This is a genomic window from Paraburkholderia sp. J67 (genome assembly GCF_905220265.1).
In the GTDB taxonomy this organism is placed as follows: domain Bacteria; phylum Pseudomonadota; class Gammaproteobacteria; order Burkholderiales; family Burkholderiaceae; genus Paraburkholderia.
In genome coordinates, this window is sequence record NZ_CAJMZK010000019.1 from 1 (window position 1) to 56,061 (window position 56,061).

At 64.5% G+C, this 56,061-nt stretch carries 52 protein-coding genes, 1 tRNA gene and 1 pseudogene (1 of these 54 only partly in view); 29 read left to right on the forward strand and 25 right to left on the reverse strand.

All coding sequences use genetic code 11. The annotated features are described in order from the left end of the window. Positions 1 to 78: 78 nt before the first annotated feature. Positions 79 to 855, reverse strand: a complete 777-nt coding sequence (locus U5782_RS27595; protein ID WP_322047064.1) for an enoyl-CoA hydratase — start codon at positions 853 to 855, stop codon at positions 79 to 81. 137 nt (positions 856 to 992) lie between these two features. On the opposite strand from U5782_RS27595, the gene paaN reads away from it, so the two are divergent. The 5 genes from paaN (at position 993) to paaK (ending at position 6,739) form a co-directional block, all read left to right on the forward strand. Then, positions 993 to 2,693, forward strand: a complete 1,701-nt coding sequence (paaN, locus tag U5782_RS27600) for a phenylacetic acid degradation protein PaaN (protein ID WP_322047065.1) — start codon at positions 993 to 995, stop codon at positions 2,691 to 2,693. A 97-nt stretch (positions 2,694 to 2,790) separates the two neighbouring features. Further along, positions 2,791 to 3,993 carry a 3-oxoadipyl-CoA thiolase gene (pcaF, locus tag U5782_RS27605; RefSeq protein WP_322047066.1) on the forward strand — a complete coding sequence of 401 codons (1,203 nt, stop codon included), beginning with the start codon at positions 2,791 to 2,793 and terminating at the stop codon, positions 3,991 to 3,993. 134 nt (positions 3,994 to 4,127) lie between these two features. Continuing rightward, positions 4,128 to 4,919 (forward strand): 2-(1,2-epoxy-1,2-dihydrophenyl)acetyl-CoA isomerase PaaG, encoded by a 792-nt coding sequence (gene paaG, locus U5782_RS27610; protein WP_322047067.1) that lies wholly within the window; start codon positions 4,128 to 4,130, stop codon positions 4,917 to 4,919. A gap of 1 nt (position 4,920) precedes the next feature. Continuing rightward, complete coding sequence (paaI, locus tag U5782_RS27615) at positions 4,921 to 5,388, forward strand: hydroxyphenylacetyl-CoA thioesterase PaaI (protein ID WP_322047068.1); 468 nt, start codon at positions 4,921 to 4,923, stop codon at positions 5,386 to 5,388. 52 nt (positions 5,389 to 5,440) lie between these two features. Further along, the gene (gene paaK / locus U5782_RS27620; protein ID WP_322047069.1) at positions 5,441 to 6,739 is read left to right on the forward strand and encodes a phenylacetate--CoA ligase PaaK; all 1,299 of its coding nucleotides are present in this window, start codon (positions 5,441 to 5,443) and stop codon (positions 6,737 to 6,739) included. An 83-nt stretch (positions 6,740 to 6,822) separates the two neighbouring features. Here paaK and U5782_RS27625 read toward each other — a convergent pair whose 3' ends face one another. Beyond that, positions 6,823 to 8,166 (reverse strand): murein transglycosylase A, encoded by a 1,344-nt coding sequence (locus U5782_RS27625; RefSeq protein WP_415914418.1) that lies wholly within the window; start codon positions 8,164 to 8,166, stop codon positions 6,823 to 6,825. Between the two features lie 109 nt (positions 8,167 to 8,275). Further along, the gene (gene apaG, locus U5782_RS27635) at positions 8,276 to 8,650 is read right to left on the reverse strand and encodes a Co2+/Mg2+ efflux protein ApaG (protein ID WP_322047071.1); all 375 of its coding nucleotides are present in this window, start codon (positions 8,648 to 8,650) and stop codon (positions 8,276 to 8,278) included. Between the two features lie 310 nt (positions 8,651 to 8,960). Here apaG and rpe point away from each other — a divergent pair, with 310 nt between their 5' ends. The 8 genes from rpe (at position 8,961) to U5782_RS27675 (ending at position 16,663) form a co-directional block, all read left to right on the forward strand. Further along, on the forward strand, positions 8,961 to 9,656 hold the full coding sequence (gene rpe / locus U5782_RS27640; RefSeq protein WP_322047072.1) for a ribulose-phosphate 3-epimerase: 696 nt from the start codon (positions 8,961 to 8,963) through the stop codon (positions 9,654 to 9,656). Then, positions 9,653 to 10,360 carry a phosphoglycolate phosphatase gene (locus U5782_RS27645; RefSeq protein ID WP_322047073.1) on the forward strand — a complete coding sequence of 236 codons (708 nt, stop codon included), beginning with the start codon at positions 9,653 to 9,655 and terminating at the stop codon, positions 10,358 to 10,360. Before rpe ends, U5782_RS27645 begins: the two co-directional genes overlap by 4 nt. Before the next feature lie 481 nt (positions 10,361 to 10,841). Beyond that, positions 10,842 to 12,335, forward strand: coding sequence for an anthranilate synthase component I (trpE, locus tag U5782_RS27650; RefSeq protein WP_322047074.1), 1,494 nt, complete (start codon positions 10,842 to 10,844; stop codon positions 12,333 to 12,335). A gap of 14 nt (positions 12,336 to 12,349) precedes the next feature. Beyond that, a complete protein-coding gene (locus tag U5782_RS27655) occupies positions 12,350 to 12,925 on the forward strand; it encodes an aminodeoxychorismate/anthranilate synthase component II (protein ID WP_322047075.1) in 576 nt (191 codons plus the stop codon). Between the two features lie 15 nt (positions 12,926 to 12,940). Next, entirely contained in the window at positions 12,941 to 13,969 is a 1,029-nt protein-coding gene (gene trpD / locus U5782_RS27660) for an anthranilate phosphoribosyltransferase (protein WP_322047076.1), read from the forward strand. Between the two features lie 59 nt (positions 13,970 to 14,028). Then, positions 14,029 to 14,814: an indole-3-glycerol phosphate synthase TrpC gene (gene trpC, locus U5782_RS27665; protein ID WP_322047077.1), complete on the forward strand. Its 786-nt coding sequence runs from the start codon at positions 14,029 to 14,031 to the stop codon at positions 14,812 to 14,814. Positions 14,815 to 14,826: 12 nt separating this feature from the next. Next, the gene (locus tag U5782_RS27670) at positions 14,827 to 15,453 is read left to right on the forward strand and encodes a CYTH domain-containing protein (RefSeq protein ID WP_322047078.1); all 627 of its coding nucleotides are present in this window, start codon (positions 14,827 to 14,829) and stop codon (positions 15,451 to 15,453) included. 199 nt (positions 15,454 to 15,652) lie between these two features. Next, the gene (locus U5782_RS27675; protein WP_322047079.1) at positions 15,653 to 16,663 is read left to right on the forward strand and encodes a uracil-DNA glycosylase; all 1,011 of its coding nucleotides are present in this window, start codon (positions 15,653 to 15,655) and stop codon (positions 16,661 to 16,663) included. 120 nt (positions 16,664 to 16,783) lie between these two features. Here U5782_RS27675 and U5782_RS27680 read toward each other — a convergent pair whose 3' ends face one another. The 4 genes from U5782_RS27680 to U5782_RS27695 all read right to left on the reverse strand — a co-directional run bounded on the left by U5782_RS27680 (position 16,784) and on the right by U5782_RS27695 (position 21,666). Next, positions 16,784 to 17,380 (reverse strand): FMN-dependent NADH-azoreductase, encoded by a 597-nt coding sequence (locus U5782_RS27680; protein WP_322047080.1) that lies wholly within the window; start codon positions 17,378 to 17,380, stop codon positions 16,784 to 16,786. A gap of 215 nt (positions 17,381 to 17,595) precedes the next feature. Continuing rightward, positions 17,596 to 19,386: a PDZ domain-containing protein gene (locus U5782_RS27685; protein WP_322047081.1), complete on the reverse strand. Its 1,791-nt coding sequence runs from the start codon at positions 19,384 to 19,386 to the stop codon at positions 17,596 to 17,598. A gap of 151 nt (positions 19,387 to 19,537) precedes the next feature. Beyond that, the gene (locus tag U5782_RS27690) at positions 19,538 to 20,269 is read right to left on the reverse strand and encodes a DsbC family protein (RefSeq protein ID WP_322047082.1); all 732 of its coding nucleotides are present in this window, start codon (positions 20,267 to 20,269) and stop codon (positions 19,538 to 19,540) included. Between the two features lie 224 nt (positions 20,270 to 20,493). Continuing rightward, a complete protein-coding gene (locus U5782_RS27695; RefSeq protein ID WP_322047083.1) occupies positions 20,494 to 21,666 on the reverse strand; it encodes a UbiH/UbiF family hydroxylase in 1,173 nt (390 codons plus the stop codon). A 335-nt stretch (positions 21,667 to 22,001) separates the two neighbouring features. Between U5782_RS27695 and ychF the strand changes: the two genes are divergently transcribed. From ychF to U5782_RS27710, 3 genes are all read left to right on the forward strand, one after another. Beyond that, positions 22,002 to 23,096 carry a redox-regulated ATPase YchF gene (gene ychF / locus U5782_RS27700; RefSeq protein WP_322047084.1) on the forward strand — a complete coding sequence of 365 codons (1,095 nt, stop codon included), beginning with the start codon at positions 22,002 to 22,004 and terminating at the stop codon, positions 23,094 to 23,096. A gap of 219 nt (positions 23,097 to 23,315) precedes the next feature. Next, positions 23,316 to 24,980 (forward strand): energy-dependent translational throttle protein EttA, encoded by a 1,665-nt coding sequence (gene ettA / locus U5782_RS27705; protein WP_322047085.1) that lies wholly within the window; start codon positions 23,316 to 23,318, stop codon positions 24,978 to 24,980. 184 nt (positions 24,981 to 25,164) lie between these two features. Next, positions 25,165 to 26,367, forward strand: a complete 1,203-nt coding sequence (locus tag U5782_RS27710; protein WP_322047086.1) for a DUF748 domain-containing protein — start codon at positions 25,165 to 25,167, stop codon at positions 26,365 to 26,367. Positions 26,368 to 26,376: 9 nt separating this feature from the next. Here U5782_RS27710 and U5782_RS27715 read toward each other — a convergent pair whose 3' ends face one another. The 3 genes from U5782_RS27715 to U5782_RS27725 form a co-directional block, all read right to left on the reverse strand. After that, positions 26,377 to 27,000 (reverse strand): HAD family phosphatase, encoded by a 624-nt coding sequence (locus tag U5782_RS27715; protein ID WP_322047087.1) that lies wholly within the window; start codon positions 26,998 to 27,000, stop codon positions 26,377 to 26,379. Between the two features lie 39 nt (positions 27,001 to 27,039). Next, positions 27,040 to 28,854: an aminopeptidase P family protein gene (locus tag U5782_RS27720; protein WP_322047088.1), complete on the reverse strand. Its 1,815-nt coding sequence runs from the start codon at positions 28,852 to 28,854 to the stop codon at positions 27,040 to 27,042. Between the two features lie 70 nt (positions 28,855 to 28,924). Continuing rightward, a complete protein-coding gene (locus tag U5782_RS27725; protein ID WP_322047089.1) occupies positions 28,925 to 29,188 on the reverse strand; it encodes a hypothetical protein in 264 nt (87 codons plus the stop codon). Positions 29,189 to 29,385: 197 nt separating this feature from the next. On the opposite strand from U5782_RS27725, the gene U5782_RS27730 reads away from it, so the two are divergent. From U5782_RS27730 to U5782_RS27760, 7 genes and pseudogenes are all read left to right on the forward strand, one after another. Then, positions 29,386 to 30,132, forward strand: coding sequence for a response regulator transcription factor (locus tag U5782_RS27730; protein WP_322047090.1), 747 nt, complete (start codon positions 29,386 to 29,388; stop codon positions 30,130 to 30,132). 27 nt (positions 30,133 to 30,159) lie between these two features. After that, positions 30,160 to 31,428, forward strand: a pseudogene (hemA, locus tag U5782_RS27735) (glutamyl-tRNA reductase); the annotation flags it as partial. 218 nt (positions 31,429 to 31,646) lie between these two features. Next, the gene (gene prfA, locus U5782_RS27740) at positions 31,647 to 32,729 is read left to right on the forward strand and encodes a peptide chain release factor 1 (protein WP_322047091.1); all 1,083 of its coding nucleotides are present in this window, start codon (positions 31,647 to 31,649) and stop codon (positions 32,727 to 32,729) included. Further along, complete coding sequence (gene prmC, locus U5782_RS27745; RefSeq protein WP_322047092.1) at positions 32,726 to 33,592, forward strand: peptide chain release factor N(5)-glutamine methyltransferase; 867 nt, start codon at positions 32,726 to 32,728, stop codon at positions 33,590 to 33,592. The genes prfA and prmC overlap by 4 nt, the downstream gene beginning before the upstream one ends. Positions 33,593 to 33,698: 106 nt before the next feature. Further along, the gene (gene grxD, locus U5782_RS27750) at positions 33,699 to 34,010 is read left to right on the forward strand and encodes a Grx4 family monothiol glutaredoxin (protein ID WP_322047093.1); all 312 of its coding nucleotides are present in this window, start codon (positions 33,699 to 33,701) and stop codon (positions 34,008 to 34,010) included. Positions 34,011 to 34,053: 43 nt separating this feature from the next. After that, positions 34,054 to 34,677, forward strand: a complete 624-nt coding sequence (locus tag U5782_RS27755; protein ID WP_322047094.1) for a UbiX family flavin prenyltransferase — start codon at positions 34,054 to 34,056, stop codon at positions 34,675 to 34,677. A 139-nt stretch (positions 34,678 to 34,816) separates the two neighbouring features. Then, on the forward strand, positions 34,817 to 35,614 hold the full coding sequence (locus tag U5782_RS27760) for a class III extradiol ring-cleavage dioxygenase (protein WP_322047095.1): 798 nt from the start codon (positions 34,817 to 34,819) through the stop codon (positions 35,612 to 35,614). Positions 35,615 to 35,718: 104 nt separating this feature from the next. Here the strand turns inward: U5782_RS27760 and U5782_RS27765 are convergent, their stop codons facing one another. Further along, positions 35,719 to 37,314 carry an APC family permease gene (locus U5782_RS27765; RefSeq protein WP_322047096.1) on the reverse strand — a complete coding sequence of 532 codons (1,596 nt, stop codon included), beginning with the start codon at positions 37,312 to 37,314 and terminating at the stop codon, positions 35,719 to 35,721. Positions 37,315 to 37,750: 436 nt separating this feature from the next. Between U5782_RS27765 and U5782_RS27770 the strand changes: the two genes are divergently transcribed. Next, positions 37,751 to 37,954: a cold-shock protein gene (locus tag U5782_RS27770; protein WP_027819263.1), complete on the forward strand. Its 204-nt coding sequence runs from the start codon at positions 37,751 to 37,753 to the stop codon at positions 37,952 to 37,954. A gap of 124 nt (positions 37,955 to 38,078) precedes the next feature. Here U5782_RS27770 and U5782_RS27775 read toward each other — a convergent pair whose 3' ends face one another. The 3 genes from U5782_RS27775 to U5782_RS27785 form a co-directional block, all read right to left on the reverse strand. Continuing rightward, entirely contained in the window at positions 38,079 to 39,341 is a 1,263-nt protein-coding gene (locus U5782_RS27775) for an Hsp70 family protein (protein ID WP_322047097.1), read from the reverse strand. A gap of 209 nt (positions 39,342 to 39,550) precedes the next feature. Beyond that, positions 39,551 to 40,153: a nitroreductase family protein gene (locus U5782_RS27780; protein ID WP_322047098.1), complete on the reverse strand. Its 603-nt coding sequence runs from the start codon at positions 40,151 to 40,153 to the stop codon at positions 39,551 to 39,553. 106 nt (positions 40,154 to 40,259) lie between these two features. Then, entirely contained in the window at positions 40,260 to 41,543 is a 1,284-nt protein-coding gene (locus U5782_RS27785) for an MFS transporter (RefSeq protein WP_322047099.1), read from the reverse strand. Between the two features lie 174 nt (positions 41,544 to 41,717). Between U5782_RS27785 and U5782_RS27790 the strand changes: the two genes are divergently transcribed. Together U5782_RS27790 and U5782_RS27795 are read left to right on the forward strand one after the other, a co-directional pair. Next, positions 41,718 to 42,395, forward strand: coding sequence for a helix-turn-helix domain-containing protein (locus U5782_RS27790; protein ID WP_322047100.1), 678 nt, complete (start codon positions 41,718 to 41,720; stop codon positions 42,393 to 42,395). Between the two features lie 47 nt (positions 42,396 to 42,442). Then, positions 42,443 to 43,033: a DUF1415 domain-containing protein gene (locus U5782_RS27795; RefSeq protein ID WP_322047101.1), complete on the forward strand. Its 591-nt coding sequence runs from the start codon at positions 42,443 to 42,445 to the stop codon at positions 43,031 to 43,033. A gap of 45 nt (positions 43,034 to 43,078) precedes the next feature. On the opposite strand, the gene U5782_RS27800 is transcribed toward U5782_RS27795, so the two are convergent. Next, positions 43,079 to 43,939: an SAM-dependent methyltransferase gene (locus U5782_RS27800; RefSeq protein WP_322047102.1), complete on the reverse strand. Its 861-nt coding sequence runs from the start codon at positions 43,937 to 43,939 to the stop codon at positions 43,079 to 43,081. Positions 43,940 to 44,316: 377 nt separating this feature from the next. Here U5782_RS27800 and U5782_RS27805 point away from each other — a divergent pair, with 377 nt between their 5' ends. Continuing rightward, positions 44,317 to 44,637, forward strand: a complete 321-nt coding sequence (locus U5782_RS27805) for a DNA-binding protein (RefSeq protein ID WP_322047103.1) — start codon at positions 44,317 to 44,319, stop codon at positions 44,635 to 44,637. A 135-nt stretch (positions 44,638 to 44,772) separates the two neighbouring features. On the opposite strand, the gene U5782_RS27810 is transcribed toward U5782_RS27805, so the two are convergent. Next, positions 44,773 to 45,927 carry a class I SAM-dependent methyltransferase gene (locus U5782_RS27810; protein ID WP_322047104.1) on the reverse strand — a complete coding sequence of 385 codons (1,155 nt, stop codon included), beginning with the start codon at positions 45,925 to 45,927 and terminating at the stop codon, positions 44,773 to 44,775. Between the two features lie 387 nt (positions 45,928 to 46,314). On the opposite strand from U5782_RS27810, the gene U5782_RS27815 reads away from it, so the two are divergent. Continuing rightward, positions 46,315 to 48,633 carry an Eco57I restriction-modification methylase domain-containing protein gene (locus tag U5782_RS27815; RefSeq protein WP_322047105.1) on the forward strand — a complete coding sequence of 773 codons (2,319 nt, stop codon included), beginning with the start codon at positions 46,315 to 46,317 and terminating at the stop codon, positions 48,631 to 48,633. Positions 48,634 to 48,649: 16 nt separating this feature from the next. Here the strand turns inward: U5782_RS27815 and U5782_RS27820 are convergent. The 7 genes from U5782_RS27820 to U5782_RS27850 form a co-directional block, all read right to left on the reverse strand. Then, positions 48,650 to 48,725: transfer RNA gene (locus tag U5782_RS27820), tRNA-Thr, on the reverse strand. Between the two features lie 18 nt (positions 48,726 to 48,743). Then, positions 48,744 to 49,238, reverse strand: a complete 495-nt coding sequence (locus U5782_RS27825) for a ClpXP protease specificity-enhancing factor (RefSeq protein WP_322047106.1) — start codon at positions 49,236 to 49,238, stop codon at positions 48,744 to 48,746. Positions 49,239 to 49,329: 91 nt separating this feature from the next. Beyond that, on the reverse strand, positions 49,330 to 49,941 hold the full coding sequence (locus tag U5782_RS27830; RefSeq protein WP_027797364.1) for a glutathione S-transferase N-terminal domain-containing protein: 612 nt from the start codon (positions 49,939 to 49,941) through the stop codon (positions 49,330 to 49,332). A gap of 114 nt (positions 49,942 to 50,055) precedes the next feature. Beyond that, on the reverse strand, positions 50,056 to 50,832 hold the full coding sequence (locus U5782_RS27835; protein ID WP_415914420.1) for a cytochrome c1: 777 nt from the start codon (positions 50,830 to 50,832) through the stop codon (positions 50,056 to 50,058). 24 nt (positions 50,833 to 50,856) lie between these two features. Beyond that, on the reverse strand, positions 50,857 to 52,257 hold the full coding sequence (locus U5782_RS27840) for a cytochrome bc complex cytochrome b subunit (protein WP_322047107.1): 1,401 nt from the start codon (positions 52,255 to 52,257) through the stop codon (positions 50,857 to 50,859). Then, a complete protein-coding gene (petA, locus tag U5782_RS27845) occupies positions 52,257 to 52,877 on the reverse strand; it encodes a ubiquinol-cytochrome c reductase iron-sulfur subunit (RefSeq protein WP_322047108.1) in 621 nt (206 codons plus the stop codon). Before petA ends, U5782_RS27840 begins: the two co-directional genes overlap by 1 nt. Positions 52,878 to 53,151: 274 nt before the next feature. Further along, the gene (locus U5782_RS27850) at positions 53,152 to 53,898 is read right to left on the reverse strand and encodes a Nif3-like dinuclear metal center hexameric protein (protein ID WP_322047109.1); all 747 of its coding nucleotides are present in this window, start codon (positions 53,896 to 53,898) and stop codon (positions 53,152 to 53,154) included. 19 nt (positions 53,899 to 53,917) lie between these two features. Between U5782_RS27850 and U5782_RS27855 the strand changes: the two genes are divergently transcribed. Beyond that, complete coding sequence (locus U5782_RS27855; protein ID WP_322047110.1) at positions 53,918 to 55,132, forward strand: Do family serine endopeptidase; 1,215 nt, start codon at positions 53,918 to 53,920, stop codon at positions 55,130 to 55,132. Between the two features lie 89 nt (positions 55,133 to 55,221). Here U5782_RS27855 and tatC read toward each other — a convergent pair whose 3' ends face one another. Together tatC and tatB are read right to left on the reverse strand one after the other, a co-directional pair. Further along, positions 55,222 to 56,001, reverse strand: coding sequence for a twin-arginine translocase subunit TatC (gene tatC, locus U5782_RS27860; RefSeq protein ID WP_322047111.1), 780 nt, complete (start codon positions 55,999 to 56,001; stop codon positions 55,222 to 55,224). 57 nt (positions 56,002 to 56,058) lie between these two features. Beyond that, positions 56,059 to 56,061 carry the 3' portion of a Sec-independent protein translocase protein TatB gene (gene tatB, locus U5782_RS27865; protein WP_322047112.1) on the reverse strand. The gene runs 576 nt beyond the window's last position, so the window shows 3 of its 579 coding nt (coding positions 577-579); the start codon falls outside the window, past its right edge — the gene reads right to left on this strand; its stop codon occupies positions 56,059 to 56,061.

Consider the following 56,061-nt stretch of genomic DNA (forward strand, 5'->3'; position numbering starts at 1 on the left):
CGCGAATCTTAGCGCCAACAGCGCCGCCCCGCAAGGGGCGAGAGGAAATAAATCTCCCGCCCCTCGCAAGCTCACGCCTTACTTGTTCTTGAACGCAGGTTTGCGCTTCTCTACGAACGCCGCCATCCCTTCCTTCTGATCCTCCGTCGCGAACAGCGAGTGGAACATACGACGTTCGAAATGCACGCCCTCGGCGAGCGTCGTCTCATACGCGCGGTTCACCGCCTCCTTGGCCATCATGACGGCAGGCAACGAGTATTCGCTGATCGTCGTCGCGGCGGCGATCGCCTCGTCGAGCAGACCCGCTGCAGGAATCACGCGGGACACCAATCCCGCGCGCTCCGCTTCCGCCGCATCCATCATGCGCGCGGTCAGGCACAGATCCATCGCCTTCGCCTTTGAAACCGCGCGGGGCAGACGCTGCGTGCCGCCCGCACCCGGGATCACGCCAAGCTTGATCTCAGGCTGACCGAATTTCGCCGTGTCCGCGGCGAAGATCATGTCGCACATCATCGCCAACTCGCAGCCGCCGCCCAGCGCGAAACCCGCTACCGCCGCGATGATCGGCTTGCGGATCGAGCGGATCGTCTCCCAGTTGCGCGTGATGTAATCGCCCTTATAGACATCCATGAAGCTGTAGCTCGCCATCATGCCGATGTCAGCGCCCGCCGCGAACGCCTTCTCGCTGCCCGTAATGACGATCGCACCGATGCCTTCGTCGGCGTCGAACGCCTTCAGCGCCTCACCGAGTTCGTCCATCAACGCGTCGTTCAGCGCATTGAGCGCTTTCGGGCGATTCAAGGTGATCAGGCCAACTTTGCCGCGCGTCTCGACCAGGATGTTTTCGTACCCCATAAGTCCTCCGTCCATCTAAAGAAAGTCCCCAAAAAATTTTTCACGCCGAACTTTGACTAATGCTAACATTTGCCAACCAACCGGTCGGTCAATTAATTGGCGCGGGCCTCTACCAACCCCTCAATCCAAGTCGAGCCATGACACATCCGTTGTTCGCCAAGCACGAAGGCCTGCTGCACAAAGCGTTGGCCGCCATAGAGTCCCGCGGCTACTGGAGCCCGTTCGCCGAAATGCCGAGCCCCAAAGTGTACGGGGAAACCGCCAGCGCAGATGGCGAAGCCGCGTTCAAAGCTCACCTCGACCGGACCTTCGATCTGGACCAGCCAAGCACCGGCGAAACCGTGGGCCGTGAGGCTTCGCCATTCGGTTTCGCGCTCGGCGCACGCTATCCGAAATCGACGCCCGATCAACTGATCGACGCAGCCCAGAAGGCACAGCGCGACTGGCGTGCGGCTGGCCCGCAGGCGTGGGTGGGCGTGAGCGTCGAGATTCTCGAACGTCTGAACCGAGCAAGCTTCGAGATCGCCTTCAGCGTCATGCATACAACCGGCCAGGCATTCATGATGGCCTTCCAGGCGGGCGGCCCGCACGCCCAGGATCGCGCGCTAGAGGCCGTCACCTACGCATGGGATCAGCTGCGCCGCATTCCCGCCGATGCGCACTGGGAAAAGCCGCAAGGCAAGAATCCCCCGCTCGCGATGCAAAAGCGCTTCGCCGTCGTGCCGCGCGGTGCCGGTCTCGTCCTCGGCTGCTGCACCTTCCCAACCTGGAACGGCTATCCCGGCCTGTTCGCCGATCTGGCTACGGGCAACACCGTGATCGTCAAGCCGCATCCGGGTGCGATCCTGCCGCTCGCCATTACCGTACGCATCGCGCGCGACGTGCTGCGCGAAGCCGGCTTCGATCCGAACGTCGTCACGCTGCTGGCCACCGATCCCAATGACGGCGAGCTCGTCCAGCAACTCGCGCTACGCCCCGAAATCAAGCTGATCGACTTCACCGGCAGCACGCAAAACGGCGACTGGCTCGAACGCAACGCCCACCAGGCGCAGGTCTACACCGAAAAGGCGGGCGTGAACCAGATCGTGATCGATTCCGTGACGGACCTGAAGGCCGCCGCACGCAACATCGCGTTCTCGCTCTCGCTCTACTCGGGCCAGATGTGCACGGCACCGCAGAACATCTATGTGCCGCGCGACGGCATCCAGACCGCCGAAGGCCACGTGAGCTTCGACGCGGTCGCACAGGCAATCGCCGGCGCGGTGCAGAAGTTCGTGGCCGATCCCGCCCGCGCCGTGGAAGTGCTCGGTGCGATCCAGAACGACGGCGTGACCACCCGTATCGACGAGGCGCGCAAGCTGGGCACCGTGCTCGCGGATAGCCAGACGCTCGAACACCCGCAGTTCCCCGGTGCTCGCGTTCGCACGCCGCTCGTGCTCTCGCTCGACGCCGCGCGCGACGCCGCCTCGTTCACCCGCGAGTGGTTCGGCCCGATCTCGTTCGTGATCGCCACCGACTCCACAGCGCAAGCACTCGATCTGGCCGGCACGACCGCGCGCGATCATGGCGCGCTCACGCTCTCGGTCTACAGCACGAGCGACGCAGTGATCGACGCTGCTCACGACGCCGCGATCACCGGCGGCGTGGCACTTTCGATCAATTTGACGGGCGGCGTGTTCGTCAATCAGTCGGCGGCTTTCTCGGACTTCCACGGCACCGGCGCGAACCCTGCCGCCAACGCCGCGCTGGCCGACGCCGCGTTCGTAGCGAACCGCTTCCGTGTGGTGCAAAGCCGCGTTCATGTTGAACCGAAAGCGGCTCCGGTGGCAGTCGGCTAAATGGCCTATGCCGTTTGGCCGAATGGCGCCTGACTCCCCTTCCCTCTAGCATGACCGGCATGAGTGCACTTCCACGCTCATGCCGCAGGAACCCGAGATGACCGAAGCCTTTATCTGCGACGCGATTCGCACCCCGTTTGGCCGCTACGGCGGCACCCTCAAGGACGTGCGCGCCGACGACCTCGGCGCCGTGCCCATCCGCGCGCTGGTCGAACGCAATCCCGGCGTGGACTGGCGCGCGCTGGACGACATCCTCTATGGCTGTGCGAACCAGGCCGGCGAAGACAACCGCAACGTCGCGCGCATGGCCGCGCTGCTCGCGGGCCTGCCGTCCGACGCGCCCGGCGGCACGCTCAACCGCCTGTGCGGCTCGGGCCTCGACGCTGTGGGTAGCGCCGCGCGCGCGATCAAGGCAGGCGAAGCGCACCTGATGATCGCGGGCGGTGTCGAAAGCATGACGCGCGCGCCCTTCGTCATGGGCAAGGCGGCTTCGGCCTTCTCGCGCGACGCCGCCATCTATGACACCACCATCGGCTGGCGTTTCGTCAACAAGATGATGAAGCAGCAATACGGCGTCGATTCGATGCCGGAGACAGCGGAAAACGTCGCGGTCGACTTCAACATCAGCCGCGCGGATCAGGACGCGTTTGCGCTGCGCAGCCAGCAGAAAGCCGCACGCGCGCAGAAAGACGGCACGCTCGCGCAGGAAATCGTGCCGGTCGAAATCGCGCAGAAGAAGGGCGACCCCGTGCGCGTGACGCTCGATGAACATCCGCGCGAAACCTCGCTCGAAGCGCTCGGCAAGCTCAAGGGCGTGGTAAAGCCGGACGGCACGGTCACGGCGGGCAACGCCTCGGGCGTCAACGACGGCGCCTGCGCGTTGCTGCTCGCGAGCGACGCGGCCGCCAGCCAATACGGGCTGCGTCGTCGCGCACGCGTGCTCGGCATGGCCACGGCCGGCGTCGAGCCGCGCATCATGGGTTTCGGCCCGGCACCCGCTACACAGAAGCTGCTCAAGCAACTCGGCATGACGCTCGATCAGTTCGACGTGATCGAGCTCAACGAAGCGTTCGCCTCGCAAGGGCTTGCCGTATTGCGCGCGCTCGGCATTGCCGACGACGACGCACGCGTGAATCCGAACGGCGGCGCGATCGCGCTCGGGCATCCGCTCGGCGCTTCGGGCGCACGGCTCGTGACCACGGCGCTGTATCAGCTCGAACGCACGCAAGGCCGCTATGCACTCTGCACGATGTGCATCGGCGTCGGTCAGGGCATCGCACTGGCCATCGAGCGCGTTTGAGCAGCAACAGTACGGCGTAGCAAACCGCCGGGCAGACCTGCGCGGCGGCCTCAAGAGACATGAGCCTTGCAAGGGACCAGGCGTCGAAACCACGCGCCGTCGATCCCCCTGCAAGGAACCAGAGGAGACAAGCAATGCCTTTTGATGCGATCCGCGTCGATATCGACGCTTCCACCCGCGTGGCCACGATCACGCTGAACCGCCCGGACAAGCTCAACAGCTTCACGCGCGCCATGCACCGTGAACTTGCCGCGGCGCTCGACGAGGTGGAAAAGGCCGGTTCGCGCGCGCTCGTGCTGACCGGTGCAGGCCGCGGCTTCTGCGCAGGCCAGGATCTCGCCGATCTCGATTTCACGCCGGGTGCGATGACCGATCTCGGTGCGCTCATCGAAGAGCATTTCAATCCACTCATCAAGCGGTTGCAGGCGCTGCCGATGCCCGTGATCGCGGCCGTCAACGGCACCGCCGCTGGCGCCGGCGCGAATCTCGCGCTCGCCTGCGACCTCGTGCTGGCCGCACGCTCCGCCAGCTTCATTCAGGCGTTCGTGAAGATCGGTCTCGTGCCCGATTCGGGCGGCACCTGGTTCCTGCCCAAACGGGTGGGCATGGCGCGCGCGCTAGGCCTCGCCATGACCGGCGACAAACTGAGCGCCGAAAAAGCCGAAAGCTGGGGGCTCGTCTGGCAAGTGACAGATGACGCGGAGCTGGCCACCGCCGCCGCGGCACTCGCCTCACAGCTCGCGAAACAGCCCACGCGCGCCATCGTCGCCACGCGCGAAGCGTTGCGCGCCAGTGCGACGAACACGCTCGATCAGCAACTCGATCTCGAACGCGACCTGCAACGTGATCTGGGCAATTCGCACGATTACGCCGAAGGCGTGCAGGCCTTCATCGAAAAGCGCGCGCCGCGCTTCGGGGGTCGTTGATATGTCCACATCCGCATCGACCCGAACCGTCGCCGGAATGTCGCCCGACGAACTCGCCCGCGCCACCGCACAGGCCATGTTCGAAGCCGACAGTTGCAGCCGCCAGCTCGGCATGGAACTGCTCGAAGTGCGCGCGGGCTACGCACGGCTTTCGATGGCCGTACGTCCCGAATTCCTCAACGGTCATCAGATCTGCCACGGCGGGATGATCTTCACGCTCGCCGATTCGACCTTCGCCTTCGCCTGCAATTCGTACAACGTCAGCACCGTCGCGGCGGGCTGCTCGATCGAGTTCCTGCGCCCGGTTCAGCCTGACGACGTGCTGACCGCCGAAGCCGTCGAACAGGTGCTCTCGGGCCGCTCCGGCATCTACGACATTCGCGTGACGAATCGCGCGGGTGAGGCCGTCGCGATGTTCCGGGGCAAATCCGCACAGATACGCGGCACCGTAATTCCCGTCGAAGAGTAGGCGTACGCCCTGCTCGCCCCGCCTACCATTCTTAAAGCATCCGGAGACATCCATGACTACCACGCTGCCGCTCGAGCCGATCGAAACGGCCAGCCGCGACGAACTCGCGGCGCTTCAGCTCGAACGGCTGAAATGGTCGCTCAATCACGCGTACGAGAATTCGCCGGTGTATCGCCGCAAGTTCGATGAAGCCGGCGTGCATCCGTCCGAGTTGAAGACGCTCGCCGATCTCGGGCGCTTCCCGTTCACGACCAAGAAGGATCTGCGCGACAGCTATCCGTTCGGGATGTTCGCGGTGCCGCAAGAGCAGATCTCGCGCATTCATGCGTCGTCGGGCACGACCGGCAAGCCAACGGTGGTGGGCTACACGGCGAAGGACATCGACACGTGGGCGAACCTGGTGGCGCGTTCGGTGCGTGCGTCGGGCGCGCAGCGCGGCGACAAGGTGCATATCAGCTATGGCTATGGTCTCTTTACGGGCGGCCTCGGCGCGCACTATGGCGCAGAGCGTGCGGGACTCACCGTGATCCCGTTCGGCGGCGGCCAGACCGAGAAGCAGGTCCAACTGATCCAGGACTTCCGCCCCGACATCATCATGGTCACGCCGAGCTACATGCTCGCCATCGCCGACGAAATGGAGCGCCAGGGCATCGACCCGGCGTCGACTTCGTTGCGCATCGGCATCTTCGGCGCGGAACCGTGGACCAACGACATGCGCTCGGCCATCGAAAAGCGCATGGGCATCAAGGCCGTCGACATTTACGGTCTCTCCGAAGTGATGGGTCCGGGCGTGGCGTCCGAGTGTGCGGAAACACAGGATGGCCCGACCATCTGGGAAGACCATTTCTATCCCGAGATCATCGACCCGGAAACGGGCGAAGTTCTGCCCGACGGCGAATTCGGCGAACTCGTCTTCACTTCGCTCACGAAGGAAGCGTTGCCGATCGTCCGCTATCGCACGCGCGATCTCACGCGTCTGTTGCCGGGCACCGCGCGCACCATGCGCCGCATGGAGAAGATCACGGGCCGCTCGGACGACATGCTCATCATCCGCGGCGTGAATGTGTTTCCTACGCAGATCGAGGAACTGCTGCTCAAGCAGCCCGCGCTCGCGCCGCACTATCAGATCATCCTCACCAAGGAAGGTCCGATGGACGTGATGACGCTGAACTGCGAACCGTGCCCCGAAACGGCGCCCGATTACGGCGCGCTCGACGCCGCGGCCAAGGCGCTTGCCTACGACATCAAGGCGCTGATCGGCGTGACGGCGAAGATCAACGTGCTGGACGTGAACGGCATCGAACGCTCGGTCGGCAAGGCGCGGCGCGTGATCGACAAGCGGCCGAAGTGACATCGGCCATATCTGGTCGAACGCAATAACGAAAAAGCCGGCTCGCGCCGGCTTTTTCACGTCATGAGCACGTCAAAGGGCGCTCACGAATTGGGGAACAACAGCCACATGCGGCCGCCCTGCTTCATCTTGCCGGCGAGGTCGCCTGCGTCGTCGCCGAGGCCCCAGAAGTAGTCGGCGCGCACGCCGCCCTTGATCGCGCTGCCCGTATCCTGCGCGAACACCAGCCGGTTGAGCGGCGTGTTCGTGAGCGGTCGCGTGGTCTGGAGGAAAACCGGCGTGCCAAGCGGAATCGACGACGGGTCGACGGCAATCGAGCGCTCCGGCGTGAGCGGCACGCCCAGCGCGCCGATCGGGCCATCGGAGCCGCCTTGCGCCGCGCCTTCGGCGGACGGCATCTCGCGGAAGAACACGAAGCGCGGATTGGTGTCGAGCAGCGCGTCGACACGCGTCGGATTCGCCCGCGCCCATGCCTTGATGCCCTGCATGGTCGCCTGCGCAGGCGTGAGTTCGCCACGGTCGAGCAACCAGCGGCCAATCGACTTGTACGGCTGGTTGTTGGTGCCGCCGAACCCCACGCGCATCACGCTGCCGTCTTCCATGACAACGCGCCCCGAACCCTGCACCTGGAGGAAGAACGCTTCGATGGGGTCGTCGACCCAGACCAGTTCATTGCCGTTGAGGATGCCTGCGCGCTCGAGTTGCGCGCGTGCCGGCAGCGCAGCGCCTGCACGATAGCCGGACGGCCAGCGGTAGAGCGCAGTCTGATAGACGCCATGACGCGTGCGCGAGCCATGAATCAGCGGCTCGTAGTAGCCGGTCACGAGGCCGTCGAGCGTGCCGTCGTTATTGGCGAACTGATAAGGCGTGAAGTACGTCTCGAAGAACGTGCGCGCGCCGGAGGCATCCAGATCGTCGAGTTGCGAAGCCGCCGCACAGGCGCGCTGCCAGCGCGGTTCGCGCGCGAGCCGCGTGCAGTTCGAACGCAGCGCCGCCGTCGCGCCGATCAGCGAATCGTCCTGCCAGCCCGGTACCTGCTGCCACGCGACGGGCGTGAGACGCGCCGCAGCGATCTGTCCAGGTAAGGCAGGCGTGCCCTTGGGCGGCGTGGTGCGCACATAGTTCGAGCCGCCGCACGCGGCCAGCAGCGCGGCCAGCGACGCCGCGCCGACCCAGCCGGCGACCTGCCTGCCGAGTCGCGCGCTCACCGGCTTCGAAGCGCGCTTCTGCATGAATCGTAGGGAGCGGATGAAGCGCGATGCGCGTGCCGCCGTTAATTCCGGCATCAGGCCGGAAGCGCGCGCCATTTCTGGCGCACAATCTGCGTTGTTTTCGATGGATGCCGCCATGTCTGATCTGCTCGACGAATACCCGATGCTCATGTTTGGGCTGGAAGCGCTGATCGCGCTGTTCCTGCTGATTTTCATCGTTATGTGGACCGCGTCGGGCAGGAAGAAGCGAGCCCCGCACGATCGGCGTGACTAGCAGACCCCAAATTCGGGCAACGGTTCAAAACGGTTTGAAACCAGGCGCGCTTCAGTGGAGCGTGCGTGGCATCTGCAAAACGAACTCGGGCACCGGCGCCTCGAAACGCTCGGCGTCCTCGGCCACGCAGAAGTATTCGCCGCGCATGGTGCCCACGGGCGTCGCGATCACGGCCCAGCTCGTGTACTCGAACTGCTCGCCCGGCTTGAGCAGCGGTTGATGGCCGACCACGCCCAGCCCCTTCACTTCCTGTACGTGATCGTCGCTGTCGGTGATCACCCAGTGGCGCGCGATCAGTTGCGCGCTCACCTCGCCGGTGTTGCGAATCGTCAGCGTGTAGGCGAAAGCATATTGCCGGCGCTCCGGGTCCGATTCTTCGGGCAGATAGCGCACCTGCGAGGTCACGCTGAATTCGTACTGACTCATCCTTGTTCCATGTGCCGGGCCGCTTGGCCGGTTTGACGGACCACCCGTTATGCGGGGGACATGGGATGGCATTCTGCTTGATGCGCACGCCCCCCGCAACCCGGCATCGCCCGCAGAGCCGCCACCGGCGCGGCTCGCGGACCTAAGGTGAAGAACCCAGCTTACGGGTTGTCAGCACCAGCGCGGTGCACCGGCCCGGCCCACTGTCCAACTTCACGAGCAACCCCGTCAGAAACCCGCCCACCGCACGCAGGGCACCCCCTCGCTGACGGTAAAATACGGTTTTCCCGTCTGTTTTCCGATTGCCGCCATGACGCAATTCCGCATCGCTCCCAGCATCCTCTCGGCCGACTTCGCACGGCTCGGCGAGGAAGTCCGTAACGTCGTCGCCGCTGGCGCCGACTGGATCCACTTCGACGTGATGGACAACCATTACGTGCCGAACCTCACCATCGGCCCGCTCGTGTGCGAGGCGATCCGCCCGCACGTGGACGTGCCCATCGACGTGCATCTGATGGTGCGTCCGGTCGATCGCATCGTGCCCGATTTCGCCAAGGCCGGCGCGAACCTCATCAGCTTCCATCCGGAAGGCTCGGACCACATCGACCGCACGCTGTCGCTGATCCGCGACCACGGCTGCAAGGCCGGTCTCGTGTTCAACCCGGCCACGTCGCTGAGCTACCTCGATCACGTGATGGACAAGGTCGACCTCGTGCTCATCATGTCGGTGAACCCGGGCTTCGGCGGCCAGTCCTTCATTCCCGAGGCGCTCAACAAGCTGCGCGAAGCGCGCGCGCGGATCGACGCGTACACCGCGCGCACGGGCCGCGAGATTCACCTCGAAGTGGATGGCGGCGTGAAGATCGACAACATCGCCGAAATTGCCGCGGCGGGCGCGGATACCTTCGTCGCGGGCTCGGCCATCTTCGGCAAGCCGGACTACAAGGCCGTGATCGACCAGATGCGCGCGCAGCTCGCCACGGTCAAGGGCGCAGGCGCGCAATGAGCGCCTCCGTCAAGTTCACGGCGCCGCGTATCGAGGCGGCGCTGATCGACCTCGACGGCACCATGGTCGATACCGCCGACGACTTCGCGGCCGGCCTGAACGGCATGCTCGCCCAGTTCGACGCCGAGGAAACGACGCGCGAAGAGGTGATGGGCTATGTCGGCAAGGGTTCGGAACATTTGATCAAGAGCGTGCTCGCACCGCGCTTTGAAGAAGCGGACGCCCAGGCGCGCTTCGACGAGGCGCTCGCGATCTACCAGGACGAGTACGCGAAGATCAACGGTCGCCACACGCATCTGTATCCCGATGTGGAAGCCGGGCTTGCCGCGCTGCGCGACCAGGGCATTCGCCTCGCCTGCGTGACCAACAAGCCGCACCGCTTCGCCGTCGAGTTGCTCCAGCAGTACGGTCTCACGCGTTATTTCGAAGTCGTGCTGGGCGGCGACAGTCTCGCGAAGAAGAAGCCCGATCCGCTGCCCATGCTCACGGCGTGCGAGCGTCTGGGCGTGCAGCCGCAGGCCGCGGTCGCGATTGGCGATTCGGAGAACGACGCGATTGCGGGCCGCGCAGCGGGCATGGCGACGCTCACGGTGCCCTATGGCTACAATCACGGCCAACCTGTACAAAAAATTGAGTCGGATGGTATAGTTGCCACGCTGCTGGACGCCGCCAAGGCTGTCGCAGCACATAATCTTCTGACCTAAGTTCTGTACTTACCGTCACCTTATCCTCATGTTTCTGAATAAAAAACGGAGTCTGAGCAGCATCGACCGGGGAGCCTGGCCCTGGCGTCGCTGGTCGCGCTAACCTCACTCGAGGTCTGCTGAAGTCGCGCGCAAGCTCTTCTTCAGCTCCGTTTTTTACTTCGCTGCGCATTCGCGCGTGTCTCGAACCTAAACTGTTGCGGTAACTCGTCGACTAATGTCGTCGTGGGCTTTCGCGAACCCTGCATGCCGTTTCGACGCGTGCCGGGACGCCAGCACCCACGCCTTGCATGTGCCGCCGACGAACCGCACGCCAGCCCGGCAAGTGCTGTACGGGCTGCACGGGACACACGAGCCACGAGCGATTGCCGCGCAATCAAGCACTCAAAACAGACGCCATCGCGCACACGCCGCGCCCCTCTTTGAGCCGCACTGGGCCCGCACCCGACGTCGCGAACGGCAGCACGCACAGGATCGGAACATGACCGAACTCGAATTTCAGTCCCTCGCCAACGAGGGCTACAACCGCATCCCGCTGATCGCCGAAGCCCTCGCCGATCTCGAAACGCCGCTTTCGCTGTATCTGAAGCTCGCGCAACCCGAGCGCGGCGGCGCCAACTCCTTCCTGCTGGAATCCGTCGTGGGCGGCGAGCGCTTCGGGCGCTACTCGTTCATCGGCCTGCCCGCACGCTCGCTGATCCGCGTGAAGAACGGCGTTTCGGAAGTCGTGCGCGACGGCCAGGTGGTCGAGACGCACGATGGCGATCCGCTCGAATTCATCGCGCAATACCAGGCGCGCTTCAAGGTCGCACAGCGTCCGGGCCTGCCGCGCTTCTGCGGCGGTCTGGCCGGTTACTTCGGCTACGACGCGGTGCGCTACATCGAGAAGAAGCTCGCCGCGACCTGCCCGCCCGACGATCTCGGCCTGCCCGATATCCAGTTGCTGCTCAGCGAAGAAGTCGCCGTGATCGACAATCTCGCGGGCAAGCTCTACCTCATCGTCTACGCCGATCCGCAAACGCCCGAGGCCTACACCAAGGCGAAGCATCGCCTGCGCGAACTCAAGCAGCGTCTGCGCACGACGGTGCAGCCGCCGGTCACGTCGGCGAGCGTGCGCACCGAGACCTATCGCGAATTCAAGAAGGACGATTACCTCGCGGCCGTTCGCAAGGCGAAGGAATACATCGCTGCGGGCGAACTGATGCAGGTGCAGGTCGGCCAGCGCCTCTCCAAGCCGTATCGCGACAATCCGCTGTCGCTGTACCGCGCGCTGCGCTCGCTGAATCCGTCGCCCTATATGTACTACTACAACTTCGGCGAATTCCACGTAGTGGGCGCGTCGCCGGAGATTCTGGTGCGTCAGGAACAGCGCGGCGAGGATCGCATCGTGACGATCCGTCCGCTCGCGGGCACGCGTCCGCGCGGCAACACGCCCGAGCGCGACGCCGAACTCGCGACCGAGTTGCTCAACGATCCGAAGGAAGTCGCCGAGCACGTCATGCTGATCGACCTCGCGCGCAACGACGTGGGCCGCATCGCCGAAATCGGTTCGGTGGCCGTGACCGACAAGATGATCATCGAGAAGTACTCGCACGTGCAGCACATCGTCAGCTCGGTGGAAGGCAAGCTCAAGCCCGGCGTGACGAACTACGACGTGCTGCGCGCGACCTTCCCCGCCGGCACGCTCTCGGGTGCGCCCAAGGTGCGCGCGATGGAGCTGATCGACGAACTGGAACCCGTGAAGCGCGGTCTTTACGGCGGCGCGGTCGGCTATCTCTCCTTCAACGGCGAGATGGACCTGGCGATCGCGATTCGCACCGGCCTGATCCACAACGGCAATCTGTATGTGCAGGCCGCAGCGGGCGTGGTCGCGGATTCGGTGCCCGAGTCCGAATGGCAAGAAACGGAAAACAAGGCGCGCGCCGTGCTGCGCGCCGCCGAGCAGGTCCAAGACGGCCTCGACAGCGACTTCTGAGCGGAGACAAGACCATGTTGCTCATGATCGACAACTACGATTCGTTTACCTACAACATCGTCCAGTACTTCGGCGAACTCGGCGAAGACGTCCGCACGTATCGCAACGACGAAATCACGATCGACGAGATCAAGGCGCTCAACCCCGCGCGCATCTGCCTGTCGCCGGGACCGAGCAATCCGCAGCACGCCGGCATCACGCTCGACGTACTGCGCGAATTCGCGGGCAAGACGCCGATTCTGGGCGTGTGCCTCGGCCATCAGGCCATCGGCGAAGCATTTGGCGGGCGCGTCGTGCGCGCGAAAACCATCATGCACGGCAAGGTAAGCCAGATCGAAACCGACTGCAAAGGCGTGTTCGCCGATCTGCCGAAGCACTTCAACGTCACGCGCTATCACTCGCTCGCGATCGAGCGCGAGTCGCTGCCCGACTGCCTCGAAGTGTCGGCGTGGACCGAGGACGGCGAAATCATGGGCGTGCGCCACAAAACGCTCGACGTCGAAGGCGTGCAGTTCCATCCGGAATCGATTCTCTCCGAGCACGGCCACGCGCTCTTCGAGAACTTCCTGAAGCAAACCCGCAGCGCTTAACCCGGACGAACCAACATGATTACCCCCCAGGAAGCGCTGCAACGCACGATCGAGCACCGCGAAATCTTCCACGACGAGATGCTCCATCTCATGCGCATGATCATGCGCGGCGAGCTTTCGCCCGTGCTGTCGGCGGCCATCATTACCGGCCTGCGCGTGAAGAAGGAAACCATCGGCGAAATCGCGGCGGCCGCAACCGTGATGCGTGAATTCGCGAATCACGTCGAGGTGAAGGACAACTCGAACTTCATCGACATCGTCGGCACGGGTGGCGACGGTTCGCACACCTTCAATATTTCGACGGCGTCGATGTTCGTGGTCGCGGCGGCGGGCGCGAAGGTCGCCAAGCACGGCAACCGCGGCGTCTCCAGCAAGTCGGGCAGCGCGGATGTGCTCGAAGCGCTCGGCGTCAACATCGATCTGCAACCGGAACAGGTGGCCGAGTCGATCGCCGAAACGGGCATGGGCTTCATGTTCGCGCCCAACCACCACCCGGCGATGAAAAACATCGCCGCCGTGCGCCGCGAACTGGGCGTGCGCACGATCTTCAACATCCTTGGGCCGCTCACGAATCCGGCCGGCGCGCCCAATCAGTTGATGGGCGTGTTCCACCCCGACCTCGTCGGCATTCAGGTGCGCGTGATGCAGCGCCTGGGCGCAAAGCACGTGCTCGTCGTGTACGGCAAGGACGGCATGGACGAAGTGTCGCTCGGCGCGGCCACGCTGGTCGGCGAACTCAAGGACGGCGAGATTCGCGAGTACGAGATCCATCCCGAGGACTTCGGCATGCAGATGGTGTCGAACCGCTCGCTCAAGGTCGAGAATGCCGACGAGTCGAAGGCCATGTTGCTCGGCGCGCTCTCCAACGAGCCGGGCACGGCACGCGAAATCGTCACGCTGAACGCGGGTACGGCGCTCTATTCCGCGAACGTCGTGAATTCGATCGCCGATGGCATCGCCCTCGCCCGCGAAACGCTCGCAAGCGGCCGCGCACGCGCCAAAGTCGACGAACTGGTACGCTTCACGCAACAGTTCAAGCGCTAGGGCACGCTGCCTCGCGCCCTGATCCCGCACCGTTTTTAGCCGTTTTTAAGCCGAATACCATGAGCGACATCCTCGAAAAGATCATTGCGGTGAAGCACGCAGAAGTGCGCGCCGCCGAGCAGAGCGCCCCGCTCGAAGAACTGCGTCTGGCCGCCAGCACACGCGATCTGCGCGACTTCGTCGGCGCGATCCGCGCGAAGCACGCCAACGGCCAGGCGGCCGTGATCGCCGAAGTGAAGAAAGCCAGCCCGTCGAAAGGCGTGCTGCGCGAAAACTTCGACCCCGCCGAGATCGCACGCTCGTACGCACAAGGCGGCGCAGCCTGTCTCTCCGTGCTCACCGACGTGCAGTTCTTCCAGGGAAGCGTCGCCTATCTCCAGGCTGCGCGCGCCGCGTGCGAGCTGCCGGTGCTGCGCAAGGACTTCATCGTCGATCCGTACCAGATCGTCGAAGCGCGCGCGATGGGCGCCGACGCGGTCCTGCTGATCGCCGCCGCGCTCGAACCGTCGCAAATGCGCGACCTCGAAGCGCTCGCGCATTCGCTCGGCCTCGCCGTGCTGGTCGAAGTGCACGACCGCGCCGAACTCGATCACGCGCTCACGTTGAAGACGCCGCTCATCGGCATCAACAACCGCAACCTGCGCACCTTCGAAACGACGCTGCAAACCACCATCGGCATGCTCGACGATGTGCCGGAAGACCGCATTGTCGTGACGGAGTCGGGCATCCTCTCGCGCGCCGATGTCGAGAAGATGCGCGAGCTGGCCGTGCACTCGTTCCTGGTTGGCGAAGCGTTCATGCGCGCCGGGGAGCCAGGCGCGGAACTCGCCCGCATGTTCTTCTGAGCGCGAGCCGTCATGGGTATCGAACGCGAAATCAAGCTCGCGCTGCCGCAAGACCAGGTGGAAGCGGCGCTGCGTCTGTTCGAGGCGCGCGCGGGTGTCGCCGGTCGGGCCATCCAGCTCGAAAACATCTACTTCGACACGCCTGAACTGGCGCTCGCGCGGGCGAAGAGCGCACTGCGTCTGCGCCGTGCGCCCGAAGGCTGGCTCCAGACTTTCAAAACCGTGGGTGTCGCGCGGAACGGGCTGCACGCACGGCACGAGTGGGAAATGCCGGTCGCGGGCGAAGCGCTCGAAGTGGAGAAACTGCTGCACGAGTGCGATGAAGCCGGCGTGTCCACGGCGCTGTCCGCGGCGGCCTCGAACCTGATCCCGCTCTTTCGCACCGACTTCACGCGCACGCTCTGGGTCTTGACGCACGCGGGGGCGCAGGTCGAAGCCGCAGTCGATCAGGGCGAAATCACCGCTGACGTAAATGGCGAAGCACGTCGCGCGCCGATCTGCGAGATCGAGCTCGAATTGAAGGACGGTGACGAAGCCGTGCTGCACACGCTCGCCGACGAACTCGCGAAAGCGCTGCCAGGTCTCGCCCCCGACGACATCAGCAAGGCGCAGCGCGGTTACAAGCTGCGCGAAGGCTGAGCAGACTAGAACGGCGGCGCGATGAACTCGCGCCGCTTCTCTATCGGCCTACGTCTCGCCTCGTACCCGCACACCACGCATGATCGAGCGCCAGCGCACTGCACACTCCTCGCAGTTAGTTGCAAGATCGATACCGTTGTGCCGCAAGTCGCGCCCGCCGCATTGAACCGGCGCGCGATTGCTGCGACACTTGCCGCCCATGACTCCCACAAAACGCACGACGCGCCTCGCGCAGCCGGTGCAGACTTCGCTGTTCGACGACGAAGCGCCCGACGCCGCGCAGGCCACGCTCGACGAACCGGCGCAGCCCGAAGTCGATCCGCGTCAGATCACGATTTTCTCGCTGTTCGACGCCGACGAATTCCCTGCGCCCGCATTCGCGAACCCGATTCCGCCGCGTGTTGCGCAACTTGCGCACGCGCCCGCCGCTGTGCCTGACAGCCACGCATCCGACTCCCAGTTAGCCATCGCCATGTCCCAGGTTTCCGACACGCCGCGCCTCGAAGACCAGTTTGCCGCCCTGCCCGCCGCGTGGCGCAGCCTGCTCGATCCGTTCATCGCCAGCGATGTTTATGCGCCGCTTTGCCAGTTCGTCGACGCTGAGCGCGCCGCCGGCAAGACCGTCTATCCCGCCGATGTGTTCCGCGCGCTGCGCCTCACCTCGCCCGACGACGTCAAAGTGGTGATCCTCGGCCAGGACCCGTATCACGGCGACGATCGCGGCACGCCACAGGCGCATGGGCTGGCGTTCTCGGTGCCGCCGGGCGTGCGTCCGCCGCCGTCGCTGCGCAATATGTTCAAGGAGATCGCGGCGAGCCTTGGCATCGACGCGCCCGCGCACGGCTGCCTCGACGCCTGGGCACGCCAGGGCGTGCTGCTGCTCAACACCGTGCTGACCGTCGAGCGCGCGAATGCCGCGAGCCACGCGAAGCGCGGCTGGGAGCGCTGCACCGACACGCTGATCCGCGAACTCGCCACCCGTCACCAGAACCTGGTGTTCATGCTTTGGGGCGCGCATGCGCAGAACAAGCGCGCGTTGCTCGGTGAGGGCGAACATTGCGTGCTGGAAGCGCCGCACCCCTCGCCGCTCTCGGCGCATCGCGGCTTTCTGGGTTGCGGTCACTTCGTCCAGGCGAACGAGTACCTGGAGGCGCACAACCGCCAGCCGATCGACTGGCGCCTGCCTGAAGTCGGCGAAGTGCTCGCCTGAGCGGCGCCCCTCACGACCTCGAGCGCAATAAAAAACGCCACGAAATCACTTTCGTGGCGTTTTTAGTTTCAGGCGCATGATACCGCGCAACGAAGCGCGGCACGGCAACCCTATCGAGACTTAGGCAGCCGCGATCGCTTCACGTGCGCTGGCGAGCGCTGCGCTAGCTGCGTCCGGGCCCATGTTCAGGCCTTCTGCGTAGATGAAGTTGACGTCCGTCATGCCCAGGAAGCCGAGGAACGACTTCAGGTACGGCGTCTGGCTGTCATGCGCCGTGCCTTGATACTTGCCGCCGCGTGCCGAAACCACGAACACCTTCTTGCCCTTCACGAGGCCTTCGGGGCCGTTCGCCGTGTACTGGAACGTGATGCCAGCGCGGGCGATCCAGTCGAAGTACGTCTTGAGTTGCGACGAGATGCCGAAGTTGTACAGCGGTGCGCCGATCACGACGATATCGGCGGCTTGCAGTTCGGCGATCAGCGCTTCGCTGCGTGCGGCGATTGCCTGCTGTTCCGGCGTGCGTTGCTCGGCCGGCGTGAAGAACGCGCCGAGAACGGAGTCGTCCAGGTGCGGCAGCGGATCGGCTTGCAGGTTGCGCGTCACGACCGTCGCACCGGCGTTCGATTGTTGCAGCTTGGCCGTCAATTCGTTGACGAGCAGCGTCGACTGGGCGCCTTGCGAGCGGGCGGCGGAATTGATTTGCAGGATCGTGGTCATGGTCATTCCTTCGGGGTCTCAGTTGCGCGGTGTTGCGCGAGTGAGGCCATTGTGTTTTTTTACCGCGCCTCGAAAAAGTAGCTCGCCAGTGACGGATTGTTGCAACGGTAGAACAATCGCTGGAATGCAAAAACGGCGGGGCCAGATCGACCTCGCCGTTTCATGGGACTGGGCGGAACGCGCCGCCCACCATCGGGCTTACCGTGAACTCACGTTCACACCGCCAGCCAGCGCTCGCGCAGCGCGCGCGGCGCGGGGCGCTTGTCCGTGGCGCTCAACTTGTAGCGCGCGATATCGGGGGCGTCGAGCGTCAGGCGCGCAACACGCAGCTCGTCGCGGCGGAATGCATGGATCTCCACCTTCGCGCCCGGTTGATAGCGCGACAGCAGCGTATCGAGATTGCCGCCCGTCACGCGCAGACCATCTAGCGCGATCACCGTGTCGCCTGCCGACAGGCCGGCCTTCTGCGCCGCGCCGCCTTCGTAGACGACTGCCAGCGTCGCCTCGGCGCCGCCACGCAGGCGCGCGCCCAGCGACGGCTTCGCCCCGCGCTCCGGCTCGCCTTCGAGCTTCACGCCGAACGGCTCGAACAGCGTCGCAAGCGGCAAATCGCGCATGCCGCGCACGGCATCGGCGAACAAGCCGCCCAGTTGCACGCCGGTCGCCTCCGCGATCAGCGCTTCGACGTCCTCTTCACCCACACCCACGGGCTTGCCGCGATAGAAGTCGCGGCCGTAGCGCTGCCACAGCAGGCGCATCACATCGTCGAGCGACTTGCGGCCGCTCGTTTCCGTGCGGATCGCCAGGTCGAACGCGAGCGCGACGAGCGAGCCTTTCGTGTAGTAGCTGACGATGGCGTTCGCGGCGTTCTCGTCCTGGCGGTAGTACTTGACCCACGCGTCGAACGAGCTTTCCGCGACGCTCTGCTTCAGACGCCCCGCGCCGCGCAACACGCCGCCGATGGTCTTGCCGACCAGACCGAAGTACTCATCGACGGAAATCAGGCCACTGCGCACCAGCACCAGATCGTCGTAGTAAGACGTGAAGCCTTCGAACAGCCACAGCAGCGAGGTGTAGTCCTCGCTCGAGAGGTCGTACGGCACGAACGCGGCGGGCTTGATGCGCTTGACGTTCCAGGTGTGGAAGTACTCGTGGCTGCACAGGCCCAGATAGGTGCGATAGCCCTCCGACATCTCGGGCTTGCCCTTCACCGGCAGGTCGGTGCGATTGCAGATGAGCGCGGTCGAGGCGCGGTGCTCCAGCCCGCCGTAGCCGTCGCTGACGGCCTGCGTCATAAACACGTAGCGCTCCATCGGCGCGCGCTTCGTGCGCGGTTCGAACAGCGCGATCTGCGCCTCGCAGATTTTGCGCAGATCGTTGGCGAGGCGTTCGGTGTCGAGCGCCACCACGCGGCCCGCGATCACGATGTCGTGCGGCACGCCATGGGCCTTGAAGCTCGCGAGCGTGAATTCGCCGAGCGTGACCGGATGGTCGATCAGTTCGTCGTAGTTCGCAGCCGTGTAGTCGCCGAAGCCGTAGCGCTTGGTACCGCGCGCCTCCGACAGGGCCGTGGCGACACGCCAGTGGCGGAACGCGTGGCCGTCCGGGCGCTGGATGTCGACGATATGCTGCGCACCCTCGTGACCGAGCGCCGCGAGAAACACGCTCGTGCCGTTGAAGAAGCCGACCGTGTCGTCCAGATGCGCCGCGCGCACCGACAGATCCCACGCGTAGACCTCGTAGCGCAGCGTGAGCGCGCCCTTCACCGGTGCGGCCTGCCACGAATGCTTGTCGGTCTTGCTCACGCGCACCTTGCGGCCCGCGTCGTTGGTGGCGCGCAGCGTGACGATGTTGCGCGCGAATTCACGCACCATGTAGCTGCCCGGAATCCACACGGGCAGCATGAAGCGCTGGCCGTCCGGCGCGGGGTCTTCGATGGTGAGTGTCACCTCGAACAGATGCGCGGCGGGGTTCTTCGGGACGATGGTGTATCGGATCGGCTTCATCGGCGGAATCGGTGACGGGTTCGGTAGGCGTTGGGGCCGCCAGTCGCGACGCACGGCGCTCGTGGCGCGCGCTCGCGTCTGGGCGGCAAACAAAATTCAGCGGACAAAAAAGTACCGGCCGCAGAAGCGGCCGGCGGTTTCGGGCGAGGCGTCAGTGCGCGGCGCTCAGCTCGCTTTCGAGCCGGTCGGCGCTGACCGCGCCCGGCAGGCGGCGGCCATCGGCCAGGATCACAGTGGGCGTGCCGGTCACGTTCATCTTCGCGCCCAGCTTCAGGTTGCTGTCGATCGCGGCCGTGTTGCAGGTGCCCGAAGCGGTCGGCGTCTTGCGCTCGACCATCCACGATTCCCACGCCTTCGCGCGGTCGGTCGAACACCAGATCGACTTGGCCTTGGCCGTCGAGTCGTCGGAGAGCACGGGGTACAGGAAGGTGTAGACCGTGACGTTGTCGATCGACTTGAGCGTGGTTTCCAGCTGATGGCAGTACGGGCAGTTCGGATCGGAGAAAACCGCGATCGTGCGCTTGCCGTTGCCCTTCACGACCTTCACCGCGTTCTCGAACGGCAGCTTGGCGAAGTCGACCTTGTTCAGTTCGGCCAGACGCGCTTCGGTGAGATTGCGGTGCGCCTTGGTGTCGACCAGATCGCCCGTGAGGACATAGTCGCCGTTCACGTCGCTATAAATGATCTGCGTGCCGAGGTTCACCTCGTAGAGACCGGAGACGGGCGCCTTCTGGATGCCCTTGATGTCGCCGGCATCGACGCCGAGGCGTTGCTGCAACGCAGCCTTGATTTTGTCCGTGGTCTGGTCGGCCTGTGCCGAGCAGCCGAGCACCGAGGCGGCCGCCGCGACGACGAGCGCGGCAATGCGGATACGCTTTTGCATGGAATGCTTTCCTGATTCGGGAGCGCGGCGCGCCAAGGGCGCGCGACGCGTTCCAGGTGAAATTCGGGCGCGGTGGCGGATCGAGTCGCTTGGGTCACTTAGGTCACTGAAGTCACTTAAGCCGATCCAGCCGGACGCCGGCACTGCCTGATCTGCCATTCTAAGCCGCTTGAGGCATGCAGCAACCGAAATGCCCGCCACAACCCAAGGGGTGCGGCGTAAGACTAGCCAAGCGCCGCGGCGACGAGCCAGCGCTTGACGAGCGGCTGCGCGCCGACGAAGGCCATGCCGGTGTTGCGCACCGCACGCGCGATCGTGCCCGGCACCGCGAACAGGCGCTGCAGGCCGTCGGTGGCCACGACGAGCTTCTGGATGTCCTCGCGGCGGCCACGTTCATAGCGGCGCAGCAGCACGGTGTCGCCCAGATCGCGAAACGCTTCTTTCTGTGTGATCACGTCGACGAGCGCGGCCACGTCGCGCAGGCCCAGATTCACGCCCTGCCCGGCGAGCGGGTGGATCAGATGCGCGGCATCGCCCACTAGCGCGACGCGCGGTGCGATCAGCCGGTCGACTGTTTGCAGTGAGAGCGGAAAGCCGCGCGCAGGCGTCACGCATTCGAGCGCGCCGTGCAGGTTCTGTGTCGCGCGCTCGACTTCAGCGGCGAGTTGTTCGGGTTCGAGCTTGAGCAGGGCTTGCGCATGCTCCGTCTGCGCGGACCACACGAGCGAGACGTGCTGATCGGGCAGCGGCAGCAGTGCGATGATTTCGCCGTCACGGAACCACTGGTACGCGCATTCGCCGTGCGGGCGCTGCGCGCGGAAATTGGCGACCACACCCGTTTGCCGATAATCGCGGCGCTCGACCTTCGAGCCGATCTGCGCACGCACCCACGAATGCGCGCCATCCGCGCCCACGGCCAGATCGGCTTCGATCGTGCGGCCATTGTCGAGGCCGATCACGGCCGCGTCGGCCTGGATATCGAGCGTTTGCGCGCGCGAGTCGATCCACGTGAGATTGGGCTGGAAATGCAGCGCCGCATCGAGTGAACGCTCGACCAGCGACGATTCGGCGATCCAGGCCAGATGCGAGACGGACGCCTGATAGGCCGAGAAGTGCAATTCCGCGGCGGCGTCGCCGAACACCCGCATGTCGTAGACGGGCGTGAGACGCGTGGCGTCGACGGCCTGCCAGACCCGCAGCCGCTCGAACAGCGCCTGGGAGCTGCGCGAGAACGCATAGACGCGCGCGTCGAACACGGCGCCGGGCGGCAACGGCGCGCAGGGTTGCGCGAGCAGCGCCACGCGCAGGCCATTCTGGGTCAGCGCCAGCGCCGCCGACTTGCCGACGAGCCCGCCGCCGATCACGGCGACGTCAAAGGTCTGGTTGCTTGCAGTCATCCGCGCATTATAGCCGTGGGGCTTTATCTGACAGGGCCGGATGGGACAGCGCTTGCGTTGCGGCAAGCGCGCGCGCCGCCCTGCCGCAGGCAGGCGAACACTAACGCCCGATCGCGCCCCTTTCGACGTTGCGCATCACACTACGCCCATCGACAAACCCGCGCGCCGACGAGGTTACAATTACGGTTTTCGTGACTTAGCGTCACGCCCCTGACGTGCATTTTCGTGCCATCCGGGCCGCCCGCGCGGCGCACTCGCGCCAGCCGGTCCGGCCTTGCAGCTCACGCCCGACCCCGGCGAGCCGCACGTCGCCACCCTGACATGCAGAGAATTTCATGAGCCTCCAATGCGGCATCGTCGGCTTGCCTAACGTCGGCAAGTCCACCCTCTTCAACGCGCTGACCAAGGCCGGCATCGCGGCTGAAAACTATCCGTTCTGCACGATCGAGCCGAACGTCGGCGTCGTGGAAGTGCCGGATCAGCGCCTGAAAGCCCTCTCCGACATCGTCAAGCCCGAGCGCGTCGTGCCGGCCGTCGTCGAGTTCGTCGACATCGCGGGTCTGGTGGCGGGCGCGAGCAAGGGTGAAGGTCTGGGCAACCAGTTCCTCGCCAACATCCGCGAAACGGATGCGATCACGCACGTCGTGCGCTGCTTCGAGGACGAAAACGTGATTCACGTCGCGGGCAAGGTCGATCCGCTCTCCGACATCGAAGTCATCAACACCGAACTCGCGCTCGCCGATCTCGGCACGGTCGAGAAGGCGCTCACGCGTTACTCGAAGGCTGCGAAATCGGGCAACGACAAGGAAGCCGCGAAGCTCGTCGCCGTGCTGGAAAAAGTGCGCACGCAGCTCGACCAGGCGAAGCCCGTGCGCGGCCTCGACCTGAACGAAGACGAACTCGCGCTGCTCAAGCCGTTCTGCCTGATCACCGCGAAGAAGACGATGTACGTCGCGAACGTGAAGGACGACGGCTTCGAGAACAACCCGTACCTCGACGCCGTGCGCAAGTACGCCGAAGCCGAGAAAGCGCCGGTCGTCGCGGTGTGCGCCGCGATCGAAGCGGAAATCGCCGATCTCGAAGACGAAGACAAGGCAGCGTTCCTTGCCGACATGGGCATGCAGGAGCCGGGCCTCGACCGCGTGATTCGCGCAGGCTTCAAGCTGCTCGGCCTGCAAACGTACTTCACGGCGGGCGTGAAGGAAGTGCGCGCGTGGACGATCCACGTGGGCGATACGGCACCGCAAGCCGCCGGCGCGATCCACACCGACTTCGAACGCGGCTTCATCCGCGCGCAGACCATCGCATTCGACGACTACATCCAGTACAAGGGTGAAGCCGGCGCGAAGGAAGCCGGCAAGATGCGCGCCGAAGGCAAGGAATACGTCGTGCACGACGGCGACGTGATGAACTTCCTGTTCAACGTCTAAGCGCCCGTCCAAAGCGCGAAGCTGTTTCCGGCGCATCGTGAAAGCCCGCTTTCGAGCGGGCTTTTTTGCGCCGCCACCTTGGACAGACGCCATCCCCCCGTCGCCCGCGCCCCGTACAATAGCGGTTTGCGCATTTCCTCATTCGCGGTTCGAACGCGGCCCCCGCCGTGATTCGAGAGACATTTCCGCCCCTATTTCCCGTTTTCCAAAGACACTCTCATGGCCCAATACGTCTTCACCATGAACCGGGTCGGCAAGATCGTGCCGCCCAAGCGCCAGATCCTGAAGGACATCTCGCTGTCGTTCTTCCCCGGCGCGAAGATCGGTCTGCTCGGCCTGAACGGTTCGGGCAAGTCCACCCTCATCAAGATCATGGCCGGCGTCGACAAGGACATCGAAGGCGAAGCCACGCCGATGCCCAACCTGAACATCGGCTATCTGCCGCAGGAACCGCAGCTCGACCCGGAAAAGACCGTGCGCGAAGCGGTCGAAGAGGGTCTGGGCGACGTGTTCAACGCGCAGAAGAAGCTCGACGAGATCTACGCCGCTTACGCCGAACCGGACGCCGACTTCGACGCACTGGCCGCGGAACAAGCCAAGTACGAGGCAATCCTCGCGACGACCGACGGCAGCGCGGAACAGCAGATCGAAATCGCCGCCGATGCCCTGCGTCTGCCGGCCTGGGACGCCAAGATCGGCAATCTGTCGGGCGGTGAAAAGCGGCGCGTGGCGCTGTGCAAGCTGCTGCTCGAAAAGCCCGACATGCTGCTGCTCGACGAACCGACCAACCACCTTGACGCTGAATCGGTCGAGTGGCTCGAACAGTTCCTCACGCGCTTCCCGGGCACCGTGGTCGCCGTGACCCACGATCGCTACTTCCTGGACAACGCCGCCGAGTGGATTCTCGAACTCGACCGCGGCCACGGCATTCCCTGGAAGGGCAACTACTCCAGCTGGCTCGACCAGAAGGAAGAGCGCCTGAAGCAGGAAGAAGCGACGGAATCGGCGCGCCAGAAGGCGATCAAGAAGGAACTGGAGTGGGTGCGCCAGAACCCGAAGGGCCGTCAGGCGAAGTCGAAGGCGCGTATCGCGCGTTTCGAGGAACTGTCCAGCTCGGATTACCAGAAGCGCAACGAAACGCAGGAAATCTTCATTCCGGCGGGCGAGCGTCTGGGCAACGAAGTCATCGAATTCAAGAACGTCAGCAAGTCGTACGGCGACCGTCTGCTGATCGACGATCTGAGCTTCAAGATTCCGGCGGGCGCGATCGTCGGCATCATCGGCCCGAACGGCGCCGGTAAGTCGACGCTGTTCCGCATGCTCACGGGCAAGGAGCAGCCGGATTCGGGCGAAATCGTGCAAGGCCCGACGGTCAAGCTCGCGTATGTGGACCAGAGCCGCGACGCGCTCGAAGGCGACAAGACCGTGTTCGAAGCGATTTCGGGCGGTGCGGACGTGCTGACGGTGGGCAAGTACGAAACGCCGTCGCGCGCCTACATCGGCCGCTTCAACTTCAAGGGCGGCGATCAGCAGAAGATTGTCGGGAACCTGTCGGGTGGTGAACGCGGCCGTCTGCATCTGGCCAAGACGCTGATCTCGGGCGGCAACGTCCTGCTGCTGGACGAACCGTCGAACGACCTCGACGTCGAAACGCTGCGCGCGCTCGAAGACGCCCTGCTCGAATTCGCGGGCTCGGTGATGGTGATCTCGCACGATCGCTGGTTCCTCGACCGTATCGCCACGCACATCCTGGCGTTCGAAGGCGACTCGCAAGTCACGTTCTTCGACGGCAACTATCAGGAGTACGAGGCCGACAAGATCAAGCGTCTGGGCGAAGAAGCCGCGCGTCCGAAGCGTCTGCGCTACAAGCCGATCAGCCGCTAAGTCTTTTAGCGCGATCGATACGAACGGCAGCCTGCGGGCTGCCGTTTTTTTTGCACGCAAGCGTCACGCGGCGACGGACACCAGCGGCACGGCGGTTGCTCGAAAGCGGCTACGCTTGTGGCTCTTGCGCCGCATTTCCGCTCACGCAGGCCGGCGCGCTTTCTTCCAGGGCGAGGTGCTCCGCATGTCGATGCCGACCCGCAACCGCTCGGCTTCCCGTTTCGCCTTGATCGCCGCGCTCGTTGCGGCGACGCTCGTGGTGATCGCGCTGGTCGGTCTCTACGTGCTCCAGCGCGAGGCGAAAGCGCGCGTGGAAGCGGCGCTCGCGCCCATCGGCACGGCGGCGCGCGTCGACGTGGCCTTCTGGCTCACCTCCGTCGAACTCACCGATGTGCGCCTCAAACCGCCGCGCGACTGGCCCACCGCCGACATGCTGCACGCCCGGCGCATCACGATCACGCCCGACCTGCGCGCGCTGCTTGCGCATCGCGTGCACGTGCGCGAAGTCGAAGTCAGCGATTTCACGATGACGGTTCTGCGGCGACAGAACGGCGCGATCGAAATCCTGCCGAATCTGCGGCGCGAAATGGAAGCGGCGGAAGCGGCGAATCCCGCATCGGCAGCATCGAGCGCGGACGCCAACGTCAATGCCAACGCGGCGATACCGCCCGAAAAGCTGATCGACCACATCGTTCTCGACAACGGCACTTTTGTGTTTTACGACCGCTCCGTGGGCAATCCGCCGTGGCGCGTGACGGTGAGCGACGCGCACGCGAGCGTCGATCACGTCCAATTGCCCGCGCTCGACGAACCCACGCATGTTTCCGTGACGGGCGCGATCAAAGGACCGGCACACACCGGCCGCGTGAGCTTCGAGGGCACTGTGCGCATCGCGAGCAAGGACTCGCAGACGCGCACGACGCTGCGCGGCGTGGACCTCGCCACGCTCGATCCGTATCTGCTGAAAAAGGCCGGCGCGAAGGCCAATGTCGCGGGCGGCACGATCGATCTCGACCTCACCTCGACGGTGCGCGGCTACCGCCTGCACGCGCCCGGCACGGTCACGCTTCATCATCTGCAACTGGCCGAAAGCAGCAATCCGCTCGACACCTTCATGTCGATCCCGACGCGCGCAGCCATCGCCGCGCTCAAGTCGCACAGGGGCGACATCACGCTGCATTTCGTGCTCGACGGGGATTTGCGCGATCCGAAGTTCAGGCTCGACGAGAGCCTGATGACCGAGTTGCGCGCGGGCTTCGCGCAGGCGCTCGGGGTGAGCGCGGAAGGAGTGGCGCAAGGCGCGGGGCAGACCGCAAAGGGTATCGCCGACGCGCTGCGCAATCTGTTCGGCAAACCGGCGCAACCTGCTGCGCCGGGGACTCAATAAGCTCTGCTATCAGACCGGCAGGCCGAGTTCGCGCAGCTTCGCGTCGGTGGTGGCGTTGCTCGTGTGATGCACGCCATGCCAGCCGAGCGCCGTGGCGGCTTGCGCGTTGCGCGCGTTGTCGTCGATGAAGACCAGCTCGCCGGGCTGCACGCCCGGCAATTGCGCCTCGATACGGCGGAACATCTCGTGGTAGATCGCCGGATCGGGCTTCACCAGTTCCACGCGCCCCGAGACCACGATGTCGCGGCAGCGACGCAGGATGCCGAAGCGCTCCCACGCCCACGGAAACGTCTCCGCCGACCAGTTGGTGAGGCCGAAGATCGGCACGCCTGCGGCCTCCAGGCGCTCGAAGGTCGCGACGCCCCCTTCGAGCAAGCCGCCGACCATCTCGTGCCAACGCTCGTAGAACGCGCGAATCAGCGCCTCATGCTCGGGAAAGCGCGCGACGAGTTCTTCGGTGCCGACGGCGATCGGCTCGCCGCCGTCCTGACGCACGACCCAGTCCATCGCGCAGACGTGGGTGAGGAACCAGCGGCGTTCGTCATCGTTGGGAATCAGCTTGCGATAGAGATACTCAGGACTCCAGTCCACCAGCACCCCGCCGAAGTCGAACACCACTGCCTTGATCGTCATGCGTCTGCGCTCCGTATTTTGCTGCGCCGTTGAGGAAGATCAGATCGGCTGCGTGCGCTTTTCCAGCCACGCCAGCGCGTCGCCGCTCACGTGCGGCGCGACGCGTTCGCGAACCGTCTGATGATACGCATTGAGCCACGCGCGTTCGTCCTCGCGCAAGAGCGCCAGATCAATACAGCGCGTGTCGATCGGGCAGAGCGTCAGCGTTTCGAATTTCAGGAAATCGCCGAATTCGGTCTTGCCCGCGCTCTGGTTCAGCACCAGGTTTTCGATCCGCACGCCCCACTTGCCCGGTCGATAGATGCCCGGCTCCACCGAGGTGATCATGCCCTCTTCCATCGCCGTCCACGGTTCGGCCGGCGCGTAGTGCGAGATCACTTGCGGGCCTTCGTGCACATTGAGGAAGTAGCCCACGCCGTGACCGGTGCCGTGGCCGTAGTCGGCGCCCGCTTCCCAGATCGGCGCGCGCGCGATGGCGTCGAGCATCGGCGAGCGAATGCCGCGCGGGAACTGTGCGCGCGAGAGCGCCATCATGCCCTTGAGCACCAGCGTGAAGTCGCGCTTTTGCTCCGCGCTCGGCGTACCTACCGGCACCACACGCGTGATGTCGGTCGTGCCGTCCAGATACTGGCCGCCCGAGTCGATCAGCAGCAGGCCATCGCCTTCGATCACGCTATGCGACTGCGGCAGCGCGCGGTAGTGCGGCATCGCGCCGTTCGCGTTAAAGCCCGCGATCGTCGAAAAGGACAGCGAAACATAGCCCGGCCGGCGTGCACGCGCGGCGGTGAGTTTTTCGTCGATGGTGAGTTCGGTGATGGTCTCCCGGCCCTGCGCCGCTTCGAACCATGCGAAGAATTCGGCGAGCGCCGCGCCATCCTGTTCCATGGTCGCGCGCACGTGCTCCGCTTCCACGGCGGTCTTGCGCGACTTCAAGCAGGTGCTCGGGTTGATCGACTCCACAAGCCTCACCTGCGCCGGCACCGCTTCCAGCAGTCCGAGCGTCACGCGGCGCGGGTCGACCAGCAGCGCCTCGCCCGCGGGCAGCGCGCCCAGCGCCGCGATCGTCTGCGTGTAGGGCGCAACGCGCACGCCGTCGCGCGCGAGCGCTTGCGCGAGTTCGGCGCTCACCTTGCCGTCGGCGACGAAGAGCGTTGCGTCATCCGGCCCGATCAGTGCGTGCGCAACGAACACGGGGTTGTAGTTCACGTCGGCGCCGCGCAGGTTGAAGAGCCAGGCGAGGTCGTCGAGCGTCGAAATGAAGTGCCACTGCGCGCCGAGTTCGCGCATCGCGCCACGCACCTGAGCGAGCTTGGCCGGGCGCTGCGCGTCGGCGTGCGGCGCAAGGTGCTCATATACCGGCTCGACCGGCAGCGAGGGGCGGCCGCTCCAGACGGCGTCGAGCAGATCGACATCGGTGCACAGCGTCACGCCGCGCGCGTCGAGCGCCTCGGCCAGCGCGCGCGCCGACGCCACGCCCAGCACCGCGCCGTCCACGGCGACCGTGCCGCCAGCCGGCACATTCTGCGCAAGCCAGGCGATGTGCGGTGCGGTCTGCTGGCCGCCCGTCATCTTCATCAGCTGAATGCCGGTGCCCGCGAGCTGGTTGTCGGCCTGCACCCAGTAGCGGCTGTCGACCCACACGCCGGCGAAATCCTTCGTCACCACCAGCGTGCCGACCGAGCCGGTGAAGCCCGATAGCCACTCGCGGCCCTGCCAGCGGCGCGGCAGGTATTCGGAGAGATGCGGATCGGCGGACGGCACGAGGGCGGCGTCCACGCCCGCCCCTGCCATTGCGGCGCGCAGCGCGGCAATGCGTTCGGGGATCGTGGACGTTTCGGGGAGTCGGGCGTTCATGTTTTCACCTGCGAGAGTTGTGTTGCGCGTGTGGGGGCGCTCAATGTGCGCGTATGCGGGGAAGGCGATGTCAACGGCGCGCGCGCAGCGCCATCGACGCGGCCACGAAGACGAATGCGACAGCCGTGCAGACCGGCCATTCGAGCAGTTCGCCATCGTAGAAGAGACCCGTAGCGCGGCCCGCCGCTTTCGCGAGCGCAGCGCCAGCAAGCGCGGCGGCAATCGCGAGGCCGAGCGAGCGGCCAGCGGGGCCGCTGGCACGGCGCAGAGGATGCAGCAGCCATCCCGCGCAGCCAATGGCAAGACCGAGTACGACGATACCAGTCCAGCCCATTACCGCTTTGTCCTTAGGAATTTCAGAAGAGTCCTATAGGACTGCGATGGAGTGGCGGATAGCATTCTTTTGTCTCTTTTACAACTGAATTTTTACTGGAAAACGGTCGGCTCGGCGCTTCCCGCGTAGCGGTTGAGTGTAGGGGGCGGGATGGCGCAAGGCAAGCGCACCCGGCCCGTCCCCGGCTGGACTCCCTTATGCGAATCGCTCTTGTCGAACCTGACGCGCGCCAGGCTGAAGTCATCGAACGCCTGCTCATAGCAGGCGGTCACGCCTGCCGCCATTTCCCCCACGGGGCTCCGCTCGTCGAAGCGCTCGAGGACGACGCCTTCGACCTGCTGCTTGCGGCGTACTGGTGCGGCGACCTCGGCGGAGACGAACTCATTCCGCGTGCTCGCCGCCTGCTGCCGGGCCTGCCCGCCATCGTGCTGATGGCCTCGCCGCACGAAAGCGAAATCGTCGCGAGCCTGCAAGCCGGCGCCGACGACTGCATCGCCAAACCGGTGCGCGGCCCCGAAATGCTCGCCCGCATCGACGCGCTGCTGCGTCGCGCCGGCGTGCGCCGCCCACGTAACCGCGCACGCCACGGTTTCGGCGACTACCTGTTCGACTCGGCGCGCTATGCCGTGTCGTTCCGGGGCCATACCGTCACGCTCACGCCCAAGGAATTTCGCTTCGCACTGCTGCTTTTCACCAACGCATCGCGCCCCGTTTCGCGGGCGCGCATTCTCGAAACGGTCTGGAATCTGAACCGCGACGTTCGGTCGCGCACGCTCGATACGCACGCCTCGCGGCTGCGCAGCAAATTGCAGCTGGGGCCCGAGCACGGCTGGCGTCTGACCACGCTGTACGGCTACGGCTACCAGCTCGAAAGACTCACAATTAGCCCTGGGGACGATACTGACATTGCTGACGCCAATGTCAGAAGCGCGGAAAAGTTATAATATCCGCCTAAATCTTCGCCCCATGGTATGCAGCTTCTAACGATCGGAATTAATCACCACACCGCGCCCGTCGCCTTGCGCGAACGCGTGGCGTTTCCGCTCGAACAGATCAAGCCTGCCCTGGAGCTGTTCAAGGAAGCCTGGACGGGCGGCAAGCGCGCCCTGAGCGCGCCCGAAGCCGCCATCCTGTCCACCTGCAACCGCACCGAGCTCTACTGCGCGACCGACGCGCAGGCGTCGCGCGATTCCGCGGTGGAATGGCTCTCGCACTACCACGGCATCCGCGCCGAAGAACTCGCGCCGCACGTCTACACCCTGCCGCAGTCCGAAGCCGTGCGTCACGCGTTTCGCGTCGCCTCGGGTCTCGACTCGATGGTGCTGGGCGAAACGCAGATCGTCGGCCAGATGAAAACGGCGGTTCGCACCGCCACCGAAGCCGGCGCGCTCGGCACCTATTTGAATCAGCTGTTCCAGCGCACCTTCGCCGTCGCGAAGGAAGTGCGCAGCACCACGGAAATCGGGGCGCAATCGGTGTCGATGGCCGCCGCCGCCGTGCGTCTCGCGCAGCGCATCTTCGACAAGATCGCCAACCAGCGCGTGCTGTTCATCGGCGCGGGCGAAATGATCGAGCTGTGCGCCGCACACTTCGCCGCCCAGCAGCCGCGCGAACTCGTGGTCGCCAACCGTACCGCCGAGCGCGGCCGCTATGTTGCCGAACGTTTCGGCGGCAAGTCGATTCCGCTCTCCGAGCTGCCCACGCGCATGCACGAGTTCGACATCATCGTCTCGTGCACGGCCTCCACGCTGCCGATCATTGGCCTCGGCGCCGTCGAGCGTGCCGTGAAGGCGCGCCGTCACCGCCCGATCTTCATGGTCGACCTCGCGGTGCCGCGCGACATCGAAGCCGAAGTCGGCCAGCTCGAAGACGTGTTCCTCTACACCGTCGACGATCTCGGCACGATCGTGCGCGAAGGCAATGCCTCGCGCCAGGCGGCGGTCGCGCAGGCCGAAACCATCATCGAAACGCGCGTGGCGAACTTCATGCAGTGGCTCGACTCGCGCAGCATCGTGCCGGTGATCCGCCACATGCACACGCAGGCCGACACGCTGCGCCGCACCGAACTCGAACGCGCGCGCAAGATGCTCGCGCGCGGCGACGACCCGTCGGCCGTGCTCGAAGCGCTCTCGCAGGCGCTCACCAACAAGCTGATCCACGGCCCGACGCACGCGCTCAATACGTCGAGCGGCGAAAGCCGCGACTCGCTGATCGAGCTGATGAGCGGTTTCTACCGCCACGGCCAGCCGGCCAAGGGCAGTGAAGCGCAACCGGCCGTGCAACAAGGCGCGCAAGCGTCGAATCTCGACGAATCGTCCAACGCGTCCGGCTCTTCGGATCGTTAGCGGCACTCGCCGCATCCGGCTCGCACGCGTCCCATGCGCGCCGGCCGCCAGGGGCTTCCCGCCCGCCTCCCCTTTTCCCGCAGCCCTGACCGGAGTCCGCTCCGAACCGCCCGATGAAAACGAGCATGCAATCGAAGCTCGACCAGCTGACAACACGCCTGGCCGAGCTGAACGACCTGTTGAGTCGTCCCGATGTGACGTCCAACCGCGACCAGTACCGCAAGCTCACGCGCGAGCACGCGGAATTGGGGCCGGTGGTCGAGCACTACGCGTTGTGGCGGCGGGCGCTGGAAGACGAGGTCGCGGCGAAGGAGCTGCTCAGCGACGCCTCGATGCGCGACTTCGCCGAGGATGAAGTGAAGGCCGCGCGCGAACGCATGGCGCAGCTTCAGCACGAGCTTCAGATGATGTTGCTGCCCAAGGACCCCAACGACGAGCGCAACGTGTTCCTCGAAATCCGCGCGGGCACGGGCGGCGACGAATCGGCGCTGTTCGCGGGCGACCTGCTGCGCATGTATCTGCGCTACGCGGAGCGCAACCGCTGGCAGATCGAGATGATGTCGGCGAGCGAGTCGGATCTGGGCGGCTACAAGGAAGTGATCGTGCGCATCGCGGGCGAGGCGGCCTACTCGAAGCTGAAGTTCGAGTCGGGCGGCCATCGCGTGCAGCGCGTGCCCGCGACGGAAACGCAGGGCCGCATCCACACCTCGGCCTGCACGGTCGCGGTGATGCCCGAAGCCGACGAGATCGGCGAAGTCCAGATCAATCCCGCCGATCTGCGCATCGACACGTTCCGCGCCTCGGGCGCGGGCGGTCAGCACATCAACAAGACCGATTCGGCCGTGCGCGTGACGCACTTGCCGACCGGCATCGTGGTCGAGTGCCAGGACGACCGCTCGCAGCACAAGAACAAGGATCGCGCGCTCAAGGTGCTGGCCGCGCGCATCCAGGACAAGCAGTATCAGGAGCAGCACGCCAAGGAAGCGGCCACGCGCAAGAGCCTCGTCGGCTCGGGCGACCGCTCGGAGCGGATCCGCACCTATAACTTCCCGCAAGGGCGTCTCACCGATCACCGCATCAACCTGACGCTCTATCGCCTCGAAGCGATCATGGACGGCGATCTCGGCGAACTGATCGGCGCGCTCTTGTCCGAGCATCAGGCCGAGCAGCTGGCGTCGCTGGGCGATGCCGATTGAGCGGCACTGACATCGTGAGCGCCACCCCGATCACCGCTGACGACTTGCTGCGCGCCTCGTCCCTGCCCGCGCTGGAAACGCGCATCCTGCTGATGCACGTGCTCGGCTGGCGCCGCACCGAACTCATCACGCGCGGCGACCAGGCGCTGGACGCCGCGCCCGTCGCTGCGTATCGCGCGCTCGAAACGCGCCGCGCGGCGGGTGAACCGATCGCGCAGCTTGTGGGCACGCGCGAATTCTTCGGCCTCGATTTCGACGTCACGCCCGACGTGCTGATCCCGCGCCCGGACACCGAACTGCTGGTGGAAACCGCGCTGGCCGCGCTGGAAGGCATCGCGCAGCCGCGTGTGCTCGATCTCGGCACCGGCAGCGGCGCGATTGCTGTGGCGATCGCCTCCGCGCGGCCCGATGCGCGCGTGTGGGCCGTCGACCGTTCGCCGGGTGCGCTCGGCGTGGCCACGCGCAACGCCGCGAAGCTGCTCGACGCGGCGCGCCCGGGCAGCGCGCTGACCTTTATCGAAAGCAGTTGGTACGACGCACTCGACGCGGCGCTGCGCTTTGACGTGATCGTCAGCAACCCGCCCTATATCGCGAGCGGCGACCCGCATCTGGAGCAAGGCGATCTACGCTTCGAGCCACGCGGCGCCCTCACCGACGAAGCCGATGGCCTGAGCGCCCTGCGCACGATCGTCGATGGCGCACCGGCGCGGCTCGTGCCCGGCGGCGTGCTCTGGATGGAGCACGGTTACGATCAGGCGGCGGCGGTGCGTGCACTGCTCGACGCGCGCGGTTTTACCGAAGTCGCATCGAAGCAGGATCTGGCGTCCATCGAGCGCATCAGCGGGGGTCGCTTCGCAGGCTAGCAAGCTGCCTGTCGACGCCCGGCTCGCACGGGCGAAATCCGCTATCATTTCGTTCTGCATTCAACGTATTCCGCATCAACCCTATTCAAGCAAGCCAAGGTCAGACATGGACACCCAACAGCGCATCAAGCAGATCGTCGACGAAAACGCCGTCGTCCTTTTCATGAAGGGCAGCGCGCAATTTCCGATGTGCGGCTTTTCCGGCCGCGCCGTGCAGATCCTGAAAGCCTGCGGCGTCGATCAGTTCAAGACCGTCAACGTGCTCGAAGACGACGCGGTTCGCCAGGGCATCAAGGAATTCTCGAACTGGCCGACCATTCCCCAGCTTTACGTGAAGGGCGAGTTCATCGGCGGTTCGGACATCATGACCGAGATGTACCAGAACGGCGAACTGCAACAACTGTTCGCAGCGGCCTGATCGTCCGTACCGGTTCAAGCGGCACGCCCGCGACTTGCCTCACGTGAACGCCACGCCTGCTGCCCACATTCACGCCCCGTCGAGCGTTCAGCGCCGCCTGATCGTCGCGATCACGGGCGCGACGGGCGCGATCTACGGCGTGCGCCTGCTGGAAACGCTGCGCCGCCTGGGCGGCGTCGAGACGCATCTACTGATCTCGGCGGCCGGCTGGCTCAACATCCAGCACGAGTTGCAGCTCAGCAAAGAGGACCTGCACGCGCGCGCCGATGTCGTTCATTCGGTGCGCGACGTGGGCGCCACGATCGCCTCGGGCTCGTTCCAGACCGACGGCATGATCGTCGCGCCCTGCTCGATGAAGACGCTCGCGAGCGTCGCTCACGGCCTCTCCGACAACCTGATCGCCCGCGCCGCCGACGTCACGCTCAAGGAGCGTCGCCGGCTCGTGCTGATGGTGCGCGAGACGCCGTTCAATCTCGCCCATCTACGCAACATGACCGCCGTGACCGAAATGGGCGGCGTGGTCTTCCCGCCGCTGCCGGCGTTCTATAGCCAGCCTGCCTCGATCGACGAAATGGTCGATCACACGGTCGCGCGCGTGCTCGACCTGTTCGCGCTCGGCCCGGCGCTCGCGCCTGCATGGCCGGGTCTGCGCGCCACGGCTGACTGATCCAGCGCGATTTCTCCGTCGCCCATTATCAACACGGGCGACACAATCAATTCCCCAGTGCCCCGTTTAATTCTCACGGGTTGAGTCTTATATTGATCGTAATGCGAAACTTTCCAGCCGCTTTGCGCGGCTCACGATCATGACCACCCGCACCCCCACGCTTTTCCTGTCGCACGGCGCGCCCACGCTGCCGATCGACCCCGCGATGCCGCGCGAAGGCTTCGTCGCGTTGGCCCAGCACCTGCCGCGCCCGAAGTCGATCCTGATGCTCTCCGCGCACTGGTACACGCAGCGTCCGGCCGTCAGCACGGCGACGCAGCCCGAGACCATCCACGACTTCTACGGCTTTCCGCAGGCGCTCTACGACATCCAGTATCCGGCGCCCGGCGCGCCCGAAACGGCACAGCGCGCGGCGGCCTTGCTTCGCGCCCAGGGCGTGGAAGTCGATGAAGAGGCGCACGGGCTCGATCACGGCGCCTGGGTGCCGATGCTGCTCATGTTCCCGGACGCCGACGTACCCGTCGCCCAACTCTCGATCCAGCCGCGCAACGACGCCGCGTATCACTTCGCGGTGGGCCGCGCGCTGCGCGAACTGCGCGACGAGGGCGTGATGGTGGTCGGCTCGGGCCAGATCACGCACAACCTGCGTCAGGCCGACTTCTCGGCGCGCCCCGAAGATGCCGACCCGCGCGTGGCCGAGTTCACCGACTGGTTCGAAGCACGCCTCGCCGCCCGCGATATCGACGCGCTGCTCGACTATCGGCGCCAGGCGCCGCATGCGGTCCTGATGCACCCGACCGACGAGCATCTGCTGCCGGTCTTCGCCGCGCTCGGCGCCGCCGACGACGATTACACGCTCGGCGTCCAATCGCTCGGCACCTACCAGCGCGCGCTGGCGATGACGAACTACGTGTTTGGCTCGGCCACTGCGCAATAAAGCTCGGCCCGCAGACGCAAAAAAGCCCGCCTGAATCGCTTCAGGCGGGCTTTTTTTTGGGTTGCCCGCCGTGGCGGACAACCCCGAACAACTCAGGCAGACGCTTAGTGTGCGCCGATGCCTTCGAGCACTTCGTCATGCTCGTGACGCTCTTCCAGATACGGCGTGCGGTAACCCGAGTTCACGCCCCAGAAGTAGAAGCCGAGCGAGATGATCGCGACGACCAGCATGTCCCAGCCGTAGGGAATCACATCGTAGCCGCCGAACTGCTTGCTGCCGATCAGCGACAGAACCGCCATCGTCGGCAGATAGGCGCACAGCCACCATGCGGCCTTCAGGTCCTGGCCCCAACCAGCCCAGCCTTCCTTACCCTGGAAGTAGAAGTACACCGGCAGCGCGACAACCATCAGCAGGATGATTTCGCCGGTCAGCGGCCACTTCGCCCAGTACAGGATCATCGATGCGCAGACGAACGCGAACGGTGCGATCACCTTCATGAACGGCACGGTCAGCGGGCGTTCGATGTCCGATGCTGCGCGCTTGAGCGCCATCAGGCTGATCGGGCCCGTGAGGTACGAGATCACGGTCGCCACCGAGATCACCGCCGCGAGCGAGCTCCAGCCGCGGAAGAAGAACATGAAGATGAACGACACGGCCAGGTTGAACCACATCGCGGGGCGCGGCACGCCGTAGAACGGGTGCACGTTGCCGAACATCGCCGGCATCGTGTTGTTGCGCTCCATCGCGTAGATCATGCGCGAGGTCGTCGCCATGTAGGTCGTCCCGGTGCCGCTCGGGCTCACGAACGCATCGACGTACAGCAGGATCGCCAGCCAGTTCAGGTTCAGCGCGATCGCGAGTTCCGCGAACGGCGACTTGAAGTTGAACGTGTTCCAGCCCTTCGCGACATCCGACGGCGAGACCGCGCCAATGTACGCGATCTGCAGCAGCACGTAGATCACCAGTGCGCAGACGATCGAGCCAATCACCGCGAACGGAATGCTCTTCGACGGATTGCGCGCTTCACCCGCGAGGTTGATCGGGCTCTGGAAACCGTTGAACGCGAACACGATGCCGCTCGTCGCGACCGCCGTGAACACCGCCGACCAGCCGTAAGGCGCGAACGTGCTCGCCTCGCCGAAGTTCTCGTGGTGGAAACCGGTTGCCATCAGGCCGGCAATCGTCAGACCCGGGATGATGAACTTGAAGATCGTGATGGCGCTATTGGCGCGTGCGAACAGCTTCACGCCCCAGTAGTTGAGCATGAAGTACACGATCACGAGCAGCGCCGACAGGAATAGCCCGGAGTGTGTCAATGAGCCATCGACGAACAGCGCGTGTGCCCACGGATAGGGCCAGGTGCTCATGTACTGGATGGAGGCTTCGGCTTCGATCGGAATTACCGAAACGATGGCGATCCAGTTCGCCCATGCGCTGATGAAGCCCACCAGCGCGCCATGCGAGTAACGGGCGTAGCGGACCATGCCGCCCGATTCCGGGAACATCGCGCCGAGTTCGGCATAGGTGAGTGCGATGGCCAGAATGACCACGGCCCCGATCACCCAGGCGCAGACCGCCGCGGGACCGGCGATCTTGGCGGCTTTCCATGCGCCGAACAGCCAGCCCGAGCCGATGATCGACCCGAGGCCGGTAAACATCAGCGCGAATGGGCCGATGTTCCGTTGAATAGAACTTTTCACGTCTTCTCCTGTATCAAGAGCAGTTCAACGCCGCATGCCCCGTCTGTTTTGCGGGCGGGGTTCCAGCGGCAGTCGCACCTGCGCGCGAATCGATTGCGCCCGAAGGCGCAACTCATGCGCGGCGCGTAGTTTAACGGTTGCACCGTCAAAAGACGCCAAAAATCTGCCGCTTCTACAAAAAAAACGGCAACTTAGCAAGCTTTGTAAGACTTTGTTTCGACCCTGAAGTAAAAATATATGGAGTTTCCCTGGGGCCTAGTTGACCTTCCAGACAATAAGCCGTATAAAGTTCGGGCAGGATTTCAAGCGGCGAGTGTGAATAGGTCTTTCGTAGTTCGCCCATCAACGGTACTCCGGTTGGTCCCATACCCCTTCCTTGATTTTCGTGCACCTCTTTGTTGTGGCTTCGGCCTTCATTCATTTTTAGGAAAGTAATATGGAAACCGGTACCGTCAAGTGGTTCAATGACGCTAAGGGCTTTGGCTTCATCACGCCGGACGGCGGTGGCGAAGACCTGTTCGCACACTTCTCGGAAATCAAGATCGACGGCTTCAAGACGCTGCAAGAGAACCAAAAGGTTCAATTCGAAGTGCGTACGGGCCCGAAGGGCAAGCAAGCTGCGAACATCAAGCCGGTCTAAGTACCGTCTTTGACCGTCAGGGCTTACCTCTGGTCCTGACTGGCAAGCTTACAGAAAAACCCCACTCTTCTACTTGAAAGTGGGGTTTTTTGTCGCCTGCGCTTTCTGCGCAGGCGCGCGCAGTTCAGCCGAACAGCCGCCGCGCGTGAATCCCCAGCCCGGTCGCCACGCTGGCGAGGCGGTCGCCGAACACGGCTTGCGCCTGCGGGAAAGCGTCGGCGAGCGCCTGGGTCAGGAACAGCAGACCCGTCGAGCCGCCCGTAAAGTACAACGCGTTCACCGCACCCGGCGCCACGCCGGCCGCCTGCACCGTGTCGCGCGCAGCCTGGACGATGCGGCGCGTTTCCTCGCGGCCGGCTTCCAGCAATTGCGCATCGTCAAAGGCAAGGCGCAGGTCGGCTTCCACCTGCTCCAGATCGATCATCGTTTCGCCACCGGCCGACACGCCGATCTTCGCCTCTTCCGCGCGCGCCGCCAGCGCGTGACCCAGACGCCAGTCGACCACGCGCATCAGGCGATCGTGCTGCGCGGTATCGCGGTACAGATGGCGCATGAGCTTGAGCTCGGTCGCGCGCTTGGGCGTGTAGACCGTATTGATCAGATGCCAGGTGGCCAGATCGAAATAGACACGGTTCGGCAGTTCACGGCCTTCCGGGTCGAGCGACTGGTAGCCGAGCTCGCGCAAAATCGTCGCGAGTTCTACCCGGCGGTCGAAATCCGTGCCGGCCACGTGCACGCCGTGGTGCGCGAGCACATCGTCCTTGCGCTCCAGACGCGTCATGCGCTGCGGCCCGACGCGCACGAGCGAAAAGTCCGAGGTACCGCCGCCGATGTCGGCCACGAGCACCAGCCCTTCCTCCGTCAAACGCGATTCGTAGTCGAATGCCGCCGCGATCGGTTCGTACTGGAACTGGATCTCCTTGAAACCCACCGCACGCGCCGCCGCTTCGAGCTGATCCTGAGCGAGCTGATCGGCGCGCGGGTCTTCGTCGACGAAGAACACCGGACGACCCAGCACCGCGCGCGAAACGCTCGCCCCCACGCAACGCTCGGCGCTGCGTTTGAGGTGATCGAGGAAGATCGCGATGATTTCCGTGTAGCGCATGGCGCTGCCGTCGCCGAGATCGGTCGTGCTCTCCGCCAGCGGCGAGCCGAGGATGCTCTTCATCGAGCGCATCAGCCGCCCATCGAACCCGTCGATGTAGGCGGCGAGCGCCGCGCGGCCGAATTCACGCGTGTGCTCGTCGGTGTTGAAGAACACCGAGGTCGGCAACGTGGTGTGCGCGCCTTCCACGGGCGCAAGCCGCATGGCGTCGCCAGGCGCAGCGCCTGGCAGGGCCACGGCGGAATTGGAAGTACCGAAGTCGATCGCGCAAAACGGGGTCATGACAATGACGCACGGCGCAAGGCACGCGCGATGAGGAAGACTGGGAGGACGGGCTTTGTATCACGAAAGCGCGGCGTGGAGCAACCGCGGGCCGGGGATGCGGCCCCCACAAGGTAAAGCCGGTAAAACGCAATGAAACGCACACAACGAAACGCGCGGACCAGGCCGCGCGTTGCTATTTTACCGCCTGGCGTCAGTGCGCCGGAAACTTAGCCTTTGAACGGCTGCTTCCATGCATTCGCGTAGGCAATTTCGCCGACGGCCGAACGCGTACGCTCCGCCTTTTCGCGATCGCGCAGCACCGGTTCGAGCTTTTCGGCATCGCCGTAATGGCCGATTGAGATGAACGCGAGCGGCTCCACGTCATTCGGCAGGGCGAACTCCTTGCGGAAAGCGTTCACGTCGAAGCCGCTCATCTGGTGCGCGGCAAGACCCAGCGCATGCGCCTGCAACACCAGCGACATCGCTGCTGCGCCCGCATCGTACTGTGCCGTGCGGTTGACCTCGCCCTTGGCGTTGAGCGTCTGCGCCGTCACGGCGATCAGCACGGGCGCTGGCGCGTTCCATTGCTGGTTGAACGGCACGAGCGTCGCGAAAGCGCGCTTGAACGCGGCTTCGTCTTCCGTGCGATCGAACACGACGAAGCGCCACGGCTGAAGGTTGTAGCCCGACGGCGCCCAGCGCGCGGCCTCGATCACCGCGTGCAGCGCCTCGCGCGACACCGGCTCGTTCGAGTAGGCGCGCGGGCTCCAGCGGCCGGCGATCAGTTCGTGGATGGGCACGGCTGTCGGTGCGGGTTTGTGCTTCGTCATGCCTTGTCTGTCCTTGAGGGTAGCGGGCGCCAGGCCCGGGGCCATCAGCATACCCGCGCCGCGTGAAACTCGCTCAAGCGACGAATTTCATGCGGTGACCGCGAATTCAGGCGGCCTGCACGCCCACCGTGCGCGCACCGCGGTTGATGCGCAGGACGAGAAACGACGCCACCAGACACAGACCGCCCGAGATCATCGACGCCACCGTGTAGGTGCCGAGGCTCGAACGCAGCAACCCCGCACCGAACGCCGCGAACGCCGCACCCAGCTGATGGCCCGCCACCACCCAGCCGAAGATGATGGGCGCGCGCTCCTTGCCGAAGACATCGGTGGCGAGGCGCACCGTCGGCGGGACGGTGGCGATCCAGTCGAGTCCGTAGAACACGGCGAAGATCGGCAGGCCGAAAAAGTCGATGCCGAACGCGTGCGGCAGATAGATCAGCGACAGCCCGCGCAGCCCGTAGTACCAGAACAGCAGCACGCGGCTGTTGAAGCGATCCGACAGCCAGCCCGAGAGCGTCGTGCCGAACAGATCGAAGATGCCCATCGTCGCCAGCAGCGACGCGCCCTGCACTTCCGTCATACCGTAGTCGCCGCACATGGCGATCAGGTGCGTGCCCACATAACCGTTGGTGCTCGCGCCACAAATGAAGAAGCTGAAGAACAGCAGCCAGAAGTCGCGCGTGCGGCTCGCCTGCGCCAGCGCGCCAAAGGCAAGCGTGAGCGGATTCTGCTGCGGCGCCGGCGGGACGATGGGCGCATCGTGCGCCTCGCCGTAGGCGCGCAGTTCGAGGCTGGCCGGGCGCTCCGGCAACAGGAAGGCGACCAGCGGCAACACCACCGCGGCGGCGATCGCCACCACGATCACGACCGATTGCCAGCCGTGCTTTTCGGCAATCGCCGCGAGGAACGGCAGGAACACGAGCTGGCCCGTGGCCGAGCTTGCGGTGAGGATGCCCATCGCGAGGCCGCGATGCGTGCTGAACCACCGTGTGACGACCGTGGCCGAGAGCGAGAGCGCGGCAACGCCCGTGCTGCCACCCACCATCACGCCCCAGATCAGGATCATCTGCCACGGATGCGTCATCAGCGCCGAGAGCGCGACGCCCGCCGCCATCGTGCCAAGCGCCACCAGCAGCGTGGGCCGTATACCGAAGCGCTGCATCGCCGCGGCCGCGAATGGGCCCATCAGCCCGTAGAGCGCGATGTTGACCGAAATCGCCAGCGAGATCGTCGCGCGCGACCAGCCGAACTGATGCTCGAGCGGCACCATCATCACGCTCGGCGTGGCGCGCGTGCCGGCCGCCGCCAGCAGCACCAGGAACACCACCGCCACGACGAGCCATCCATAGTGGAAGCGCCCGCCAACCATTCTCGCTGCCCAGTTCATCCGTACTCCTTGTTGGCGTTGTGCCCGATGGTCTGTCTGTTGTGCATGCTGTGACAGCGATCCTGGCCCGATTACGCCGAGGCCAGATTGTTACCGATCAGTCACAAGTGTGTTGCGATAGTAGTGACCGCTCGGTAACATGTCAAGCGTAACCCTGTCGACGAGATGCCCGCCATGCCCAAACGCCAAGATGCACCCGCCGCCCCTGCCGCCTCCGCCGCGCCCACGCGCACGCAGACGGCCGGGCCGCGCGCGCAGGAGCAACTGCTGCGCGCCGCGGACGAGCTGTTCTATCAGGAAGGCGTGCGCGCGGTGGGCGTGGATGCCGTGGTCGAGCGCGCGGGCGTGAACAAGATGAGCCTGTACCGGCAATTTTCGTCGAAGGACGATTTGGTGGTGGCGTATCTGAAGCGCTGCGACGTGCGCTTCTTCGAGCGTTTCGAGGCAAGTGCCGCGAAGCATCCCGGCGACGCGGCGCGGCAACTGCTGCAATGTTGCGAGGATCTGGCGCGCCGCGCCTCGGCGCCCGAGTATCGCGGCTGTCCGTTCGTGAATGTCGCGGCCGAGTTTCCCGACGCGGCGCATCCCGCGCGCCAGAGCGTCATCGAGAACAAAACCCGGCTGATGGCGCGCCTGAACGAACTCGCGCGCGCAGCCAACGCAGCCGATCCCGCCGCGCTCGCCGACGAACTGGCCTTGCTGGTCGAGGGCGTCTACGCCGCGAGCCAGACTTATGGCCCCGGTTGCGGGCCGATCCTGGCCGCGCCACGCATGGCAAAGCTGCTGATCGAGGCGGCTTGCGGCAGGAGCATCGATATCGCTCCCGTCCCAACGCCGCACGATGCGGCCTGAGCTCGCACGCGCGAGCAGAGCGGCCTCGCGCGAGTAGAATCGCGGCCATGAACGACACCGCCGCTTCCCCCACTCCGGGCGCCACGCCCGAGCACGCCGCAATCATCGACGCCACGCGCCACTGGCTCACGCGCGCCGTGATCGGCCTCAACCTCTGCCCCTTTGCGAAGAGCGTGCACGTGAAGGGCCAGATTCGCTACGCGATCAGCGCGGCGACCAACCTGGAAGGTGTACTTACCGATCTGGAAACCGAACTGCGCGCGCTCGATGAAGCCGACCCGGCCGCGATCGACACGACACTGCTGATCCTGCCGCACGCGCTCGCCGACTTCATCGAGTACAACGACGCGCTACATTTCGCCGACTTGCTGCTCGGGCAGTTGCGCCTCGACGGTACGTTACAGATCGCGAGCTTCCATCCGCGATACCAGTTCGAGGGCACCGAGCCCGACGACATCGAAAACTACACGAATCGCGCGCCGTATCCGATCCTGCATCTGTTGCGCGAAGACAGCATCGAGCGCGCCGTGGACGCCTTCCCGGACGCCGCCGACATCTACGAACGCAATCAGGAAACGCTGCGCCGCCTCGGCCTCGAGGGCTGGCGCGCGTGGATGGCGAAGCGCGACGAGGCGTGAAGTCCGTCCTTCGCCTGATACGGGCCGACTAGCCCGTACCCGGCGTCAGCTCGCGCTGGTCTCGGCGGCCGGCTCGCCTTCATCGGAGAAGAAACGCTCGCGCAGATCGGCGAGCCCGAAGGTATCGAGGATCTCGTTGAGCCGCTCGGTCGGGCGGCGGCGCGGCAGATTCTTGTACTGGGCGATGATCAGCTCGTTCTTCATCGAGTGCTCCCAGCCCACCAGCTCGGTCACGCTCACCTGATAGCCGTGCGCCTCCAGTTGCAGGCAGCGCAGCACATTGGTGATCTGACTGCCGAACTCGCGCGTATGCAGCGGATGGCGCCAGATCTCCGTGAGCGCCTGGCCGAGCGACTTGCCCTTGTTCCGCCGCAACACCCCCGCCACTTCAGCCTGACAGCACGGCACCACCACGATGTAGCGCGCCTGCTTCTTGAGCGCGAAACGCAGCGCATCGTCGGTGGCGGTGTCGCACGCGTGCAACGCCGTCACGATATCGACCGTGGGCGGCAGTTGCGTGGACGTGATCGAATCGGCCACCGACAGATTGAGAAACGACATCCCGCCAAAGCCCAGGCGCTGCGCGAGCTCGCGCGAGCGTTCGACGAGCTCGTCGCGCGTCTCGATGCCGAAGATATGCGACTTGTCGCGCAGACCCTTGAAAAAGAGATCGTAGAGAATAAAACCCAGGTAGGACTTGCCCGCACCATGATCGACGAGCGTCACGTCGCGGCCATCCTGCTTGAGGTCTTTGAGCAGCGGCTCGATGAACTGGAACAGGTGATAGACCTGCTTCAGCTTGCGGCGGCTGTCCTGATTCATCTTTCCGTCGCGAGTGAGGATATGGAGCTCTTTGAGAAGCTCGATCGACTGGTTCGGGCGGATTTCGTAAGTCTTGCTGGACATCGGGGTGGCTTGAAAAGAGTGGCGTCTTTTATCGCGATACGTGCGGCAGGCGACGGAACGACGCAAATATATCTGTCATTTTACGGAAAAAGCAGAAAGAGGCCGCCAGCCCGAGCGGCTCATATATCTGATGATTGGAGCGTCCGGCACGCTGACCCACGTCCGGACGGCAGGGAGGGGTTGATTAAAAAAGACACGGCGCCGTCATGCCGATGTCCAGAAAGGACCATTTTTGGGGCGCGACTGACCGGCAATGTACCGGGAATGCGCGCATGGGAGGTCGCTGACGGATTTGCCGGCAGCGATAAATCAGGTACGACGCGGACCCCGTTGCGCAATGGCGCGCGGTGCTGCGCGCGCCTTGCATGGGGCATGCAATGAACACGATACCCGACGGTAACGCTGAGCAGAAATTCCAGGAACTGCTGGCCAGGCTCGTAGAAGTGCCCGAGTGGACGGAAAAGCAGCAACTGGAGCTCGAAATGGCGCGCGACATCTCAGTCGAGATGCTCAGGCTCGCCGAGGACATGCGCGACGGCGCGGCGGATCTGGAGAACTGCCTGATCCTGCTGAAATACGCCAAAGTGCTCGATTTCGTGATGTCGGCGCTGGCCACGCGCAGAGACATCAAACCGCAAACCCTGAGAGTGATATTCAAGCTCGCGGGATTGCGCGTCGACGAGGCTTATCCCGGCTAGTGGCAACGGTTGCATCCGGCGGGCGAGCGCCCGCCGCGATGCCGTCTGATGTGCGCTTATCCGCCCGTCAGCCACCGTGTTCACACGGCGGCGCCGCGCTTTTCCCTTCTTTGCCCTTCCTGCTTTCAGCCCCCATTACTCGCTACGCACCTTCAGTCGCCACAACGACGTGACTTCGGCCGTGCGGGCGCGATGCAGCGGATCGGTGGGATCGCTCGCCTTCGGATGGCGCGGGCGGATGTCCTCGCGCCCGGCGACTTCGAGCCCGGCCTCGACGATCCATTCCACCAGCGCTTCGCGCGTACGCAAACCCAGATGCTCCGCGAAATCGGACAGGATCAGCCAGCCCTCGCCGCCCGGTTCCAGATGGTCTTTCAGCCCGGCGAGAAAACCGCGCAGCATCCGGCTGTCCGGGTCGAAAACCGCATACTCGATGGGCGATGCGGGCCGCGCCGGCACCCACGGCGGGTTACAGACAACGAGCGGTGCGCGCCCCGGCGGGAACAGATCGACCTCGATCACTTCGACTTGATCGCCATAGCCGAGCCTGTCCAGGTTCTCGCGTGCGCACGCCAGTGCGCGCGCATCCTGATCGGTCGCGACCACATGCTTCACACCGCGCGAGGCCAGCACGGCGGCAATCACACCCGTACCGGTACCAATATCGAAGGCCTTTTTCAGCGCCTCTGACGGCAATGGCACGCGTGCGACCAGATCCAGATATTCGCCGCGCACCGGCGAAAACACGCCGTAGTACGGGTGAATGTGTGCGCCACCGAGCGCAGGAATCGCCACGCCCTTCCTGCGCCACTCGTGCGCGCCGATCAGGCCGAGCACCTCGCGCAGCGACACTGCGGACGGTTCGCCGTCCGGCGCGCCCCATGCTTCTTCGCAGGCGAGCTTCGCATCCGGCGCGCGGCGCAACGCGATCGAATAATCGCCTTCGATCGGCAGCAGCACCATGCCGAGCGTGCGCGCGCGCTGCGCCTGCGCCTGCCTATGCAGGTGAAACGCCTCGATCGGCGTGGCCGGCGCCTTGGGCGCGCCGCCCTTGCGCGGCTTGTGCTCGGCGCGTCGCGCCATCGCTTGCAACAACTGGCGCGCGTTCTGATAGTCGCCGCGCCACAGCAGCGCAGTGCCCTCGCAGGCGAGACGGTAGGCGACATCGGCCGTGGTGCGGTCGTCGGCGACGACGACGCGCTTCGGTGCGGGCACACCCGCCTCCGAACGCCAGCGCAGGGTGCGGGGGCCGTCCGTGTCGGGCCAGGTCAAGGTGGGAAAGTCGGTCATAGGTTCTGAATGCTTAACGGCTCGGCGCGACGGCGCGCGCGGAATGCGGCGCCATCTTATAGCAGAGCATCGTCCTGTGTTTGGCCGGGACGCCCATCGAGCCGGCATGTCGGCATCATCGCGCAGCGGCGCGCGGGCGTCGACTCGGCTGAACGACATAGGCCATGTGGCCAGGAGCATGCCCAGTAAAATGAGCGTCAATCCGCGCAACGGCGCCACAAACAGAATATGTCAGAGACAAATCCGATGACGCGCAAGCCATCCTCGCGCAAGCAAAGCCCACGTCGAGCAGGCGCGTCCAGCGGTAGGCTCGACGCGCGGTTTTATGCCGGACTGCTGCATATCATCGGCGTGCGGGAGCAGATCGAACGCGGAAAGACTAGCGTCGTGAGGCGCGAGCACGACGAGCCGACGCCCGACGCGCTCATCGAACTGGCGATCGCGCATATCGAAGCCTGCGGAACAACGGCACCTGACCAGGCATTCCATGAGGCACTGCGGCTTTGCATCGTCTGGATCGCGCGCATGGTGTTTCTCAAGTTGCTCGAGGCGCGGCTCGTGGCCCTGCATGAGCGCGATCCCGCATATGCCTTTCTGAGCGCTAGCCGTCTCGCCACCTATAGCGACTTCACCGCGTTGTGCGGCGATGTGTTCTGCACCGAGCCGTCGGACTCCCCGCGCCGCTTTCCTCACCTACCCCGCTTTGACCCGAAGCTGTTTGCGCCCGTCGATCTTGCGTCGTTCGACCTCATGCTGGATCGCGCGCAATACCGCATCGGGGAGTTGCTGGAACACCTCGACGCGTTCGCATTCGCCGACGACACCGCCGCGCTCGGTCTGGTCTTCGAAAGACTCAACGGTTATCGCGACGGCGCCTGGTACACCCCCGAAAGCGTGGCAACGTTTCTCGCTGAAGCGGCGATCACGCAAGCCGTGCTAGGCCGCTTCAACCGTCTAAACAATTGGCACTGCACGACGATCGATCAGCTATCCGAACAAATCGATGATGTTGAGCAAGCGCGCGCACTGTTCGCCGGACTGCGCTTATGCGACCCGGCGGTCGGAACCGGTCACCTGCTGGCTTCCGCGCTGGACGCGCTGATAGCGATTAAATCGAAGCTCGGCCTCTGCGCGCACGGCGGGAGCGAAAGCGATGCCGCGTGCTTTCGCGAAAAGCTCACGATCATCGAACAAAACCTTTTCGGCGTGGATATCGACGCGCACGCACTCGGCCTCGCGCGCCTGCGCCTCGTGTTCGAATTGCTGGCGCATGCCGGTTACGACGACGAAGGCCGCTTTTCCGTGCTGCCGGATCTCGAAGCGAACCTCAGGCACGGCAACGCGGTGATGGCCAGCATCGCTCACGCCCCGGAAGCGGCCCACCCCGCAAAAGCGCACGTCGACGACTTCGCGTGGCACCGCGAATTCCCCTCGGCTTGCGACGCCTATGGCCGCTTCATCGGCTTCGATGCCATCATCGCCAACCCGCCGTATATCGACTCCGAACGCATGATCAACGACGGCCAGAAGCCGCTGCGCGAAGCGCTCGCGCAACGCTGGCCAAGCGCGCGTGGCAACTGGGATCTCTACATCCCGTTCATGGAGCTGGGCCTGACGCTCCTCGCGCCGCACGGCGCGATGGCGTTTCTCACCCCGGACAAGTGGCTCTCGCGCCCCTTCGGCGCTGCGTTCCGCGCGCGCCATCTCGACAAGGTCGCGCGCATCGTCACGTTGGGCCGCGACATCTTCGAACGGGCGCTAGTGGACTCGATCGTGACGATCTATCACAAGGCTGGCTCCGGAACGATCGAAACGAGCCGGCTCGACGACGCTACGCTCACGCCGCTCGCCAACGTGGACAAGCGTGAGCTCGACGCACCGTGGACGCTCGACGCCCTGCTCTCGCCGCACCATGCGTTCGTGCAGCGGCTCACGCGCATGCATCCGACACTCGGCTCGCTGCTCCCATGTGAAAACGCCTGCGCGACGGCCGACGCATACCGCCTCGCGCCGCTGATCGAAGAAGCGCACGATGGCCTCGTCGCGTCGCGGCACTATCGCGTGGTGAACACCGGCACGCTCGACCGCTACCTGTCGCGCTGGGCCAGCAAGCCGATGACCTACCTTGGCCGGCGTTACGCGCAACCCGTCGTCGAACGCGTGCGCTTCGCCGCCACCTTCACGAACGGCTATTGCGCGAAGGCCGCGGCGAAAAAGGTGATCGTGAAAGGCCTCACGCATCTGCACGCAACGCTCGACCTCGAGGGCGACATGCTGCCTGGCAAAACCACGCTGATCCTGCGCGCCGACGATGAGGACCTGCTGAAATTCGCCGCCGCCGTGCTGAACTGCCCGCTCGCGGTGTTCGTGACGCGCGTGCGCTTCGGGGCATCGAGCTATAACGGCGGCGTCGCGTTCACGAAGTCGATGATCGACGCATTGCCGGTGCCGGCGGATGCGGGCGTGCGTGCCGGCGTTGTGCGCAAGGTCGACGAAGTGATGAGGTTGAGGCAGTGTGGCCAGCGAGCGCCAGCGGAAGCGCTCATGCGCGAGATCGAGCACGCGCTATATGCGGCGTACGGACTCGAAGAAGAAGAGATCGCCTGGGTCGAGCAACGGTCGAGCCGCCGCGTCGCGAACCAGGCGCCGACCGATACGCCAAACGACACCCCAAACGAAAAAAGGGTTACAGCTTGTGCGCTGTAACCCTTTTCGAACTGTTTGGTGCCGGCTGCAGGACTCGAACCCGCCACCTGATGATTACAAATCAACTGCTCTACCAGATGAGCTAAGCCGGCGTAGCCCGTGATTCTACTTCATTTCACGATCTTGAGGTGACCCTTTCCACCCTTTGCCGCACTATCGTCGCCTTTTTCGGGTGTGGACGCAGCGATGTCATCGGCGCCCGGATCTTGAGGCGCGGCTTCGACCGCATTCATCGGCACGTCCTCGTGCTCATCCTGTGCGGACGGCAGCACGTCGTCGGCGTCGCCAGCAGGCGCTTCGACCGGGAACGCCATGCCCTGGCCATTCTCGCGCGCGTAGATGGCGAGCACATTCGCCACCGGCACTTCGATCTTGTGCGACTTGCCCGAGAAGCGCGCGTGGAACTCGATCAACTCGTTGCCCATCTGCAGCTGGCTCGTGGCGTCGAAACTGATGTTCAGCACGATCTCGCCGTCGCGCACGAACTGGCGCGGCACGCGCGTGTGGTTGTCGACCCGCACCGCGATATGCGGCGTAAAGCCGTTGTCGGTGCACCATTCGTACAGCGCGCGCAACAAATACGGCTTGGTGGAAATCTCTTGCATCAACAATCCTCTGAGGAGGCCGCGCGCGCGCAATGCTGCCTCGCGCGCACGCCTCCAGTTACTCCTGCCACAACTGCGCCAAAGCGATGGCTTAGCGGCGCATCACCTTTTCCGACGGCGTCAGCGCTTCGATGTAGGCCGGACGGCTGAAGATACGCTCGGCGTACTTCATCAGCGGCGCGGCGTTCTTCGACAGTTCGATGCCGTAGTGGTCGAGGCGCCACAGCAGCGGTGCGATCGCGACGTCGAGCATCGAAAACTCTTCGCCCAGCATGTACTTGTTCTTCAGGAAGATCGGTGCGAGTTGCGTGAGGCGATCGCGGATCGCCAGACGCGCCTTCTCGTGATTCTTCTCGGCCGCCTTGCCCTTCTCGTTTTCGAGTGTGCTCACGTGCACGAACAGTTCTTTCTCGAAGTTGAGCAGGAACAGGCGGGCGCGCGCGCGCTGGACCGGATCGGCCGGCATCAGCTGCGGATGCGGGAAGCGCTCGTCGATGTACTCGTTGATGATGTTCGACTCGTACAGAATCAGGTCGCGCTCGACCAGAATCGGCACCTGACCATACGGATTCATCACGGCGATGTCTTCCGGTTTATTGAACAGGTCGACGTCGCGGATTTCGAAGTCCATGCCCTTTTCGAACAACACCAGCCGGCAGCGCTGGGAGAACGGGCAGGTAGTGCCGGAGTACAGAACCATCATGATTTACATTTCCTCAATAAACCCAAAAGGCCAGCGGGCGAAAACACCGCCCGACGGTCGTTAGACTGTCAGGCGGTGTGTCGTCATACCGGCCCCACGTCGGTCAGGACGTGCCTATTTGATATCTTTCCAGTACGCAGCGTTCAGTCGCCACGCGAAAAAGCTCAGGACGCCGAGAAACAGAAGCACCCACACCCCGAGCTGCTTGCGGGTGCGCTGCTCCGGCTCCGACATCCAGCCGAGGTACGCAACCAGGTCGGCCACGGCAGAATCATAATCCACCGGCGAGAGCTTACCCGGCGTGACCTGTTGGTACCCCACAAAGCGGCGGACCTTCTCCCCCGTTTCCTCATCCACCGTATCTTCGAACTTCGCCGTGCGCACGCCCTGCAACTGCCAGAGCACATGCGGCATGCTCACGTTCTCGAACACCATGTTGTTCCAGCCGGTCGGGCGCGTGTCGTCGCGGTAGAAGCTGCGCAGATACGTGTACAGCCAGTCGCGCCCTCGGGCGCGCGCCTCCACGGAGAGGTCCGGCGGCGGCACGCCGAACCACGATTTGGCGTCGTCCGGGCGCATCGCGATGGTCATCGTGTTGCCGACCTTGTCCGTCGTAAACAACAGATTATCCTCGATCTGCTTTTGCGGAATGCCGAGATCCTGCAACCGGCTATAGCGCATCAGACTCGCACTGTGGCAATTCAGGCAATAGTTTACAAACAATTGCGCGCCGTGTTGCAGCGAAGCAAGATTTTCGCCGTTATCGGGAGCGCGGTCGAGCGGAATGTTTTCCTGCGCCCCAACCGATCCGACCCCAAACGACAACACACACGCCACCATCAAGCCCGTCCGGACGCTCGCCCGGGCGAGCGTCGAAAAGAGAGATTTCATCATCATGTCTTCCTCGCTCGCAGATTAATGGGGCTTGAAGTGCACGCGCTCAGGCGGCTGCTTGAAGGTGCCAAGCGGCGTCCAGAACGGCATGCCGAGGAAGAACGCGAAGTAAATCAGTGCGCAGAACTGGGCGATCAGCGTGGCCGCCGGCGAAGGCGGCTTGGTGCCAAGGAACGCGAGCGTCAGGAAGGCCAGCACGAAGATGCCGAGGAAGACCTTGTGGAAGAACGGCCGGTAGCGAATCGACTTCACTGGCGCGCGGTCGAGCCACGGCAGGAAGAACAGCGAGATCACCGCCGTGCCCATCACCACCACGCCCCAGAACTTCGACTCGGTGAACGCCATCGCCAGAATCACGAGAATCGCCAGCACCGGCAGGCCCGCGCGCCACTTGCCGCGCGCGCGCAGGAGCGCGAACAGGCCGAGCAGCCCGATCACGATCATCAGCACGATCTTGAACGGGTCGGTGGTGGCGCGCAGCATTGCGTAGAACGCGGTGAAGTACCAGACCGGCGCGATTTCTGGCGGCGTTTGCAGCGGGTTGGCCGGGATGAAGTTATTCGCTTCGAGGAAGTAGCCGCCCATTTCCGGCGCGAAGAACACGATCGCCGCGAAGATCATCAGGAAGATGCACACGCCCATGAAGTCGTGCACCGAGTAGTACGGATGGAACGGAATGCCGTCGAGCGGAATGCCGTTCGCGTCCTTCTTCTCCTTGATCTCGATGCCGTCGGGGTTGTTCGAGCCCACTTCGTGCAGCGCGACGACGTGCGCGACCACCAGCCCGATCAGCACGAGCGGAATCGCGATCACGTGAAACGCGAAGAAGCGGTTGAGCGTGACGTCGGAGACCACGTAGTCGCCGCGAATCCACAGCGACAGATCCGGGCCGATGAAGGGAATCGCCGAGAACAGGTTCACGATCACCTGCGCGCCCCAGAACGACATCTGGCCCCACGGCAGCAGATAACCGAAGAACGCTTCGGCCATGAGGCACAGGAAAATCGCGCAGCCGAAGATCCAGACGAGTTCGCGCGGCTTGCGGTACGAACCGTACAGCAGCCCGCGAAACATGTGCAGATAGACGACCACGAAGAACATCGACGCGCCCGTGGAGTGCATGTAGCGAATCAGCCAGCCCCACGGCACCTCGCGCATGATGTACTCGACCGACGCGAACGCGAGCGTCGAGTCGGGCTTGTAGTTCATGGTGAGGAAAATACCGGTGACGATCTGGTTCACCAACACCAGCAACGCGAGCGAGCCGAAGAAGTACCAGAAGTTGAAGTTCTTCGGCGCGTAGTACTCGGAGACGTGCGCTTTCCACGTCGCGGTCATTGGAAAGCGTTTGTCGATCCAGCCCTGCAAGCCAGCGGATTCGCTCGTCGCCTCCACCACTTCCTTGTCGGTTCCCGTCGCCATTACGCTTCTCCTTTTTCGTCCTTGCCGATCAAGATCGTCGTCGGTGACGCGAACATGTAGCGGGGGATGTCGAGGTTCTGCGGCGCGGGCTTGTTCTTGAACACGCGGCCGGAGAGGTCGTAGGTGGAACCGTGGCAGGGGCACAGGAAGCCGCCTGGCCAGTCGTCGGGCAGATTCGGCTGCGGGCCTTCCTGGAAACGCGCGGTCGGCGTGCAGCCCAGATGGGTGCACACGGCGACGGCAACGAGAATATTCTTGTGCTCGGGACGCGAGCGGTATTCGTTCTGGCAGTATTCGGGCATCGGCATGGAGAACGGATGCTCGGAGTTCGGGTCCGCCAGCTCCGGATCGGCCTTCTTGACGTCGGCCATCATGCGGTCGGTGCGGTTCAGGATCCACACCGGCTTGCCGCGCCAGGCCACGGTCATCATCGAACCGGGTTCGAGACCGCTGATATCGGCCTCGACGGGCGCGCCGGCGGCGCGGGCTTTTTCGGATGGTGCAAACGAGCCTACGAAAGGTACGACGGTGGCAACGCCTCCTATGCCACCTGCTACGGACGTCGCAATCAGCCAGGTACGGCGGCTGCCATCGACGCGGTCATTTTCTTTGTCTCGCATCACATCGCCCCACTTCTGAGTTGGATTTTTCCGTCACGCCGTGCTGACCCGCGGTGCTGCCGAACGCTAGTTTGCTCGAATGGAGTTGGCATTTACAAGGGGCGTTCTGCAAAAAGCGCCCGAAGTCCTTGATAACTCGGGGTTTTCCCCGAATAAACAGGGACATTTTCTTTTCGTTTTGTAAATGCCTGGTGAATACGACCCTTCACTACGCTTCGTCGAGAATCGAATCGGCTCAGCGATTTTGATGCTCGACGAATAACGTGCTCAATCCTCAAACGGGATTATGAATGTCGATGAAAAGATGCTCGATGTCGAAGGCTTCGGACAGATGCGTGCCCACGGCCTGCACGCCGAAACGCTCGGTGGCATGGTGGCCCGCCGCGAGGAAGGCCACGCCGCTTTCGGCGGCCGTGTGCGTGGTCTGCTCCGAGATCTCGCCGGTAAGGAAAACGTCTGCGCCTGCGTCGATGGCCGCGTCGAAGAAGCCCTGCGCCGCGCCCGTACACCAGGCCACGCGGCGCAGTTGCCAGTCCGGGTCGCCGAGCACGAGCGGCTTGCGGCCGAGCGTCTGCTCGACTTCAGCAGTAAAGTGCGCGAGCGAGATCGGCATGGGGAGCGTCGCCATCCAGCCCAGATCCTGTTCGCCGAAGCGTTGTTCGCCGATCCAGCCGAATTTCGCACCCAACTGCGCGTTATTGCCGAGTTCGGGATGGCTGTCGAGCGGCAGATGATAGGCGAACAGGTTGAGGTCGTTGGCGATCAACGCCTTCAGGCGGTGATACTTGCGGCCCGTGATTTGCGGCGCCTCGTTCTTCCAGAAATAGCCGTGATGGACCAGCACGGCGTCGGCGCCCCACTCCAGCGCGGCTTCGAGAAACGCGAGCGAGGCGGTCACGCCGGTCGCGATCTTCTGCACGCGCCGCCGGCCTTCCACCTGCAGGCCATTGGGGCAGTAGTCCTTGAACCGCGCGGTTTCCAGAAGATTGTTCAGATACAATTCCAGTTCGATCCGATCCATATAATCCTCTAATCTTCAGATGCTTAGACGCTTTTGGCTGTTCTTCGCCCAGGCGGTGACGGTCCTGCTGGCGTTGATGTTCATCATCGCGACGCTCAAGCCGCAATGGCTTCAGCACCAGGGGCAATTCGGCAAGCAACTCGCCGAGCCGATCGTCGCGCTACGCGAGGTCGCGCCGGGCATCGGCGGCGGGTCCGCTCAAGGCTCCTATGCGGACGCCGCCCAGAAGGCCATGCCCGCAGTCGTCAACGTGTTCTCGAGCAAGGATGGGTCGCTGCCGCCCGATCCGCGCCAGAACGACCCGCTATTTCGCTACTTCTTCGGCGATCGCAACAACAAGAAACAGCAGGAGCAACCTGCTGCGAATCTGGGTTCGGGCGTCATTGTCAGCCCGGACGGTTACATTCTAACGAACCAGCACGTGATCGACGGCGCGGATCAGATCGAAATCGCGCTGTCCGATGGCCGCACCACCAACGCCAAGGTGATCGGCATCGATCCGGAAACCGATCTGGCAGTGCTCAAGATCAATCTGCCGAACCTGCCCACCATCACGCTCGGCCGCATGGACCAGGCGCGCGTGGGCGACGTGGTGCTCGCCATCGGCAATCCGTTCGGCGTGGGCCAGACGGTGACGATGGGCATCATCAGCGCGCTCGGCCGTAATCACCTGGGCATCAACACCTTCGAGAACTTCATCCAGACCGATGCGCCGATCAACCCCGGCAACTCGGGCGGCGCGCTCGTGGACGTGGGCGGCAACCTGCTCGGCATCAACACGGCCATCTACTCGCGCTCGGGCGGCTCGCTCGGGATCGGCTTTGCGATCCCCGTATCGACGGCGCGCAGCGTGCTGGAGAGCATCATCACCACGGGCTCGGTCACGCGCGGCTGGATCGGCGTCGAGCCGCAGGATCTCACCCCCGAGATCGCGGAATCGTTCGGTATCAACCAGAAAGCCGGCGCGATCGTGGCCGGCGTGCTGCAAGGCGGTCCCGCCGACAAGGCAGGCATCAAGCCGGGCGACATCCTGCTGTCCGTGAACGGCGAGGACATCACCGACACCACGCGCCTGTTGAACGTGATCGCGCAGATCAAGCCGGGCACGGATGCCAAGGTCCACCTCGTGCGCAAGAACAAGGACATGGACCTCGACGTGATGATCGGCAAGCGCCCGCCGCCGCCCAAGCAACCCGCCAACGAAGACGGCGAAGGCGACGAGGACGGCGGTTAAGCCCTCTCCTCTCCCAGCAGTCGCACAAAAGACAAAGGCCGCGAACGTCACCGTTCGCGGCCTTTTGCTTATCCGTTCAGCGATGTTGATCAGCTGGTCGCTTCGCTCTCGTTTTGCGCCTTCTCGCCCGTGCCGATGAAGATGCGCGCCGCGATGATCCCCGCCTCGTACAGCACGATCAGCGGCAGCGCGAGAATCAGCTGCGAGAACACGTCCGGCGGCGTCACGACCGCGGCGATGATGAACGCGCCGACGATCACATACGGCCGCACTTCCTTGAGCTTCTTCACCGTGACGAGACCCATGCGCACCAGAATCACGACGACGATCGGCACCTCGAAGGTCACGCCGAAGGCGATGAACATCGTGAGCACGAAGCTCAGGTAATTGTCGATATCGGTGGTCATTTCCGCGCCGAGCGGCGCGTTGTAATGCGCCATCACGCGGAAGATGGTCGGGAACACCACGAAGTACGCGAAGGCCATACCGCACAGGAACAGCGTGTAGCTGCTCGCCACCAGCGGCGCGACCAGCTTCTTCTCGTGCTGATAGAGACCGGGCGCGACAAACGCCCAGATCTGGTAGAGCACGACTGGCAGCGCGATCACGAAGGCCACCAGCATCGTCACCTTCATCGGCACGAAGAACGAGCCGGTGACGTCGGTGACGATCATCTTGCCGTCCTTCGGCAGGTTGTTCATCAACGGACGCGCGAGCAGCTTGAAGATATCAGGCGCCCAGTAGACCAGACCGACGAACACCACGATCACGGCAATGCCCGCGCGCATGATGCGGTCGCGCAATTCGACGAGGTGCGAGATGAAGGTCTCTTCAGCGCCCTCGTCCTGTTTTTGCTGGGGGTCGCTCACACCGGCCCTCGGGGGTTGGAGATGGACAAATTCGAACTCGGAAGCGGCATCGGCGCGTCA

What these genes read in the sequence shown, in the direction of transcription:
- U5782_RS27595 (WP_322047064.1), bottom strand. Translation starts at nt 855, where the DNA reads ATGGGGTACGAAAACATCCTGGTCGAGACGCGCGGCAAAGTTGGCCTG.
- paaN (WP_322047065.1), top strand. Translation starts at nt 993, where the DNA reads ATGACACATCCGTTGTTCGCCAAGCACGAAGGCCTGCTGCACAAAGCG.
- pcaF (WP_322047066.1), top strand. Translation starts at nt 2,791, where the DNA reads ATGACCGAAGCCTTTATCTGCGACGCGATTCGCACCCCGTTTGGCCGC.
- paaG (WP_322047067.1), top strand. Translation starts at nt 4,128, where the DNA reads ATGCCTTTTGATGCGATCCGCGTCGATATCGACGCTTCCACCCGCGTG.
- paaI (WP_322047068.1), top strand. Translation starts at nt 4,921, where the DNA reads ATGTCCACATCCGCATCGACCCGAACCGTCGCCGGAATGTCGCCCGAC.
- paaK (WP_322047069.1), top strand. Translation starts at nt 5,441, where the DNA reads ATGACTACCACGCTGCCGCTCGAGCCGATCGAAACGGCCAGCCGCGAC.
- U5782_RS27625 (WP_415914418.1), bottom strand. Translation starts at nt 8,166, where the DNA reads ATGAAAATCAGCAGGAACAGCGCGATCAGCGCTTCCAGCCCAAACATG.
- apaG (WP_322047071.1), bottom strand. Translation starts at nt 8,650, where the DNA reads ATGAGTCAGTACGAATTCAGCGTGACCTCGCAGGTGCGCTATCTGCCC.
- rpe (WP_322047072.1), top strand. Translation starts at nt 8,961, where the DNA reads ATGACGCAATTCCGCATCGCTCCCAGCATCCTCTCGGCCGACTTCGCA.
- U5782_RS27645 (WP_322047073.1), top strand. Translation starts at nt 9,653, where the DNA reads ATGAGCGCCTCCGTCAAGTTCACGGCGCCGCGTATCGAGGCGGCGCTG.
- trpE (WP_322047074.1), top strand. Translation starts at nt 10,842, where the DNA reads ATGACCGAACTCGAATTTCAGTCCCTCGCCAACGAGGGCTACAACCGC.
- U5782_RS27655 (WP_322047075.1), top strand. Translation starts at nt 12,350, where the DNA reads ATGTTGCTCATGATCGACAACTACGATTCGTTTACCTACAACATCGTC.
- trpD (WP_322047076.1), top strand. Translation starts at nt 12,941, where the DNA reads ATGATTACCCCCCAGGAAGCGCTGCAACGCACGATCGAGCACCGCGAA.
- trpC (WP_322047077.1), top strand. Translation starts at nt 14,029, where the DNA reads ATGAGCGACATCCTCGAAAAGATCATTGCGGTGAAGCACGCAGAAGTG.
- U5782_RS27670 (WP_322047078.1), top strand. Translation starts at nt 14,827, where the DNA reads ATGGGTATCGAACGCGAAATCAAGCTCGCGCTGCCGCAAGACCAGGTG.
- U5782_RS27675 (WP_322047079.1), top strand. Translation starts at nt 15,653, where the DNA reads ATGACTCCCACAAAACGCACGACGCGCCTCGCGCAGCCGGTGCAGACT.
- U5782_RS27680 (WP_322047080.1), bottom strand. Translation starts at nt 17,380, where the DNA reads ATGACCACGATCCTGCAAATCAATTCCGCCGCCCGCTCGCAAGGCGCC.
- U5782_RS27685 (WP_322047081.1), bottom strand. Translation starts at nt 19,386, where the DNA reads ATGAAGCCGATCCGATACACCATCGTCCCGAAGAACCCCGCCGCGCAT.
- U5782_RS27690 (WP_322047082.1), bottom strand. Translation starts at nt 20,269, where the DNA reads ATGCAAAAGCGTATCCGCATTGCCGCGCTCGTCGTCGCGGCGGCCGCC.
- U5782_RS27695 (WP_322047083.1), bottom strand. Translation starts at nt 21,666, where the DNA reads ATGACTGCAAGCAACCAGACCTTTGACGTCGCCGTGATCGGCGGCGGG.
- ychF (WP_322047084.1), top strand. Translation starts at nt 22,002, where the DNA reads ATGAGCCTCCAATGCGGCATCGTCGGCTTGCCTAACGTCGGCAAGTCC.
- ettA (WP_322047085.1), top strand. Translation starts at nt 23,316, where the DNA reads ATGGCCCAATACGTCTTCACCATGAACCGGGTCGGCAAGATCGTGCCG.
- U5782_RS27710 (WP_322047086.1), top strand. Translation starts at nt 25,165, where the DNA reads ATGTCGATGCCGACCCGCAACCGCTCGGCTTCCCGTTTCGCCTTGATC.
- U5782_RS27715 (WP_322047087.1), bottom strand. Translation starts at nt 27,000, where the DNA reads ATGACGATCAAGGCAGTGGTGTTCGACTTCGGCGGGGTGCTGGTGGAC.
- U5782_RS27720 (WP_322047088.1), bottom strand. Translation starts at nt 28,854, where the DNA reads ATGAACGCCCGACTCCCCGAAACGTCCACGATCCCCGAACGCATTGCC.
- U5782_RS27725 (WP_322047089.1), bottom strand. Translation starts at nt 29,188, where the DNA reads ATGGGCTGGACTGGTATCGTCGTACTCGGTCTTGCCATTGGCTGCGCG.
- U5782_RS27730 (WP_322047090.1), top strand. Translation starts at nt 29,386, where the DNA reads ATGCGAATCGCTCTTGTCGAACCTGACGCGCGCCAGGCTGAAGTCATC.
- prfA (WP_322047091.1), top strand. Translation starts at nt 31,647, where the DNA reads ATGAAAACGAGCATGCAATCGAAGCTCGACCAGCTGACAACACGCCTG.
- grxD (WP_322047093.1), top strand. Translation starts at nt 33,699, where the DNA reads ATGGACACCCAACAGCGCATCAAGCAGATCGTCGACGAAAACGCCGTC.
- U5782_RS27760 (WP_322047095.1), top strand. Translation starts at nt 34,817, where the DNA reads ATGACCACCCGCACCCCCACGCTTTTCCTGTCGCACGGCGCGCCCACG.
- U5782_RS27770 (WP_027819263.1), top strand. Translation starts at nt 37,751, where the DNA reads ATGGAAACCGGTACCGTCAAGTGGTTCAATGACGCTAAGGGCTTTGGC.
- U5782_RS27775 (WP_322047097.1), bottom strand. Translation starts at nt 39,341, where the DNA reads ATGACCCCGTTTTGCGCGATCGACTTCGGTACTTCCAATTCCGCCGTG.
- U5782_RS27780 (WP_322047098.1), bottom strand. Translation starts at nt 40,153, where the DNA reads ATGACGAAGCACAAACCCGCACCGACAGCCGTGCCCATCCACGAACTG.
- U5782_RS27785 (WP_322047099.1), bottom strand. Translation starts at nt 41,543, where the DNA reads ATGAACTGGGCAGCGAGAATGGTTGGCGGGCGCTTCCACTATGGATGG.
- U5782_RS27790 (WP_322047100.1), top strand. Translation starts at nt 41,718, where the DNA reads ATGCCCAAACGCCAAGATGCACCCGCCGCCCCTGCCGCCTCCGCCGCG.
- U5782_RS27795 (WP_322047101.1), top strand. Translation starts at nt 42,443, where the DNA reads ATGAACGACACCGCCGCTTCCCCCACTCCGGGCGCCACGCCCGAGCAC.
- U5782_RS27800 (WP_322047102.1), bottom strand. Translation starts at nt 43,939, where the DNA reads ATGTCCAGCAAGACTTACGAAATCCGCCCGAACCAGTCGATCGAGCTT.
- U5782_RS27805 (WP_322047103.1), top strand. Translation starts at nt 44,317, where the DNA reads ATGAACACGATACCCGACGGTAACGCTGAGCAGAAATTCCAGGAACTG.
- U5782_RS27810 (WP_322047104.1), bottom strand. Translation starts at nt 45,927, where the DNA reads ATGACCGACTTTCCCACCTTGACCTGGCCCGACACGGACGGCCCCCGC.
- U5782_RS27825 (WP_322047106.1), bottom strand. Translation starts at nt 49,238, where the DNA reads ATGCAAGAGATTTCCACCAAGCCGTATTTGTTGCGCGCGCTGTACGAA.
- U5782_RS27830 (WP_027797364.1), bottom strand. Translation starts at nt 49,941, where the DNA reads ATGATGGTTCTGTACTCCGGCACTACCTGCCCGTTCTCCCAGCGCTGC.
- U5782_RS27835 (WP_415914420.1), bottom strand. Translation starts at nt 50,832, where the DNA reads ATGAAATCTCTCTTTTCGACGCTCGCCCGGGCGAGCGTCCGGACGGGC.
- U5782_RS27840 (WP_322047107.1), bottom strand. Translation starts at nt 52,257, where the DNA reads ATGGCGACGGGAACCGACAAGGAAGTGGTGGAGGCGACGAGCGAATCC.
- petA (WP_322047108.1), bottom strand. Translation starts at nt 52,877, where the DNA reads ATGCGAGACAAAGAAAATGACCGCGTCGATGGCAGCCGCCGTACCTGG.
- U5782_RS27850 (WP_322047109.1), bottom strand. Translation starts at nt 53,898, where the DNA reads ATGGATCGGATCGAACTGGAATTGTATCTGAACAATCTTCTGGAAACC.
- U5782_RS27855 (WP_322047110.1), top strand. Translation starts at nt 53,918, where the DNA reads ATGCTTAGACGCTTTTGGCTGTTCTTCGCCCAGGCGGTGACGGTCCTG.